Source organism: Streptomyces vastus (assembly GCF_039532825.1).
GTDB lineage: Bacteria > Actinomycetota > Actinomycetes > Streptomycetales > Streptomycetaceae > Streptomyces > Streptomyces vastus.
On the sequence record NZ_BAAASJ010000076.1, the window covers coordinates 169,914 to 226,229 of the forward strand.

General features: G+C 69.7%; 51 protein-coding genes and 3 pseudogenes (2 of these 54 running past the window's edge). 19 read left to right on the forward strand and 35 right to left on the reverse strand.

All coding sequences use genetic code 11. The annotated features are described in order from the left end of the window. Positions 1-1,589, reverse strand: the 5' portion of a protein-coding gene (locus ABD357_RS28110; protein WP_344393804.1) for an AMP-binding protein. It extends 49 nt beyond the left edge of the window; only the first 1,589 of its 1,638 coding nucleotides appear in the window; its start codon is at positions 1,587-1,589; the stop codon falls past the left edge of the window. A 290-nt stretch (positions 1,590-1,879) separates the two neighbouring features. Between ABD357_RS28110 and ABD357_RS28115 the strand changes: the two genes are divergently transcribed. Both ABD357_RS28115 and ABD357_RS28120 read left to right on the forward strand, forming a co-directional pair. After that, positions 1,880-3,565 carry a GAF domain-containing sensor histidine kinase gene (locus ABD357_RS28115; protein ID WP_344393805.1) on the forward strand — a complete coding sequence of 562 codons (1,686 nt, stop codon included), beginning with the start codon at positions 1,880-1,882 and terminating at the stop codon, positions 3,563-3,565. After that, positions 3,553-4,200, forward strand: coding sequence for a response regulator (locus tag ABD357_RS28120; protein ID WP_344393893.1), 648 nt, complete (start codon positions 3,553-3,555; stop codon positions 4,198-4,200). Before ABD357_RS28115 ends, ABD357_RS28120 begins: the two co-directional genes overlap by 13 nt. Positions 4,201-4,214: 14 nt before the next feature. Here the strand turns inward: ABD357_RS28120 and ABD357_RS28125 are convergent. Next, positions 4,215-4,924 (reverse strand): annotated as a pseudogene (locus tag ABD357_RS28125) (FadR/GntR family transcriptional regulator). 127 nt (positions 4,925-5,051) lie between these two features. Here ABD357_RS28125 and ABD357_RS28130 point away from each other — a divergent pair. Then, positions 5,052-7,268: an alpha-L-fucosidase gene (locus ABD357_RS28130; RefSeq protein ID WP_344393806.1), complete on the forward strand. Its 2,217-nt coding sequence runs from the start codon at positions 5,052-5,054 to the stop codon at positions 7,266-7,268. A gap of 169 nt (positions 7,269-7,437) precedes the next feature. Here the strand turns inward: ABD357_RS28130 and ABD357_RS28135 are convergent, their stop codons facing one another. Next, complete coding sequence (locus tag ABD357_RS28135; protein ID WP_344393807.1) at positions 7,438-7,743, reverse strand: IclR family transcriptional regulator domain-containing protein; 306 nt, start codon at positions 7,741-7,743, stop codon at positions 7,438-7,440. A gap of 235 nt (positions 7,744-7,978) precedes the next feature. Between ABD357_RS28135 and ABD357_RS28140 the strand changes: the two genes are divergently transcribed. After that, entirely contained in the window at positions 7,979-9,460 is a 1,482-nt protein-coding gene (locus ABD357_RS28140) for an aldehyde dehydrogenase family protein (RefSeq protein ID WP_344393808.1), read from the forward strand. 167 nt (positions 9,461-9,627) lie between these two features. Here ABD357_RS28140 and ABD357_RS28145 read toward each other — a convergent pair whose 3' ends face one another. Beyond that, positions 9,628-10,080, reverse strand: coding sequence for a flavodoxin family protein (locus ABD357_RS28145; RefSeq protein WP_344393809.1), 453 nt, complete (start codon positions 10,078-10,080; stop codon positions 9,628-9,630). Positions 10,081-10,129: 49 nt separating this feature from the next. Between ABD357_RS28145 and ABD357_RS28150 the strand changes: the two genes are divergently transcribed. From ABD357_RS28150 to ABD357_RS28160, 3 genes are all read left to right on the forward strand, one after another. Then, entirely contained in the window at positions 10,130-10,879 is a 750-nt protein-coding gene (locus tag ABD357_RS28150; protein WP_425585038.1) for a class I SAM-dependent methyltransferase, read from the forward strand. A gap of 434 nt (positions 10,880-11,313) precedes the next feature. Continuing rightward, positions 11,314-12,198 (forward strand): LacI family DNA-binding transcriptional regulator, encoded by an 885-nt coding sequence (locus ABD357_RS28155; RefSeq protein WP_344393811.1) that lies wholly within the window; start codon positions 11,314-11,316, stop codon positions 12,196-12,198. Then, a complete protein-coding gene (locus ABD357_RS28160) occupies positions 12,195-12,335 on the forward strand; it encodes a hypothetical protein (protein WP_344393812.1) in 141 nt (46 codons plus the stop codon). Before ABD357_RS28155 ends, ABD357_RS28160 begins: the two co-directional genes overlap by 4 nt. A gap of 155 nt (positions 12,336-12,490) precedes the next feature. Here ABD357_RS28160 and ABD357_RS28165 read toward each other — a convergent pair. Continuing rightward, positions 12,491-12,757, reverse strand: a pseudogene (locus tag ABD357_RS28165) (transposase); the annotation flags it as partial. 121 nt (positions 12,758-12,878) lie between these two features. Between ABD357_RS28165 and ABD357_RS28170 the strand changes: the two are divergent. Next, the gene (locus ABD357_RS28170; protein ID WP_344393813.1) at positions 12,879-13,154 is read left to right on the forward strand and encodes a hypothetical protein; all 276 of its coding nucleotides are present in this window, start codon (positions 12,879-12,881) and stop codon (positions 13,152-13,154) included. Positions 13,155-13,576: 422 nt separating this feature from the next. On the opposite strand, the gene ABD357_RS28175 is transcribed toward ABD357_RS28170, so the two are convergent. Next, positions 13,577-13,945 carry a hypothetical protein gene (locus tag ABD357_RS28175; RefSeq protein WP_344393814.1) on the reverse strand — a complete coding sequence of 123 codons (369 nt, stop codon included), beginning with the start codon at positions 13,943-13,945 and terminating at the stop codon, positions 13,577-13,579. Positions 13,946-14,766: 821 nt separating this feature from the next. Here ABD357_RS28175 and ABD357_RS28180 point away from each other — a divergent pair. Continuing rightward, the gene (locus ABD357_RS28180; RefSeq protein WP_344393815.1) at positions 14,767-14,931 is read left to right on the forward strand and encodes a hypothetical protein; all 165 of its coding nucleotides are present in this window, start codon (positions 14,767-14,769) and stop codon (positions 14,929-14,931) included. Between the two features lie 208 nt (positions 14,932-15,139). Here the strand turns inward: ABD357_RS28180 and ABD357_RS28185 are convergent, their stop codons facing one another. Beyond that, complete coding sequence (locus tag ABD357_RS28185) at positions 15,140-15,661, reverse strand: nitroreductase family deazaflavin-dependent oxidoreductase (RefSeq protein WP_344393816.1); 522 nt, start codon at positions 15,659-15,661, stop codon at positions 15,140-15,142. Between the two features lie 169 nt (positions 15,662-15,830). Between ABD357_RS28185 and ABD357_RS28190 the strand changes: the two genes are divergently transcribed. From ABD357_RS28190 to ABD357_RS28205, 4 genes are all read left to right on the forward strand, one after another. Beyond that, positions 15,831-16,895, forward strand: coding sequence for a PP2C family protein-serine/threonine phosphatase (locus tag ABD357_RS28190; RefSeq protein WP_344393817.1), 1,065 nt, complete (start codon positions 15,831-15,833; stop codon positions 16,893-16,895). A 57-nt stretch (positions 16,896-16,952) separates the two neighbouring features. Continuing rightward, positions 16,953-17,489 carry a MarR family winged helix-turn-helix transcriptional regulator gene (locus tag ABD357_RS28195; protein WP_344393818.1) on the forward strand — a complete coding sequence of 179 codons (537 nt, stop codon included), beginning with the start codon at positions 16,953-16,955 and terminating at the stop codon, positions 17,487-17,489. 283 nt (positions 17,490-17,772) lie between these two features. Continuing rightward, a complete protein-coding gene (locus ABD357_RS28200; protein ID WP_344393819.1) occupies positions 17,773-17,940 on the forward strand; it encodes a hypothetical protein in 168 nt (55 codons plus the stop codon). Positions 17,941-18,081: 141 nt separating this feature from the next. Further along, on the forward strand, positions 18,082-18,831 hold the full coding sequence (locus ABD357_RS28205; protein ID WP_344393820.1) for a hypothetical protein: 750 nt from the start codon (positions 18,082-18,084) through the stop codon (positions 18,829-18,831). Between the two features lie 74 nt (positions 18,832-18,905). Here the strand turns inward: ABD357_RS28205 and ABD357_RS28210 are convergent. The 6 genes and pseudogenes from ABD357_RS28210 to ABD357_RS28235 all read right to left on the reverse strand — a co-directional run. After that, positions 18,906-19,272, reverse strand: a pseudogene (locus tag ABD357_RS28210) (chloride channel protein); the annotation flags it as partial. Between the two features lie 827 nt (positions 19,273-20,099). Continuing rightward, positions 20,100-20,411, reverse strand: a complete 312-nt coding sequence (locus ABD357_RS28215) for a PRC-barrel domain-containing protein (protein WP_344393821.1) — start codon at positions 20,409-20,411, stop codon at positions 20,100-20,102. Beyond that, the gene (locus ABD357_RS28220) at positions 20,398-20,787 is read right to left on the reverse strand and encodes a hypothetical protein (RefSeq protein ID WP_344393822.1); all 390 of its coding nucleotides are present in this window, start codon (positions 20,785-20,787) and stop codon (positions 20,398-20,400) included. The genes ABD357_RS28215 and ABD357_RS28220 overlap by 14 nt, the downstream gene beginning before the upstream one ends. Continuing rightward, a complete protein-coding gene (locus tag ABD357_RS28225) occupies positions 20,784-22,013 on the reverse strand; it encodes an NRAMP family divalent metal transporter (RefSeq protein WP_344393823.1) in 1,230 nt (409 codons plus the stop codon). Before ABD357_RS28225 ends, ABD357_RS28220 begins: the two co-directional genes overlap by 4 nt. Beyond that, complete coding sequence (locus tag ABD357_RS28230; RefSeq protein ID WP_344393824.1) at positions 22,010-22,411, reverse strand: hypothetical protein; 402 nt, start codon at positions 22,409-22,411, stop codon at positions 22,010-22,012. Before ABD357_RS28230 ends, ABD357_RS28225 begins: the two co-directional genes overlap by 4 nt. A gap of 562 nt (positions 22,412-22,973) precedes the next feature. Beyond that, entirely contained in the window at positions 22,974-23,543 is a 570-nt protein-coding gene (locus ABD357_RS28235) for a TetR/AcrR family transcriptional regulator (protein ID WP_344393825.1), read from the reverse strand. A 550-nt stretch (positions 23,544-24,093) separates the two neighbouring features. Between ABD357_RS28235 and ABD357_RS28240 the strand changes: the two genes are divergently transcribed. After that, positions 24,094-24,570: an SRPBCC family protein gene (locus ABD357_RS28240; RefSeq protein ID WP_344393826.1), complete on the forward strand. Its 477-nt coding sequence runs from the start codon at positions 24,094-24,096 to the stop codon at positions 24,568-24,570. Positions 24,571-24,747: 177 nt separating this feature from the next. Beyond that, positions 24,748-25,569, forward strand: coding sequence for an SDR family oxidoreductase (locus tag ABD357_RS28245; RefSeq protein ID WP_344393827.1), 822 nt, complete (start codon positions 24,748-24,750; stop codon positions 25,567-25,569). A gap of 212 nt (positions 25,570-25,781) precedes the next feature. Here the strand turns inward: ABD357_RS28245 and ABD357_RS28250 are convergent, their stop codons facing one another. Continuing rightward, a complete protein-coding gene (locus tag ABD357_RS28250; RefSeq protein ID WP_344393828.1) occupies positions 25,782-26,948 on the reverse strand; it encodes a magnesium and cobalt transport protein CorA in 1,167 nt (388 codons plus the stop codon). Between the two features lie 178 nt (positions 26,949-27,126). Between ABD357_RS28250 and ABD357_RS28255 the strand changes: the two genes are divergently transcribed. Continuing rightward, positions 27,127-28,242 (forward strand): winged helix DNA-binding domain-containing protein, encoded by a 1,116-nt coding sequence (locus tag ABD357_RS28255; RefSeq protein WP_344393829.1) that lies wholly within the window; start codon positions 27,127-27,129, stop codon positions 28,240-28,242. Between the two features lie 91 nt (positions 28,243-28,333). Here the strand turns inward: ABD357_RS28255 and ABD357_RS28260 are convergent, their stop codons facing one another. The 4 genes from ABD357_RS28260 to ABD357_RS28275 all read right to left on the reverse strand — a co-directional run bounded on the left by ABD357_RS28260 (position 28,334) and on the right by ABD357_RS28275 (position 34,219). Continuing rightward, positions 28,334-28,990: a LysE family translocator gene (locus ABD357_RS28260; RefSeq protein WP_344393830.1), complete on the reverse strand. Its 657-nt coding sequence runs from the start codon at positions 28,988-28,990 to the stop codon at positions 28,334-28,336. Between the two features lie 133 nt (positions 28,991-29,123). Then, positions 29,124-29,915 carry a S1 family peptidase gene (locus ABD357_RS28265; RefSeq protein WP_344393831.1) on the reverse strand — a complete coding sequence of 264 codons (792 nt, stop codon included), beginning with the start codon at positions 29,913-29,915 and terminating at the stop codon, positions 29,124-29,126. Between the two features lie 390 nt (positions 29,916-30,305). Continuing rightward, entirely contained in the window at positions 30,306-33,230 is a 2,925-nt protein-coding gene (locus tag ABD357_RS28270; protein WP_344393832.1) for a helix-turn-helix transcriptional regulator, read from the reverse strand. Positions 33,231-33,388: 158 nt separating this feature from the next. Next, positions 33,389-34,219: a helix-turn-helix transcriptional regulator gene (locus ABD357_RS28275; protein ID WP_344393833.1), complete on the reverse strand. Its 831-nt coding sequence runs from the start codon at positions 34,217-34,219 to the stop codon at positions 33,389-33,391. Positions 34,220-34,336: 117 nt separating this feature from the next. On the opposite strand from ABD357_RS28275, the gene ABD357_RS28280 reads away from it, so the two are divergent. Both ABD357_RS28280 and ABD357_RS28285 read left to right on the forward strand, forming a co-directional pair. Continuing rightward, a complete protein-coding gene (locus ABD357_RS28280) occupies positions 34,337-36,007 on the forward strand; it encodes an AMP-binding protein (protein ID WP_344393834.1) in 1,671 nt (556 codons plus the stop codon). After that, on the forward strand, positions 36,004-37,611 hold the full coding sequence (locus tag ABD357_RS28285; protein WP_344393835.1) for an AMP-binding protein: 1,608 nt from the start codon (positions 36,004-36,006) through the stop codon (positions 37,609-37,611). Before ABD357_RS28280 ends, ABD357_RS28285 begins: the two co-directional genes overlap by 4 nt. Before the next feature lie 75 nt (positions 37,612-37,686). Here ABD357_RS28285 and ABD357_RS28290 read toward each other — a convergent pair whose 3' ends face one another. The 3 genes from ABD357_RS28290 to ABD357_RS28300 all read right to left on the reverse strand — a co-directional run bounded on the left by ABD357_RS28290 (position 37,687) and on the right by ABD357_RS28300 (position 39,774). Further along, positions 37,687-38,160, reverse strand: coding sequence for a carboxymuconolactone decarboxylase family protein (locus tag ABD357_RS28290; RefSeq protein ID WP_344393836.1), 474 nt, complete (start codon positions 38,158-38,160; stop codon positions 37,687-37,689). 87 nt (positions 38,161-38,247) lie between these two features. After that, entirely contained in the window at positions 38,248-38,781 is a 534-nt protein-coding gene (locus tag ABD357_RS28295; RefSeq protein WP_344393837.1) for a GNAT family N-acetyltransferase, read from the reverse strand. A 132-nt stretch (positions 38,782-38,913) separates the two neighbouring features. Continuing rightward, on the reverse strand, positions 38,914-39,774 hold the full coding sequence (locus ABD357_RS28300) for a hypothetical protein (RefSeq protein WP_344393838.1): 861 nt from the start codon (positions 39,772-39,774) through the stop codon (positions 38,914-38,916). A 271-nt stretch (positions 39,775-40,045) separates the two neighbouring features. Between ABD357_RS28300 and gcl the strand changes: the two genes are divergently transcribed. Next, positions 40,046-41,830 (forward strand): glyoxylate carboligase, encoded by a 1,785-nt coding sequence (gene gcl / locus ABD357_RS28305; RefSeq protein WP_344393839.1) that lies wholly within the window; start codon positions 40,046-40,048, stop codon positions 41,828-41,830. A 312-nt stretch (positions 41,831-42,142) separates the two neighbouring features. Here the strand turns inward: gcl and ABD357_RS28310 are convergent, their stop codons facing one another. The 14 genes from ABD357_RS28310 to ABD357_RS28375 form a co-directional block, all read right to left on the reverse strand. Then, positions 42,143-43,036: a 2-hydroxy-3-oxopropionate reductase gene (locus ABD357_RS28310; RefSeq protein ID WP_344393840.1), complete on the reverse strand. Its 894-nt coding sequence runs from the start codon at positions 43,034-43,036 to the stop codon at positions 42,143-42,145. A 45-nt stretch (positions 43,037-43,081) separates the two neighbouring features. Then, positions 43,082-43,939 carry a TIM barrel protein gene (locus tag ABD357_RS28315; RefSeq protein ID WP_344393841.1) on the reverse strand — a complete coding sequence of 286 codons (858 nt, stop codon included), beginning with the start codon at positions 43,937-43,939 and terminating at the stop codon, positions 43,082-43,084. 153 nt (positions 43,940-44,092) lie between these two features. Then, on the reverse strand, positions 44,093-44,941 hold the full coding sequence (locus tag ABD357_RS28320) for a hypothetical protein (RefSeq protein ID WP_344393842.1): 849 nt from the start codon (positions 44,939-44,941) through the stop codon (positions 44,093-44,095). Positions 44,942-44,982: 41 nt separating this feature from the next. Further along, positions 44,983-45,537 (reverse strand): hypothetical protein, encoded by a 555-nt coding sequence (locus ABD357_RS28325; RefSeq protein ID WP_344393843.1) that lies wholly within the window; start codon positions 45,535-45,537, stop codon positions 44,983-44,985. Further along, on the reverse strand, positions 45,534-46,817 hold the full coding sequence (locus ABD357_RS28330) for an MCE family protein (protein ID WP_344393844.1): 1,284 nt from the start codon (positions 46,815-46,817) through the stop codon (positions 45,534-45,536). The genes ABD357_RS28325 and ABD357_RS28330 overlap by 4 nt, the downstream gene beginning before the upstream one ends. Continuing rightward, positions 46,814-48,109: an MCE family protein gene (locus tag ABD357_RS28335; protein ID WP_344393845.1), complete on the reverse strand. Its 1,296-nt coding sequence runs from the start codon at positions 48,107-48,109 to the stop codon at positions 46,814-46,816. Before ABD357_RS28335 ends, ABD357_RS28330 begins: the two co-directional genes overlap by 4 nt. Continuing rightward, positions 48,106-49,260 carry an MCE family protein gene (locus tag ABD357_RS28340; RefSeq protein WP_344393846.1) on the reverse strand — a complete coding sequence of 385 codons (1,155 nt, stop codon included), beginning with the start codon at positions 49,258-49,260 and terminating at the stop codon, positions 48,106-48,108. Before ABD357_RS28340 ends, ABD357_RS28335 begins: the two co-directional genes overlap by 4 nt. After that, complete coding sequence (locus ABD357_RS28345; protein ID WP_425585040.1) at positions 49,257-50,393, reverse strand: MCE family protein; 1,137 nt, start codon at positions 50,391-50,393, stop codon at positions 49,257-49,259. The genes ABD357_RS28340 and ABD357_RS28345 overlap by 4 nt, the downstream gene beginning before the upstream one ends. Beyond that, positions 50,390-51,442, reverse strand: a complete 1,053-nt coding sequence (locus ABD357_RS28350) for an MCE family protein (protein ID WP_344393847.1) — start codon at positions 51,440-51,442, stop codon at positions 50,390-50,392. Before ABD357_RS28350 ends, ABD357_RS28345 begins: the two co-directional genes overlap by 4 nt. Further along, entirely contained in the window at positions 51,439-52,677 is a 1,239-nt protein-coding gene (locus ABD357_RS28355) for an MCE family protein (RefSeq protein WP_344393895.1), read from the reverse strand. Before ABD357_RS28355 ends, ABD357_RS28350 begins: the two co-directional genes overlap by 4 nt. Before the next feature lie 23 nt (positions 52,678-52,700). After that, positions 52,701-53,519 (reverse strand): MlaE family ABC transporter permease, encoded by an 819-nt coding sequence (locus ABD357_RS28360; protein ID WP_344393896.1) that lies wholly within the window; start codon positions 53,517-53,519, stop codon positions 52,701-52,703. A 21-nt stretch (positions 53,520-53,540) separates the two neighbouring features. Next, complete coding sequence (locus ABD357_RS28365; protein ID WP_344393848.1) at positions 53,541-54,311, reverse strand: MlaE family ABC transporter permease; 771 nt, start codon at positions 54,309-54,311, stop codon at positions 53,541-53,543. Further along, the gene (locus ABD357_RS28370) at positions 54,308-55,246 is read right to left on the reverse strand and encodes an ABC transporter ATP-binding protein (protein ID WP_344393849.1); all 939 of its coding nucleotides are present in this window, start codon (positions 55,244-55,246) and stop codon (positions 54,308-54,310) included. The genes ABD357_RS28365 and ABD357_RS28370 overlap by 4 nt, the downstream gene beginning before the upstream one ends. A gap of 278 nt (positions 55,247-55,524) precedes the next feature. Continuing rightward, positions 55,525-56,316 carry the 3' portion of an RNA polymerase sigma factor gene (locus tag ABD357_RS28375; RefSeq protein WP_344393850.1) on the reverse strand. 300 nt of this gene lie beyond the right edge of the window, so the window shows 792 of its 1,092 coding nt (coding positions 301-1,092); its start codon lies beyond the right edge, outside the window; it ends in the stop codon at positions 55,525-55,527.

Consider the following 56,316-nt stretch of genomic DNA (forward strand, 5'->3'; position numbering starts at 1 on the left):
ATCTCGAGCTTGCCGGTCGGGGTGCGCGGCAGGGTTTCCGTCAGGACGACGGAGCGCGGCACCTTGTAGCCGGCGAGGCTTCGCCGTACCCAGTCGCGCAGTTCATCGACGGTGACCGTCGCGCCCGGCGGGACCGCCACGACGGCCGCCACCCGCTCCCCCCAGGTCTCGTCGGGGATGCCCACGACGACGCAGTCGGTCACCGCGGGGTGCGTCAGCAGGACGTTCTCCACTTCCTGGGGGTGCACCTTCTCGCCGCCGGTGTTGATCACGCCCGAGCCGCGGCCGAGGAACCGGATCGCGCCGTCGGCGTCGATCCGGGCGAGATCGCCGGGGATCGCGTACCGGACCCCGTCGATCGTGCGGAACGTCGTCGCGCTCTTCTCCGTGTCCTTGTAGTAGCCGAGCGGCATGGGGCCGCAGTAGGCGAGATGCCCGGCCTCGTCGCTGCCGGCTTCGACGAAGCGGTCGCCGGTGCCGATCACCCGCGTCGCGGGCACGGGGAAGAAGCGCGCGGGCAGATCTCGTACGGACGAGGTCATCGCGAAGGCGAACGGGCCCCCTTCGCTCGACGCGATGGCGTCGATGACCGTGACCTCGGCCCGTTCGTGCAGCGCCTGCTTGAGCGGATCGCTGAGAGCGGTTCCGGAGCTGAGGATTCTGCGCATGGAGGTCAAGTCGTGCGGCGTTCCGGCCTGTTCCGCGTGGACGAGTTCGTCGACGAGCGGCCGGCATACGGCGTTGCCGGCGACGATGACCGTGTCGACCCGCTGCTCGGCGATCATGTGCCAGACGTGCTCCGGATCGAGACCGCCCTGCCGCGCGGTGACCGCCCGGCCGCCCACCATCAGCGCGCCCATGGTGTTGAACAGCCCGGTGGCGTGCATCAGCGGCACCACGGGCATGGTTGTCGGGGCGCGGCCCTCGCGGTGTGCCCCGACCGCGATGGCCACGGCCTCGTCGAGGGTCGCAGGGAGTTCGGTGACACCGAGCGGGTGGAAGATCGGGACCACGAGGGAGTGCAGCAGATCGCTCTGCCGCCACACGACGCCCTTCGGCTTGCCCGTGGTCCCGCCGGTGTACATGAAGAGGCGGTCCGATCCGGGGCGCGGCTGCGGCTCGCGCGGTGCGTGCGCCGACAGCAGGTCCTCCAGTTCGGGTACGGCAGGTCCGGTCGGACCGTCGGCGCGTGGCTCGCCCGCTCTGACCAGCAGCTTCAGCGTGGGCACATGCTGCGCCGCATGCGCGACCCGATCGGCCAGGGTGCCGCTGAAGACGAGTGCCGCCGCGTCCGCGTCGGTGAGGAGTTCGGAGAGTTCCTCGCCGGTGTAGCGGTAGTTGGCGTTCACCGGCACGGCACCGAGCTTGAAGGCGGCGAAGACCGTCTCCAGGTAGGCGGCGCCGTTGTAGAGGTAACAGGCCACGGTGTCGCCCTCGCGTACCCCGGCCACCTCCAGTGCGGCGGCCAGCCGTGACGCGCGCTCGTCGAACTCCCGGTAGGTGGTCTCACGACCGGGTTCCGCGACGGCGACGGCAGCGGGCAGCGCACGGGAGACCGCCTCCCAGATCGTGCCGATGGACACGTCCATTCCTCAGACCTCCTCGTCCTCGGGGCGCCCTCTTCAACGTAGGCAGGTGTCGTCCGTGCGGGAACGCGAGCAATGACGCGACCGGCTCGGCGTTTCGACCGGGCGGTGAACAGGTCGAATGACGTAGGCCCGGCCCGAATCCGCCGGGCTACGATGCTTGAGCCGACCGCGAGTCGCCCCTGGTCCGCACACCCACCCGCCCATTCTGTCGAGGTGTCGACAATTGGCGTAGTGGCCCTCGGATCGGTGTTCGTCGCTCGTCGATGATGACGATGGTGAGGAGATCTGTCATGCCCGGTACGCCGCTCGTGGGCTGGGACGACATCGCGGCCGTCGCGCCGGACGGCCTCGCCGTACTGGACTGCGTGGGCCGGTTCTTCCGGCTGAACCCGGCGGCGGTCGCGTTGTGCGGCGCGGGGGAGGAGGCCGAGCTGCTCGGTGCGCCGGCTCCGTTCGCGCTCGTGGAAGGGGGCGGCGCCTGTCCGTTCGGGCTGCTGGAGGACCCCTCCAAGGGCCACTCGGACGAGCCGTCGGAAGATCGGTCGGACGAGCAGGTTGCCCACTGGGTGTCGGCCTCCGGAGCCCGGCGCGAGTTCGCCTACCGGGCCCGTACGCTGGCGTCCGACCCGAAGTTCACCGTCGTGTCGTTCCGCGATGTGACCGACGAATCGCACCGGCAGCGCAGGCTCGTGGCGATCGCCCGTACATCGATCGCGCTGGCCACGGAGGGCTCGCTCGGCTCGACCCTGGACGCCGTGGCCCAGCAGATCGTGCAGGCCGACGGACTGGCCGGCGCGCAGATCCTCACCCTCGACAGCACGGGCCGGGAACTGCGGCTGATGGGCTCCGCGGGGCTGCGGCACTGGGATGTGTTCCTCGACCGGCTGCTGGAGTGCCGCGACCGGGGCGCCCGGCTGTGCATGCTCGACACCCTCAAGGAACGTAAACCCATCGTCGTCCCCCACCGGTGGGCCCAGATCCGTGAGGACCCGGCCTGGGAACCCCTGCACGCGTACCTCGGCGAGCTGAACTGGGACTCGTTCGTCAGCGTTCCGCTGATGGCGCGCGGCCGTCCCGAGGGCGTACTGAACGCGTACTTCGCACCCGGGCAGGAGATCGGCAGCCGCACGCTGGAGTTCCTCGGCGCCATGGCGGAACAGGCCGCCCTCGCCGTCGACTACGCCACGCTGCTGCAGAGCGAACGCGAAGGGGCACGCCGGAACGAGCGCCAGCGCCTCGCCCGCGATCTGCACGACTCGATCGTCCAGCAGGTGTTCTCCATCGGTATGCAGGCCAACGCGGCCGGAGTACTGGGCACCCGCGGCGGGCCGGTTCCAGCGGAGGCCGTCCAGCAGTTCGCGGCCGAGGTCGGAGCACTCTCCCGGACGGTGCTCGCCGACCTGCGGGCGATGGTGCACGAGTTGCGTCCGCCCTCCTCCGCCCGGCTCGGCCTCGAGGACGCGGTGAGCGCGCTCGTCAAGAGCACCGAGAACCGTACCGGCCTCGGCATCCGCCTCGTCTGCGACCAGGAACCAGACGTGATCGAACCGGAACTGGCCGAGGACATGTACCGGATCATCGCGGAGGCCATCCACAACGTGGTCAAGCACGCGGAGGCCACCACCGTCACCATCCGCCTCGGCGTCCGCGACCACACACTGACCGCGAGCGTACGAGACGACGGGCGCGGGACTGCGGCATCCGCCGGGCGAGGAGACGCCGCCCCGGAAGGAAAGGCCGGCCGCACGGCCCGCCATCACGGCTACGGACTGACGACCATGCGGGAAAGGGCTGAACGATGGGGCGGCACCATGAGGATCAGATCCGGCGCGAAGAGCGGTACGACCGTGCGCGTCGTCATTCCCCTCCCCGTACGGGTGCCGGAGTCGCCCCCCACGGACCCGGAGAGCTCCCGGAGCGTCCCGTCGGCGGTGCCGCTCCGGGAGGCGGCGAAGCCCGCCCGATCCGGGTCCTGATCGTCGACGACCATGCCGTCGTACGCCGCGGAATCCGCGCGTACCTCGAGGTCCTGGACGACATGGAGGTGGCCGCGGAGGCCGCCGACGGGCAGGAGGCGCTCGCCCGGCTGGACGCGATGGCCGCGCACCGGGAACTTCCGGACGTGGTGCTCATCGACTTGCTCATGCCGAGGATGGACGGGGCGACGACGATCGGAGTGATCAAGAACCGTCATCCCGGAGTATGGGTCGTCGTGCTCACCAGCTTCGGCGAGATGGAACGCGTCCACGCCGCGCTCGCCCAGGGCGCCGCCGGCTACCTGCTCAAGGACGCCGAAGCGGGCGAGGTGGTCGCCGCGATCCGCGCGGCGGCCCGGGGTGAGGTCTTCCTCGACCCCGAGGTGGCCAGGGGACTCACCCAGGAGATCGTCTCCCCGCCGACCGGTCTCGCCGCGCTCACCGGCCGGGAACGCGACGTCCTCGTCCTGGTCGCCGAGGGCCGGTCGAACCAGCAGATCGCCGACGAACTGGTGATCAGCGAACGCACCGCCCGCACCCACGTGAGCAACCTCCTGCGCAAACTCCGGCTCACGTCACGGACGCAGGCCGCGCTGTTCGCCGTACGGCAGGGACTGGTACCGCCGCGGGCCTGAGTGCCGAACGACGTTCACGCCCGGGACGAATCGCCCCCGGAGTCGTCGACGTGCTCTCGTAGCCACTGCTCGGTGTTGCTGACGTGCAGCAGCGCGGCGGCGTGGCTGAGCGGAGCGTCGCGGCGGGCCAGGGCCGTGAAGATCGCCTCGTGTTCCGCGAGGTCCGCCCCGCCGCCCGGTCGTCGACCAGGCCGCGCCAGATGCGGGCCCGCAGGGTACGGCCCGAGACGCCCTCCAGGAGGGTGACCAGTGGATCGTTGCCCGTGGCGGCGACGACGGCGCGGTGGAACGCCGCGTCGTGCGCGTTGAGCCGCTCGACGTCGTCGCGTGCCTCCCGCATGGCGTCCAGGTGCCGCTTCACCTCGGCCAGGCCCTCCTCGGAGATCCGGGTGGCGGCCAGTGCGGTGGCGGCGGGTTCGAGCAGCCGCCTGACCTCCATCAGGTCCAGCAGAGCGCCCGAGTCGCTCTGGAGCAGGTCCACCGCACCGCCAAGACCCTCCAGCAGCAGACTCGGCTGCAGGCTGGTCACATAGGTGCCGTCGCCCCGTCTGATCTCCAGCACCCGGGCGACGGCCAGCGCCTTGACCGCCTCCCGCGCCAGGTTGCGGGACAGCCCCAGCTGGGCGGCCAGGTCCGGTTCCGGAGGCAGCTTGGAGCCGGGGGGCAGCGCGCCCGAGCGGATCAGCTCACGGAGCTGATCGATGGCCTTGTCCGTCAGAGACATGTGATGTCTGTCCCTGGATAAACAGTGCGGTTGAACAACAAAACGGTCAACTCCCCTGCTTTAGAAGGCGCATTCATCCCTTCACACCCGTTGACAGTAGCGGGTGGCATGCCTGACGTTCGTGCGTATGTCGCAATCGATCAGCAGGCGCAGACTATTGGCCGGCACCACGGCCGTCGTGGCGGCCGCGATGGCCACCGACGTGTTAGCAGCCGGGGGTGCCCTGGCCGCTCCGAGGACCTACGAACCCACCTGGGACTCCGTGAACCGACACCCCGCCGCCCCCGAGTGGTTCCGGGACGCCAAGTTCGGCATCTACTTCCACTGGGGCGCCTTCAGCGTGCCCGCGTACGACAACGAGTGGTACCCGCGCCAGATGTACGAGAGCGGCCACAAGGCGAACCAGCACCACGTCGCCACGTACGGCAGCCCGTCCGCGTGGCCGTACCACAACTTCGTCAACGGGGCGGACGACCTGGCGGGCAACCACAAGGAGTTCGCGCCGAAACTCAGGTCGGAGGGCGGCGACTTCGACCCTGACGAGTGGGCCCAGCTGTTCGTCGACGCCGGCGCGAAGTACGCCGGGCCGGTCGCCGAGCACCACGACGGCTACTCGATGTGGGACAGCCAGGTCAACGAGTGGAACTCCGTGGACAAGGGCCCGCGGCTGAACCTGCTGAAGATGTTCACCGACGCCATCCGCGCCAGGAACCTGAAGCTGCTGGTGGCGATGCACCACGCGTACAACTTCACCGGCTACTTCGAGTACGCGCCGGCACAGTCGGACCCGAGCCTGAAGAAGTTCTACGGGCAGCTCAGTCCGGAGCAGGAGAACCAGCTCTGGTACGACAAGCTCAAGGAGGTCGTCGACCGGGCCAGGCCGGACATCCTGTGGCAGGACTTCAACCTGACCGAGGTCGACGAGCGGCAGCGGCTGAACTTCCTGGCGTACTACTACAACCAGGCCGACAAGTGGGGCAAGGAAGTCGTCGCCACCTACAAGGACGGCTTCAACAACCACGGCCAGGTCTTCGACTACGAGCGGGGCGGCCCGGCCGACCTCACCGCGCCCTACTGGCTGACCGACGACAGCATCTCCAGCTCCAGCTGGTGCTACACCGAGGGCATCGGCTACTACACGCTCCCGCAGATGCTGCACTCGTTCATCGACCGGGTCAGCAAGAACGGCAACATGCTGCTCAACATCGCCCCGAAGGCCGACGGCACCATCCCGCAGGGCCAGCGCGACCTCCTGCTCGGCATCGGCGACTACCTCAAGCGCTTCGGCGAGTCGATCTACAGCACCCGGGCCTGGACCTCGTACGGCGAGGGCCCGACGAAGATGGGCGGCGGCTCCTTCACCAGACCCACGGCCGGCACCGCGCAGGACATACGGTTCACCCGCGACAAGGCGGGCACCGTCCTGTACGCCACGGTTCTGGGCTGGCCCGGGAGTTCGCTGACGGTCACCACGCTCAGCTCCGACCGGATCGATCTGGAAGCGTTGTCCTCGGTGAAGCTGCTCGGCCCGACGGCCGGCGAGTACATCGACCTCGACACCCCGGCCCAGGACGCGACCGGGCTGAAGGTGACCCTTCCGCCGACGGCGCCGTTCGACGCCCCCGCGTACGTCCTGAAGCTCCGCTTCTCCGGCCGGATTCCCGTACTGCGGCCCCTCACCGGCGCCCTGCTCTTCAAGGACGCCCACTACCGAGGCGACAGCGCCGTACTCGCTCTCGGCAGCTACACCGCCGAACAGCTGACCCTCGCCGGAATGCCGCCGCGCACCCTCTCCTCACTCAAGCCGGCTCCGGGGTACCGGATCGTCGGCTACTCCGGCGACGACTTCACCGGTACGTCGTGGACCTTCACTGCCGACAGCGCCGACATCCGGAAGAAGATCACCTCACTGAAGGTCATCCTCAACCCGTCGGCCTGGTTCAGGATCACCAACGTCACCAACGGCCTGGCCCTGGACAGCGGCGGCGACGTCTCCAGCGGCTCCGACCTCAAACAGCGGACCTGGGACGGTGAGGCCGACCTGCAGTGGCACGCGGTCGACCTCGGCAACGGCTACTACAGGCTGGAGAACCGCACCAACGGCATGGTCGCCGACGGATGGGGCGCCACCGGCAACGGCGCCACCGTCCGACAACAGGACTGGAACGGCCACACCGACCAGCAGTGGCTGCTCACCCACCGCGGTGACGGCAGGTACTCCATCGCCAACCGCACCACGGGACTCGTCCTGGACAGCGGCGGCGACGTCTCCTCCGGCTCAGCCGCCAAGCAGTGGACGTGGGGCACCAGCACCAACCTGCTGTGGACGTTCACCGCCGTCTGAACCATGGACCGGTCCTCACGAGGCCGCCTGTCCTGCCGACCGCGACGGATGTCCCGGACCGACCGGGACAAAAGTCGCCGTCAGGTGCCGTCATCGGAAGGATCCTTCGAGCCCGGGAGCGTTCCTACGCTCAGGGAGTCGGCGTACCGGCTCCCAGCGCAGGAGGTCATCATGACGCACACCGGACGGACGTCCGTTCAGGCGTCGGCTTCTCAGCCGTGAGCCTCTCGGGCGCGAGCCTCTCAGGTGTGCGGTACCGCGGCGATGCGGGCGAAATCCGCGTGATGTCTCCGGCGGTCTGCAGCAACAGTGGCAAATGCCCCTCGACGAGCCGCTCGACCGACGTCTCGGCGGCGTGGGCGTTGACATTGAGAGCGGCGATGACCTGGCCGGAGCCGTCCCGCAGCGGGGCCGCGACCGAGCGGATGCCGGGCGCCAGCTGTTCGTCGGTCAGTGCCCATCCGCGGGCCCGCACCTCCCGCAGGACCGCCTCGCGTTCCTGCGGGCCGGGCTGCCAGCACGGCGTCAGCCCGAGCGCGACGGCTGCGCGAGCACCTTCTCCAGTTCGCCGGCCGGCAAGGACGCGAGGAGGACTTTGCCCAGGGAGGTCGGCAGTGCCGGGATACGCGTGCCGATCTGCACCGACAGGGTTACATATCTGTCCGCTGACCGAATTGACCTCCCTCACTCTTGAGCCCTTGGAGAGCCGCATGTCCGCGAAACTCGGAACAGACCCGGAGGAGACCCGGGCGGAAGCCGTCCGCACCGGACTGCTCATCGATGGCAAGACCGTCGAGACCGACGAGTGGACGGCCGTCCACGACCCCGCCGCCCCCGACCGGATCGTCGGCCACGCCGCCGCCGCGACCCCCGACCAGTCCCGCGCGGCGGTGGCAGCGGCGGACGCTGCGTTCCCCGGCTGGGCCGCGATGCCCGCCCGCCGGCGAGCGGAGATCATCGGCGAGGCGCTCACCCTGCTCGAGGACAGCGCGGCCGAGCGAGCGGCCCTGATGACCCGGGAAAACGGCAAGATCTCCTTCGAGAGCCAGATCGAGATGGGCGTCTTCGTCGCCCGCACCCGGGCGGCGATCGACTTGGTCGACAACCTCGACCAGGTACGGAGCCTCGACGGCCCGCCGCTGACCTCGCACATCCACCGGCTCCCCATGGGCGTGGTCACCGTCATCGTGCCGTTCAACTGGCCGATCGCGATCCTGGGAGCGAGCCTGCCGTACGCGCTGCTCGCCGGGAACACGGCCGTGGTCAAGCCCCCGCCCACCGTGCCGCTGTCCATGGTGCGCACCCTGGAACTGTTCGCGGCGGGACTTCCCGCCGGCGTACTGAACGTGGTGACCGGCAGCAACGACGCGGTCTCCCCGCTGCTCACCGACCCCCGCGTCCGGAAGATCGTGTTCACCGGCAGCACGGCCGCCGGCAAGAACATCATGGCCGCCGCCGCGCAGAACCTCGCCTCGGTGACCCTCGAACTCGGCGGCAACGACCCCGCGATCGTCATGGACGACGCCGTACTCGACGAGGAGCACCTGGGACGGCTCGTCACGGGCGCGTTCCTGACGAGCGGCCAGGTCTGCATGGCCGTCAAACGGGTGTACGTCCACCGCTCCCGTTACGGCGAACTCGTCGACGAACTCACCTCCGCCCTCGACACCCAGCGCGTGGGCCCGGGCGCCGACCCTGCCTCGACCATGGGCCCGCTCAACAGCGCTGCCCAGCGCGACAAAGTGAACGCCATGCTGGCCGAGGCGGCCCGCGCCGGAGCCGAGATCCGCGAACTGGGCACTCTGGCCCCCGCCGCCGCCTCCTCAGGAGGACACTTCCTGCTCCCCGCCCTCGTCCTCGATCCCGACCCCGGCCTGAGGATCGTCACCGAGGAACAGTTCGGCCCCGCCCTGCCGATCCTGCCCTTCGACGACGTCGACTCCGTACTGGACCAGGTCAACAACGACTGGTCGGGCCTGTGCTCCTCGGTCTGGAGCGCCGATCCCACCCGCGCGGCGGCCCTCGCGGCGCGGCTGCGCACCGGCACCACCTGGATCAACCACGCCAACGCCGTGGCCTGCGACGACCGAGCCCCCTTCGGGGGCTTCCGCCAGAGCGGCATCGGACGCGAGATGGGCCCGGACGGCCTGCTCTCCTTCACGGAACCGCACACCATCACAACGCAGGGATAGAAGCAGGTATGTACGGACCGCAGGGATAGAAGCAGATGCGGCTGGACCCCGCCCGCGTCCCCGGGGCGGGGTCCAGCCGTAATCCGGCTCTACGTCCTCTACGTTGTCACGCGAGCGGCACGGACACCGCATCGTAGGCCTGACTCTCCCGGCAAAAGAACCTGCCGTCAGTCCGTCAACCCCGCCGCGACCGTCGCCCCCAGCTCCCAGCACGCCTCGATGTCGGCCTTGCCCGGCTCGCCGGTGACGGTCACCGGCTCGGCCGCGCGGCGCCAGCCGAGGCCCGTCGTGATCGACTCGATCCCGCGCAGGGCGCCTGTCACGTCGCTTCCGCCGTGGACGTAGAAGCCGAAGGGGCGGCCTCGTGTCGCGTCCAGGCAGGGGTAATAGACCTGGTCGAAGAAATGTTTGAGGGCGCCGGACATGTAGCCGAGGTTCGCCGGAGTGCCGAGCAGATAGCCGTCCGCGGCCAGTACGTCCGACGCAGTCGCGGACAGTGCGGCGAGTCGTACGACCCGTACGCCCTCGATCTCCGGGTCCGTCGCGCCGGACACGACGGCTTCGAACATCGCCTGGCAGTTCGGCGAAGGCGTGTGATGCACGATCAGCAAGGTGGCCACGTCCCGAACCGTAACGCCGACCGGGCGGCGTTGTCGGCAGCGCCCGGGGATGCGACGATGCCCGGCACTGCACACGGCAACGGGAGGGCGTGTCTTGGCCGGCGGGGATCAGGGGCGGCGGGCGGCGGCGGTCTTCGACGTACTCGGGCCCGTGTACGAGAAGGCGTTCGCCCATTCCGAGGCGCACTTGGCGTCACTGGAGTGGCTGCTCGGGAGGCTTGCGCCCGGCAGCCGGGTGCTGGATGTCGGCAGCGGAACGGGGCGTCCCACTGCCTCGACGCTCGCCGCGGCGGGCCACGAAGTACTGGGGATCGACGTCTCCCCCGTCATGGTGGAACTCGCCACCCGGCAGGTGCCCGACGCCACGTTCCGCCGCGCCGACATCGCTGAAGTCCCCCTCGGGGACGGCTCGTTCGACGCGGTCTGCGTGTACTTCTCGCTGCTGCAGATGTCCCGCGAGCAGCAGTCGGACCTGATACGGCGACTGGCACGGGGCCTGCGGCCGGGAGGCAGTCTGGTACTCGCCACCGTGCCCGCCGACGTGGAGGACGTCGAGGTCGTGTTCATGGGTCAGCCCGTCCGTGCGACGAGCTTCGCCACCGAGGACCTCGTCTCCCTCGTGAACAGGGCAGGTCTCGCGGTGGAGTCCGAGCACCACACGATGTTCACCCCGGCCCACGCCGACGCCGTCGCCGAACCCCATGTCTTCCTGTACTGCATGCGGGAGGAGACGCGGCCACCCGCCCGACGTGACCGATCAAGGCGGGGAGGCCAGGGGTTGCCCGGGTGTGTTGGGTAGCGGCGTCGGCTGGGACCTTCCCCCGCCTCCGTGGTTCTTGGGCAAGTCCATCACCGAGCGAGCGCTTGCGCGGGGGTGGGACGTCACCACTGTCAACCGTGGGCGATCCGGCCCTGACGCCGAGGGCGTACAGCCGGTGCATGGTGACCGTACGGTCCGCGAGGATCTGGATCGGCTCGCCGGGCACGGTCCGTGGGACGCGGTGATCGATACGTCTAGCTCTGAACTCGCGCCGCGTGACGTCCTGTTGGCCAGCCGCGCATCCACCGCGTTGCCGAACGGTTTGCCGGATTCCCCGTCGGCTGCCAGGAACATCCGCGCCGCCTGCCAGCGTGCCCGCCACTGCTGCTCGCTCAGCCCGGCCGCCTCCAGGTGGTGGCGGGTGTTCGCCAGGCGCTTGCCGCCGCGCACCCGACCGCAGACCTGGGGTGAACGTGGCAACGATTCAGGACGTGGCGAAGGCCGCCGGTGTCTCGGCGATGACCGTCTCGAACGTCATCAACGACCATCCCAATGTGCGTACAGCGACCCGGGAGAAGGTCCTCGCCGCGATGGCCCGGCTCGACTACCGGGTCAACGTGGCGGCCCGCAATCTGCGCAAGGGCCGCACCGGAACCATCGGTCTCGCCGTCCCCGCAGTGAACGGCTACTACGGCCGACTGGCCACCGCCGTCATCGCCGCGGCCGAGCGGCACAGCCTCCGGGTGAGCATCGAGCAGACCGGAGCCTCGCGCGAGAACGAGCTGGACGTGCTGTCCATGTCGCGCAACCGGCTCTACGACGGGCTCATCCTCAGCACAGTGGGAATGGGCTCGGCCGACGTCGAACTGCTCAAGGTGGATTACCCGGTGGTCATCCTCGGCGAACGGATCTTCGGCGGTCCCGTGGACCACGTCGCCATGCCCAATGCCGAGGCGTCGCACGCGGCCACCCGCCATCTGATCGAACGCGGCTGCCGGCGCATCGCCCTGGTGTGCGGGCCGCTGACGGACGAAGTCGACGTGTCCAGCCTCCGCTTCACGGGCTGTCGGCAGGCGCTGCTGAGCGCAGGTCTGCCCCAGGACCCCGAACTCGTGCAGAGCGTGGAGAGCTTGACCATGCGCTCGGGCGTGCTGCGCGCCCGGCAGATGGTGGAGAGCGGGCTCGACTTCGACGGTGTCTTCTGCGTGACCGACACCGTGGCCGTAGGCGTGCTGCGCGGTCTGGCCGACGCCAGCGTGCCTGTGCCGGAGCGGGTCAAGGTGATCGGCTCGACAACATCGAGGAGAGCGAGTTCCTCATCCCCTCGCTGTCCACCATCGATCCGGACCACGACATGATGGCGCGGCGAGCGGTCGACCTTCTGGCCGGCCGGATCGAACGAAGCGAACGGAACGGACGGCCCGAACATGCGGCGGACGGGGAGGAGTTCGTCAGCTCCTACTCCGTGGTGATCCGGGAGTCGGCCGGCGGCTGAGCCGGCCACATGCCTCACAGACCCATCGCCTTCCGCACGCTGCCGGTCCGCGGGCACGCGCGTTTTCCGTCTCCGGGGCGTGGTTCCGGTACGCCGTCCCGGGGCGGCCCACCTCAGGAGGAGGCGCCCACACGTTGCCCCCCTGACACGGCGAGGCGTTCCGAGCTCAGCGAGTCCGCAACCTCACGGCACAGCGTCTCGTACCCGAGCTGGTCACGGTGTTTGAGATACAGCAGCCGCAGCAGCGTCTCCACCGGAACCGACGGCCGCCCCAGCCGGTCGGCGAACACTTCCCGCCACGGGGTGATGAATCGCTCGTCGTCCAGGTACGCATCGATCTGGGCCAGCTCGACCGGTAGCTGCCGCGCTCGCTCCGGCAGCACTTCCCACGAGGTGTCCTGCACTACCGCGACACGCAACACCGCCGCCACCCCCGGCTGCCGACGACCCAGCTCAACTGTCGCGGCCACCGACAGCCCGGACCAGCTCTCCCCACAGGTCAACCCAGCGGCACTTACGACTTCTTCAGGGGCAAGTAGCTACATGGACGCTCGGCGCCGGCCCGACCTCGGCGTCCTGCACGCCCCCGACTGCGAGGAGGCCCCGCAGGGGCGCATCGGCAGTGAACTCAACAAGGTCGCCGCCAACATCGCCACCGGCCGCAACAAGGCCGGCGTGCACTGGCGTTCCGACTACACCGAGGCGGTCCGGCTGGGCGAGGAGGTTGCCATCGGCGTGCTGCGCGAGGCCAAGGAGTCGACCCTGGAGGACGCCGTCTTCACCCTCAGCCGCTTCGACGGCACCACCATGACCGTCTGACCTCTCGGCCGACCCGTCGGCCGCCCCGCGTTCGGCGAGTGTGGCTGGGCGTCGACCTGGCGCCGGGGTCCGTACTCGGCATAAGGAGGTACGGGCGGGGTTGCGGGAAAAATCATTGCACTAGGTAAATTTTGCATAGGCGATGCGTGTTGAATTCCCTGCTTCGCCTCTCCGCCATCGACCAGACCACCGCGTCGAAGCGCGCACAGCAGATCAGGGTCCGCCACGGCCGAAGATGACGACTGACGAGCGCCGAGGTCCGACCTGTGAGGTTCATCCTGGGCGGCAGAATGAGGCGGTTCTGTTTGAGCGGCTGTCACCCCGCCGGGGACCGGGTGTGTCGGCTGCCGTCAGACTCGTGCGGCACGAGTCCGCGACGGTGATCGGGCGTGAGGAAATGGGCTCCCTCCTCGGCGCCGTTCTCACAACAGGTTCTCGATCCGGCGAAGTTCCTGGCGCGCGGTGTCCGGCTCGGCGCGCTCGCGGTCCAGGACCAGCAGGAGGAAGAGCCCCTCGTGGGTCCGGCGGGTCAGCGGGCGGAGGAGGTGGTACTCGCCGTCGAGGGTGATCAGGATGTCCTCGAGCTGTTCCGGCTTGCGGCCGATCAGGTTCAGGGCGGAGAGGTGGGCGCGTACGACGTCGGTGGCGCCGTGGGCCACCCGGTCCAGGTCGAGATCCTTCCGGTGGCTCAGGGCGCCGAGTGGCATGCGGCTGATGTAGTCGACGACGGCGGCCCCGAGCGCTCCGTCGAGGAGCATCGACCGGTTGAGCGCGACCTCGATGGCTGACACGGCCGGGCCCCCTCTTGGCGTACGGCGATCTTCCGTGCCGACCAGGCTTCCCGGCGCTCCAGCCCCGGACGACGTCCTCTTCGCGGACGCCTGCGGCGGGGCACCTTTGCATCGTGCCATGGTTCGCGGCTGTCGGCTCCATCAACGCGGCGGTTGGGCTGTGGACTGCTGGCGGGCGTTCCCTGGCCGCCTGGCCCTTGGGTGGTCACGGTCCCCTCTTCCTCTCCTGTTCACCGGTTGTGGACAGAGCCCGCCTCACCCCTGAATATTCTGCGCGGCTCCGCGGTCGGCGGGGTGCCGACGGCCTGTTTCGACCCGTACCGCAGAGTTGGAGCAGGTTCTGTTCTGCGATCCGTATCCTCTGTCAGCCCGTGCGCATTGAGTCTCCGGACTGGCTGCGAGGTCAGGCAGTGACAGAGTTGTGGAGGGGCCCGCCGACGGCCGGTGCCGTCCTGTGCCGCATTACCTTGCCGCTTCCCTCCTTGGCGCCGGACGGCAATCGGCCGTCGGCTCCCCCCGACCCGATCATTGCATGATGCAAAATGAGATCGCCAGTCTTTCGGCCGCTTTCCGCGACGTCTCGGGCGGCGGGCGCGTGCCGCGGTGGCTGTCTGTGTATGTCGCGCCGGGGGCAGGGCCACAAGCCTTGCGAGGACTTGACGACTCCGCCGGTGAGGTGCCCTTCGCGATCAGTTTTGACGAGGTCGGCCGCATGCTGGTGGCCGGGGCGAAGGACTCGACGGTCAGTACGTACCACGGCCGCGCTGACAGTCGGCTCAAGGCCGCGCAGCGGCCGGTCGGCGAATGGCTGGGACCCCAGAGTGTCGGCTGGAGCGTGCTGGCGACTCCTTCTACAGCGGCACACCGGCAATTCCACCGTCACCGGCTACCGCACCGGCCGGTACGGCCGGCTCGCACTCACCAACGACATCGGTGTCGCCACGCCTCCATCGACCAACTCCCAGGGTGCATCGACCTGGTGGTGACTGAGGGCGAGAGGTTCCTGTACCTGCAGAGCTCCGTTTCCGGCACGTACGGTCGACGGCTTCCGCATCGGCCGGAACGGTTCGCTCGTCAAGGTCGCCACCGCCATCGGACTGCCCACCTTCGCCGGATCGGGCATGGAGGGCATCGCCGCGGTGTTAGGGAAAGCGGCCACCGCGGCCCGGCGCTCCGGACGTATCGTCCGGGGCGTCACGCGAGTCCGTGTCCGGGGCGGCGGCTTCCGCAGGTGTCGTCGAGCCGAACGAAGGGGACGGCACGCCCCGCCTTGCGGAACGACGCCTCACTGCCGTCCGCAGGAAGGCCCATGAACGCGCACAGGCGGCGGGCCGTGCGGGGGTGCCGCCGGGCGTATTCGGCCATCATCTCGGCGCCTTCGTCGGGTGTGAGGAAGCGGGCGGTGACGGCGTGAAGGCGGTTGCCGCACTGAATGAGAGTCTTCGGCTGCCGACGCAGGTTCTGGTACCAGTTGGCCTTCGCTCCGAAGCCGGAGGCGACGGTCCAGCTCGCATCGGCCGGGTCGTGGGACACCACTTCCAGGATCACCCGGCGGTCGCGGCCGCTGAAGCGGCCGACGTGGTGCAGCAGGAGCAGCCGTTTCCCGAAGAGCGGCCCCAGCCTCACGCGGAAGAGCAGGATCGGCAGCCGCACGGCCAGGCGCCGCCACCCGGTGGGGAGTTGGGGACGGCGAGGTGCAGCGTCGCCGTGTGCCATGGTCACCTTCCGTATATCGGGAATGTCGGCTCGCGGACTCGATTGGGTAAAGGACCCGGGTCGGGGGCCTCCTCACCCAGGCAACCTTTGCATAGTCTAAAGGTGGGGGAGGCGCGCCTGCGGAGGAAAGGGGCGGCTCTCAAGCGCCTCGACACCGCTGGAGTACGTGATGACCGACCAGAAGCCGCCATCGAGCTTGACGGTGCTGTCCTGGATGCCGGTGGTGGTGATGGCGGTGGTGGCGTTCGCGGATGTCGTGGCCGGGCCGGGGGTGGGGTTCCTTCCGCTCGTGTCGCTCGGGCCCGCGTTCTCCGGGCTGGTCGGGGGGTGGCGTCGTACGGCGGTGTTCGGGCTTGTGGCGCTGGTGCTGTGCGTGGCACTCGGGCTGTACGACGGGCTGTTCGAGGAGCGACGGGGGTTCACGGCGCTGGCGTCGGTGGCCGGCGTGACGGGGGTGGGCCTCGCGGCGGCCGTGATGCGCTCGCGGCGCGAGGGGGAGCTGGCCAGTGTCCGGTCGATCGCGGAGGTGGCCCAGCGGGTGCTGCTGCGGCCGGTGCCGCTGACGGCGGGGCCGCTGCAGGCGGCGGTGTCGTACACCTCGGCCGTCGCGGAGGCGCGCATCGGCGGTGATCTGTACGAGGTGGTCGCCTCGCCGCACGGCATCCGGGTGATCGTGGGCGATGTGCAGGGCAAGGGCCTGGCCGCCGTGGAGACGGCGGCCGTCGTCCTCGGCGCCTTTCGGGAGGCGGCGCACGACGAGCCGGACCTGGCGGGGCTCGGTGAGCGCCTGGAGCGGAGCGTGGCCCGGGAGTTGGAGGGCGAGAAGTTCGTCACCGCGATCCTCGCCGAGATCGGCGCACACCACGAGGCCGTCTTCCTCAACTACGGCCATCCGGCCCCGATGGTCGTACGCCGTAACGGCACCGTCGACTTCCCGCAGCCGCCGGCCTACGCCCTTCCGCTGGGGCTGGGCGCCCACGGGAGCGAGGGTCCGAAGCCCTATCGGGTGGACTTCGCCCCCGGTGAGCAGCTCCTGCTGTACACCGACGGCGTCACCGAGGCCCGCGACGAGGACGGCCGCTTCTATCCGGTCGGCGAGCGCGCGCACCTGCTGAAGGATCCTGACGCGCACCGCGCCATGGAGGCCCTGCGCGCGGACCTTGCCCAGCATGCCGCTGGGCCGCCTCACGACGACGCCGCGATGCTCCTGCTCCGGTACCACGGTCATGGGTAAGGAAATCTGTTCCCATCGCGTGAATGAGCAGCGGCTTCGGCACGATAGAAAGGACGTATGCCGGAGCGCGAGACCCCCGCGGGGGCGATGGAAGATGTTGACGTGGTGACCCGTGCGGTACTGACGGCGTCACGGCTGCTGGTGGCGGTCTCCGCTCGCTCCCTCGCCGAGGTCGAGGAGAGAGTCACGCTCCCGCAGTTCAGGATGCTGGTGGTGCTGTCCACACGCGGGGCCACCAAGCTGGTCGCGCTCGCCGACCTTCTCCAGGTGGCGCCGTCCACCGCGATGCGGATGGTCGACCGGCTGATCGCGACCGGACTCGCGGACCGGCACCTCAATCCCGGCAACCGCCGCGAGACCCTCCTGCAGCTCACCGCGGAGGGGCGCCGCACGGTCGAGGACGTCACCGCCCGGCGCCGCGCCGAGATCGCCACGATCGTCGAACGGCTCACCCCTACGCAGCGGCTGGCCCTCATCGAGGCCCTCAACGCCTTCAACGAGGCCGGGGGAGAGCCCCTCGCGAAGACGCTGGACGACGCGGAACCGCACCCGTTGGGCTGGGCGGTGGACGTCCCGGTGGCCCGTGACACCTGACCACCCCCCGGCACTCCCTGGACGACATCTGTTCCTGTCGCCGTGAGCACGGCATCCACGGTCGGGCACGCCTGACCGCGCGAGCCGACTGGCTACCGGACGCTGCGGCTGTCCGGGTGCCAAGGATGCCGTCTGTTGCCCGAATCTGGCAGCGTCCGTCTGCCGGAGCGGGATCTTCCGCCTGCCGCCGGGCTGCGCGAGGGCAACGGCGCACACAGAGGAGGAGTGGCGCAAGGACCGGGTGCAGCGGTCCGGACTGCCTCGCGCCAACCGTGTCCATTTCATGCGGGGCTGGGCACTGTGTGTGCTGGCGCTGCTGCTCGCGGCCGCGACCTGGGTGCCCGGTCCGACCAAGGTGGCCTTCGCCGCCGTGGGTGTCGTCTTCGTCGCGATCTTCCCGGTCATCGGCACGTCGGCCTCCCTTCTCCGCGCCGGGGCACGTTTTGCATAATGCAAGGGAGCCGCCAGGCGCGGCCGCGCTGCCGGAGCCGACAATGTGGGCAGCGTGTGCGCGTCCGGCAAGGGCAGTGCGGGCCGTCCGACTGCCACACCAGGCTGCCGGATGTGGAAGAACGCTTGGAGGGGGACGCGCATGGGCCGAAGACGTCGCGCCCGGCCCATGCCGGAACCGCACCTGATGGCGCATCTGCGGAGCACGGTGTGGGGGCCCGCCGAATTCGTCGGCCTGCCACCGTGGTGGCTGGCAGCTGAAGGGCTCCTGGTCGGATGCGTGGGAGTGGGGGCGATCGTCGGGGCTACTGTCGTCGGCGCCTGGTACGGGATTCCAGGGCTGGCGGACGGCGAGGGCGGCCTGGTGTGTGCCGTCGCGCTCGTTCTGTACCTCTGCGTGATGCGGGCCGGACGCGCGCTGGTCGGCATCGTCGCCCTGCTCGGGGTCTGCCTCGCGCTTCAGGCGCCCCAGGCGGCCGTGGGCCTGGTTCTGGCGGAGCGGGGGCGAGTTGAGTCCGCAGTGGTGACGTCGGTCGAGGGCGGGCCGGGAGCCTTCTCCGGCCGCGGGCGCTACCTCTGCTCGGTGGCCGACAGTGACGGCGTACCGCTGAACGTCCGCATCTGGCGCGGCTGCGATCAGGCCACCCGACCCGGCGACGAGCTCGCCGTCGTGTACGACGCGAAGGGGCGCGTGCCGCCGCGCGGCGTGGAGGCCGGAACATACCGGTCGGCCGCCCTGCGAGGCCTGGGCGGCTGGGCCGTCACGCTCGTCACCGCGTGTGTGGTCGCGGTCGTGCGCTCCTATCGGCTCTCCCGCACCGCATCCGGCCCTCCTGCCTGGCAGGACTCCGCGGCGGGAACGGACAGGGCGGCTCAGCCGCCGCCTTGCTGATCATTCGGCGGTCGGGCTGGGCGTGAGTGCCGGGGAAGTGGTGTTGACGTCCACTTCCGGGCGCGGGGTGTGGGTTGCACGATCGGCCCCTCGCGGCCGGCCGAGCTGCCGCCGATGGTCAGGGTGCAGGCGAGCGTCTTGACGACCGCCACCTTGGGGCTGATCCGCCCGCCTCGCTGGGCGACGGCCGCCATCACTTCGGGAACGCCAGGTCCGCGGGCCTCCTTGGCGAACCGACTCACCAGCGGCCCGTACAGCAGGCCGCCCAGCACAGGGGCGCGCAGCGCGAAGTACGGGCCCAGCCACGGCATGCGGATTGTCCGAGTAGGGGATGCCGCGCAGTCCGTATGGCCGGAGAAGAGGCGTGAAGGTCTGGATGCACCAGCGGAAGACCAACGAGCCCGCGCCGGTCCTGGCGCCGACGGCCACGGCGAGGGCCATCAGCGCCCACGTCGTGGTGTGCATACCCGCGAGCCGAGTTTTGCATAATGCAAAAAGGTCGGGACTGGGTCCCTGGGGATTGCCCGCGGCCCTGGGAGGCGAGTGGGGAAGGGCGGCTCCCGTGGTTGTACACCAGCCTTTCGGCGGTAGTGGTCGCCAGGTGGCGGTCAGGGGCAAGGTGGTGGGCGTGGCGCATAGCGTGGCGGACGTTCTGGCGGTTGTGCGCCGGCTGGGCATCGCTTTGGGACATGAGGAGGCGGGTGTCACGCCTCTGATCGAATGGCGGGGCGGAGGAGCGGATGCCTGGCCGTAGCCGCGCCGTGGCTCCTCCGCCGGACCCACGGCACGGCCTGGCGAGCGGGAGGTACACGATGAGGGCTACCGTCCGTGTCTCCGGCATCGATCAGGTCTCTGTGTCGAAGCCCATGAGGATCACCCCATGAGGTCCGGACGGGTCCACCGTCCCGGGGCGAAGGCGCCCGCCGGGCCGACGGCCGGAGCCGATCGTCGGCTGCGGCTCAGGAGGCTGGAAGCGACCGGACAGAATACGGCGCGGCAAGCGGGCTCGGCCCGGCGAACAGCCGGTCTGGGCCCGTGTTCCGGCGGGCCGGACGGCCGGGCTCGCGTCGTGCCCGGTATCTGGTGGCCGTAGGGGCCGGGGCCCGCCGCCACTTGGTAGTAGCGCTCGACCAGCAGGCGGTGCGCGTCCCGCACCTACCGGTCCCGGTCCCGTTCGTCGCGGCGGTGTCGCAGCACGCACCAGGTCAGCAGGCCCAGGAGGGCGAGGTACTCCAGCCACGCGAAGAAGACCGCCAGCCCTTCTGTCGTCATGGGGAAACGTCCTTTCCCTGTGCGTGGACGACCAGGCGCCGCCGCTCCAGGGAGACAACCTGCGTCCAGGGGATCCACCGCGTACGGCGGACAAGCCACCTGGCCACCACCGCCAGGAGCCAGGGGCCGCTGACGTCGTGATCCGCGTAGCCGAAGCGGTAGGCCAACGCGGACGGTCCGACCACGACGGCGTCGATGTGCCACGCGGCGTCGGGCGAAGGGCGGGCGAGGCGGATGTCATGCACGGTGCCGAGTCGGCAGCCGCCTGTGTCCACCGCCTCGGCGCCGAGGAGATCAGTCGCTTTCACGCATGCCGCCCGGGAGTCGCGAGATGAGATGGCGGCGCAGCCACCGCTCGGGAGCCGTCAACTGCGGAAACGCGGCGGCAGGGGACGCCAGGCGCACCACGGTGCCGATGTGGTCGATAGCGGCCAGTGGTACCACGATGGGGCCCTGGCGGCCGGACAGCCGTTCGGCGAGACGGGTCCACCAGCGCCCCAGCCGGCCTCCCAACCGCGCCCCGAAAGCCTGCTGACCGATGAGCACGGCCGCCAGAACAGGGGGACCGCTATCATCATCACCTGTGCTGAAGAGCAGATCGTCGACCTTGCCCAGGGGGACCCCCCGGCTGTCGAGGACCTGCCGGTCGAGGAGTCGCAGTCCGGCGTCCAGAAACTCGGTCATAGTCCTGCCTTGGTCGCGATCAGAAGGGGCACGGCGGCCAGCGCCCCGGCCATCACGATGACGAGGTAGACGACGCCGACGGCGTTGGCCAGACGCCCGTTGACCCGTTCACCCATGTACCGGCGGTCATTGGAGATCACCAGGATGGGCAGATATGTCACCGGCAGCACCGCGGCCCCCAGGTAGACGGCGTAGATGGTGACGGTGACCGGGTTGATCGTGGTCAGAGCCACGGCCACCGCGGCGAGCAGGGTGATCATCAACAGCGTGTGGAAGCGGCTGGCGTCGGCCGGACGGGCTGTCTTGCCCCAGGTCCATCCGAAGTGGTGGGCAACGGTGTAGCTGGAGGACAGCAGGGTCTCGAGGGTGGATCCGAAGACGGCCGCGACAATGCCCAGGATGGCCAGTGCGAACCCGACCTTGCCGAGGGCCAGGACGACCGGCAGCACCGTCTGGCTCAGATGCTCGACCTGAATGCCGGCGGGCTGCAGCACCTCGTAGGCAACGACCTGGATGCCGATGGCAAGGATGCCCCCGATCGGGTAGCCGACCCAGCAGTTCATCCTGACCTCGCCCAGATTGCGGGCACGCCAGCGGTGCTCGACAGCCGCCGACGAGAAGAAGAACACCTCATACGGCGTCATCTGCGCACCCAGCATCACGAGTGCGTAGAAGAAGTACGTCGCCAGGCCCTCGCCGTGCGGCAGGCTCGGATGCGTGACGTCGTGGACCATCCGGTCCCAGTCGGGGCCGAGCTGCCAGACGGCCACGACGAACACGAACAACGCCATCCCCGCGAGCCCGTAGAAGCGTTCCATCAACTCGAACGGCACCCGCCAGATCACCAGCCAGGCGAGAAACGCCACCGGCGGCACCCACAGCAGGTAGTGCACGTCGGTGAGCAGTTCGATGGCCAGGGCGATGCCGCACAGTTCCGCCACCAGGGCGATCGCGTTGACCAGGTAGGAGGCCGCCACCGCGGCCAGCCCCGTCCGGGCGCCCATCCGTTCGCGGATCAGGTCGAAGACGGTCCGCCGGGTCACCACCGCGACCCGGCCGGCCATCTCCGAGTACAAGGCCACACCGATGACCGCGACGACCGTGACCCACACCAGAGCGAGCCCGAACCGGGCGCCGATCAGAGCATCAGTGACCAGATCGCCGATGTCGATGAACCCGCCGATCGCCGTGAAAACTCCCAGAGCCAGGCTGAGGACCTTCTTCACGTCGCCCTCAGTCTCTGGAGCCGCTGCAGCTGACCGGCCAGCCGGGGCAGCGGCTCAGCCAACGCGGTGAGCTCATCGAAGTGGCCGTCGCGGGCAGCGATCCGCAAGTCGCCCAGCGCCGTGCGGCATTCCTCCAGCAGGGACGCCACCTCGCTGCGCAATACCGTGCTCCTTGTGGTCGGAGGCTGCACAGAACCGAACTGTGTGGCAACGGAGGCAAGCGATGTCTCCGCGTCCGACAAGGCCCGGGCTGTATAAGGGCCAAGGGCCTTGCCCTCGTCGACTGCCTCTACCACGAGCCTGGCCGTCTGCACGGAGGAGCGCGCCGCCTCGGCGGCATTGGCGACCTTCTCCTGGTAGTCCGTCTCCGACCACGAACCGCCCACGCAGGCGGTCATGGCCATGAGCAGAATCAAGCCGAAGGACGTCCACCGCACCTTGCGGACAGGACACCGCCGAACCGTCCGCATCATCACGTCACTGGGCGCATCCGCCACGCGGTCACGTCGTTGGGGAGGCATACGCCGGTGACCTTAACCCTCGACGTTCAGCCGCGTGACGCGCCTCGCCGGGGACCATGATCTCCGCCAGGAGTGTCACCAGGTAGATGGTGCCGGGCGCGGTGAGCGGCCGGCACGGTACTCAGGGAAGGAACCCGGGTATACGTAGCCGCTTCCCCAGAAGGGGACGTAGCCGTAGTGAGGCCCGCTGGTTCTGCCTTTGGGGCGGTCGTCAGCCCGAGGGTCCGACGTGGCAGAGGGTGGTGCCCAGGCGGCCTGGGCGCCGATGCCGACGAGATCGCAAGCTCCTTCGCTTGCGGCATGCTCGGTAACACTCTTACGGCCATCGGGCTTTCCCCGAACACCGAGAAGTAAGGGCATGTGGTCAGGCGAGCTGTTCTGACTGCCGGCATCAACTCGGGGAGCGCATCAGTGGCCGAGTCTTCTGGAAGGCGATGCGTCAGCGCATGCCTGCCGCATCGAGCAGGGCGGTCACAGTGGGCGCGATGAGCCCGGTCAGCTTGTCGGCTCCGATTCCCGCACGGGCGCTGGCGCCGTCGAAGACCAGGCTGAGCTGCCGGGCCAGCAGGTCGGGATCGCTCGCCCCACCCTGTTCGGCCTCGGAACGGAAAAACGCCGTCAGGTTCGCCTTGACCCGGTGGGCCACCCGGCTCGCAGGGTGGCGCTGATCCTTGAGCTCGATCTGAACGGCCAGGTACCGGCAGCCTCGGAACCCGGGCGTACCCGCCTGCAGTTCCACCTGCTCGAAGACGTGCAGGATCCGCTCGCGGGGTGAGCGGCCGTCGTCCGCCGCGGGCAGGAGGGTCGCCACGAAGGCAGAGGCGCGCTCCTCCAGGCTCACTGCCAGCAGTTCGTCCTTGCTCTCGAACAGCTGGTACAGGGAGCGCTTCGACACCCCCGCCGCCTTGCACAGCGCCTCGACGCCGATGCCGACACCGTCTCGGTAGGTGAGCGTGGCCGCCGCCTCCAGCAGCCGCTCTCTGGTGCTTGGCTTCACTTCGGTGGTCATACTGTGAGGTTAACTCGATGCGGACGAAATGAAAACCGATCGGTTTTCCGGGTGTGCCGGGGTGGCTTCCGGCGTCGCGCGCAGTTGCACGCTCTCGGCTACACCCACAACGACATGGGCCCACTGCGCCTGCACCGCCCGCTGATCCGGGCGACCCGGGTAACCGATCGGTTTCCGCATGCAAGTCGTCGCGCCGAAGCCGCGGGCTCCGCGGCTGGATCGGACTGCGTGCTCGTGGTGTCCCTGGCGTGCCGCCGATGTCGCGGACCCGGGGGGCAGCCCGTGCGCGAGGGGGGCGATGGAGCGGGGGTCAGCGGTGGATGGAGCGGTTGATTTCGACGACTGCCTCCCCTGTGACGGGGCGGGGGAGGGCGGTCACCGCTGACGAAGCGGGCGCCGGGACGGCTCACCACCGGCGGGCGTCGCGCACTCCGCTGCGGAGCCCTGGAACTGAGCGCCCGCAATGAATGATCAGCGCCAGTACGCAGGCCTTTTAGACCACTGTGACCGGGTACCCGACGGCATGCAGAACGACAGCGAGGAGGAAACGATGAGCACGGTGAAGGAAGCAGTGGACGTCGAGGTCCCTGTGCACACCGCCTACAACCAGTGGACGCAGTTCGAGGAGTTCCCGAAATTCATGGAGGGCGTCGAGGAGGTGCGGCAGCTCGACGCACGGCACAACCACTGGACCACCAAGATCGGCGGAGTGCGGCGCGAGTTCGACACCGAGATCGTCGACCAGATGCCGGACGACCGGATCACCTGGCGGGTCACCGGCGGCGAGCCCCGGCAGCGAGGATCGGTCAGGTTCGAGCGGCTGGACGACACCCACACCCGGGTGGAGCTCACGATGGACGTCGAGCCTTCCGGTGTGGCCGAGAAGGGCGCGGACATGCTCGGCGTCATCGACCGCCGGGTCAAGGGTGATCTGCACCGCTTCAAGGACTACATCGAACAGCGCGGGGGAGAGACGGGTGCCTGGCGGGGACGCGTGCGGCCCGGGGATCCAGGTTCGGCCTCCTGACAAGCAGAGACGCGAAGGGCTGGGCGGGCCCGTCGCCGAGGCGCCCAACAGGTCATCCGTGTACCTTCAGCACCCGTCGCCTTTGGGCCGATCGGCAGCGCCGCGACGGTACAGCCCGCCCTCGTTCCCCCGGCGGACGTCGACTGAGCAGTCAATCGTCAATCACGTGGAGCCGTAATGGAACCGCATGATGCCGCCTCAGGCCCTGAGACCGCCCGCGTGGCCCTGATCACCGGATCCGACTCCGGGATCGGCCGCGCGACCGCGGTTCGGCTGGCCGAGTCAGGCATGGACATCGGTGTCACCTGGCACCGCGACCAGGAAGGGGCACGGCAGACGGCGGACGAGGTACGCCGGACCGGGCGCCGTGCCGAGATCGTGCAGCTGGACCTCACCGGGCTTCCGGAGGCCGCGGACGTCATCGACCGGCTGACCGAGCGGCTCGGCAGGATCGACGTGCTGGTCAACAACTCGGGGATCGGCACCATGACGCCCTTCCTCGACCTGGACCTCAGTACCGTGCGCCAGGTCCTCGATGTGGATCTGGTGGGGCCTTTCCTGTGTGCTCAGCGCGCCGTCCGTCACATGATCGCCCAGGGTGACGGCGGCCGGATCATCAACGTGACCAGTGTCCATGAGCATCAGCCGCGCGTGGGCGCGGCGCCGTACTGCGCGGCCAAGGGCGGCCTCGGGCTGCTCACCCAGGTGATGGCGCTGGAACTGGCCGAGCACGGGATCACGGTCAACTCCGTCGCTCCCGGAGAGATCGCCACCCCGATGACCGGCCAGGAGGACACTGACGTCACCGCCGAACGACGACCCGGTGTGCCGCTGGGCCGCCCCGGCGACGCCCGTGAGGTTGCGGCCGTGATCGCCTTCCTCGCAGGCGAGGGCGCATCGTATGTCACGGGCGCCTCTTGGGCCGTGGACGGAGGGATGCTGCGGATGGGCCCGCAGGCCGGCAGCCATCTCCCCGACGACGGCTGGCGGCGCCTTTGAGCGCGCGCCGGCCAACATAGTTGTCGTCGCCCAGTCCGGCGTCATCCACAAGGATCTCCTCGATCTCACCACGCCCCCCCGTGCCCCCGCGCGCGAGGCGGTCCCCGCCGTATGAGCATCGGCGGGCGAGTCTGTTGTGACCCTGGCCCGCCGGCTCGGTCACTCGAGCCCGAGCGTCACTGAACCCGGGCAGCGGCTCTCACGGCGATTGCTCAGAGCCAGTCCCGCCGCTTGAAGATGACGTACAAACTGGTGCAAACAATCCCCATCAGGGCGATCGCGAAGGGGTACCCGAGCACCCAGTGCAATTCCGGCATGTGCGTGAAGTTCATGCCGTAGATCGTCCCGACCAGCGTCGGAGCGAACAGGATCGCCGCCCAAGAGGAAATCTTCTTGATCTCCTCGTTCTGTTCGAAGCCTGCCTCCGCCAACGCCCGCATCTCCGCGTTCTGTTGCTGCGTGACCAGCGTCGCGTTCACCGTGAGGATGTCGGTGAGGGCCTGGCGGAAGCCGTCGACGCGTTCGCTGGTGTGGGTGACGTGGTCCGCCACGTCCCTCAGGTAGCGCTGGAGTTCCTCGTCCGTGCCGTACTTCGCGAAGCCCGCCATCAGGCCGTGCAGCATGCCGACCAGGGGGCGGGTGGCGCGCTGGAACTCGACCATTTCGCGGGAGAGTTCGTAGATACGGCGGGAGACCTCGGGGTCGCCGCGGAAGACCTCGGTCTCGATCTCGTCGATGTCGTTCTGGACGCCGGAGACGACCGGTACGTAGCCGTCGACCACCGCGTCCAGGATCGCGTACAGGACTGCCTCGGGGCCCAGCTTCAGCAGCTCCGGGCTCTCCTCCATACGGCGGCGTACGGCCGAGAGGTCGGGTGCCGCGCCGTGCCGGACGGTGATCAGGAAGTCGGGGCCCACGAACACATGCAGCTCGCCGAAGTCGACTTCCTCGGGTGCGTCGAGGTAGCGGGCGGCGCGCAGGACCACGAAGAGGGTCTCGCCGTAGCGTTCCAGCTTGGGACGCTGATGGGCCTCCATCGCGTCCTCCACGGCAAGTGGGTGGAGGTCGAACTCGTCGGCCAACGACAGGATTTCGGCCTCCGTCGGACGGGCCAGCCCTATCCACGCCATACCGTCCTGCTGCTTGCGCAGCTCACGGAAGGTCTCGGCGAGCGACTCGGGTGTGGAGACGCGTACGCCGTCGCGATAGAGCGCTGCCTGGACGATGCTGCGCGATTCCGCCTCAGTCGTGGGCGAAGGAGCCGGACGGGGGTTCGGCGGCTCCGCGGACGGTGGTCCCGACGGGGTCATGCCGCGTCGCCACACCGACTTGCGGATGCTCTTCGCGGCGGGTAGGGGGCGGGCTCGGCGCTCCGGCATCGCGGCTGCCTCCCGAGTCGAGTCGAATGGCTGTCTCTGTTGTCACTGCTTACCCCACAGCCTGGCTCATCGCCGAGTCCGGCCTGTCACCGAGTCTGACTGATGCCGGGGAATTCCGAGTCGAAGCGCCCCGGCACGCGGACAGAACCTGTCCGCGTGCCTCGCTAACCTGCGGAGCATGACGAAGACCTCGACCGCCCCCGTGCTGAGCGCCCGCGCCCTGAACAGGGCGACCCTCGACCGGCAACTGCTCCTGCGCCGGGCAGCCCTGTCCGCGACTGAGGCCATCGAGCACCTCGTCGGCCTCCAGGCACAGAACGTCAAGCCCCCGTACTACGCGCTCGCCGCCCGCCTCGAGGGCTTCGATCCCGAGGAGCTCTCGGCGGCGATGGGCGCCCGCGCGGTCGTACGCATCGTGACCATGCGCTCGACCATCCATACGCACACCGCCGACGACTGCCTCATACTGCGGCCGCTGGTGCAGGCCGCGCGCGAGCGGGAACTGCACGGTTTTCGCAAAGGGCTCGTCGGAGTCGACCTGGACCGGCTCGCCGAGATCAGCCGGGAACTCGTCGAAGCCGAGCCGCGCACCATGAAGCAGTTGCGTGAGGCGCTGCTCGCCGAGTGGCCCGACGCCGACCCGCTCGCCCTCTCCGTCGCGGCCCGCTGCCGACTGCCCCTCGTCCAGGTCACCCCGCGCGGCATGTGGGGCAGAAGCGGCCAGGTCGCGCTCACCACCGCCGAGCACTGGCTGGGCCGCCCCGCCGCGCCCGTCCCCGCGCCCGACGACACCGTGCTGCGCTATCTCGCCGCCTTCGGCCCCGCCTCCGTCAAGGACATGCAGACCTGGGCGGGCCTCACCCGGTTGCGTGAGGCCTTCGAACGGCTACGACCCCGGCTGCTCACCTTCCGCGACGAGCACGGCGTCGAACTCTTCGACCTCCCGGACGCGCCCCGCCCGGACCCCGGCACGCCGGCCCCACCTCGCCTCCTGCCCGAGTTCGACAACCTGCTTCTCTCACACGCCGACCGCTCCCGAGTGGTCCCCGCCGCGTACAAGGGGCGCAGCTGGCAGGGCAATCAGGCCTACCGCACGCTCCTCGTCGACGGGTTCCTCAGGGGCGTATGGCAGCTAGAGGAGTCACGTGACGGCGGCGTGCTCACGGTCGAGCCGTTCGACCCCCTCACCCGGCACGAGCGTGACGACGTGGTCGCGGAAGCGGAGCGGATGCTGTCGGTCCTGAGTCCGGCAGTCTCGTACGACATCCGGTTCGGCACCGTCGTACGCGCCTGAAGGCGCAGGCAGAATCGGCCCACGCGGAACCGGTACAGCCAGGACCGGTACAGCCAGGACCGGTACAGACAGGACCGGTACAGACAGAGCCTCAGTCCGCGCGTCCTGTCGCCGCCACCGTCACGCCCAGCCCGATCATCGCGAAGCCGCCCGCGCCGCCGATCACCGACAGGCGACGGTCCGAGCGCGCGAACCATGTACGGGCCGCAGCCGCGGTGAGGCCCCACAGGGTGTCGGTGATCAGGCCTATGGATATCGGGACAAGGCCCAACAGGAGCATCTGCAACGGTAGTTGACCGGCCGAATGGTCCACGAACTGGGGGAGTACGGCGGCGAAGAAGACGATGCCCTTGGGGTTCGTAACGCCTACGAGGACCCCGTCCAGCACTGTCCGCAGATCGCCACGCGCAGCAACCACCGCCCCTGACGGCTCGGCACCGATCGCCGAGACCTTCAAGTCCTTGCGGTGGCGGAACGCCTGGACGCCGAGAAACACCAGATACGCGGCGCCCGCCAGTTTCAGCGCCATGAAGGCGACGACCGATCGCTCGACCAGCGAGCCGACGCCGACGGCCACCGCCACGACGAGGAGGTACGAGCCGAAGACGTTCCCGAGCGCCGTCGCCACCGCCGTCCGCCTGCCGTGGGCCAGCGCGCGGCCGATCACGAACAGCACGCTGGGGCCCGGGATCACGATCACGAGCAGTGACATGGCCGCGAAGGCCAGGAAGCGGTCCGTGGACACCATGCCCATCCCCCCCATCGAGCCCCATTGAAACAGGCGCCACCGACAACGTGTCCAGGCATGTGGATAGGGGGCGTTGCGAACCGCTCGTGGCGGGCTCGCAACGCCCCCTGGCGTTACCTGAGCGGGTTGGTGCTCAGGAGTTGATCTGTGACGTGACCAGCGAGGAGAAGGTCGTCAGTCGGGTGTAGACGCCGGGGACGCCCGCGTCGGCGCAGCCGTCGCCCCATGAGGTGATGCCGGCGAGCCTGCCGCCGATCACGAACGGGCCGCCGCTGTCGCCCTGGCAGGTGTCGACGCCGCCCTGCGTGTAGCCCGCGCACACCATGTCGCTGTCGACGAAGCGCGAGCCGTACGCGGAGGAGCACGAGGAGTTCGAGACGGTCGGGACCGTCGCGGTGCGCAGCTGGTTGGAGGAGGAGCCGCCCGAGCGGGTGGTGCCCCAGCCGAGGATGCGGGCGGTGGCGCCGGCCGCGTAGACGCCGGTGTCGGAGGAGGAGACGTAGCCGATCGGGGTGTACGGCATCGATGTCGACAGGGTGAGCACGGCGACGTCGTCGCCCCGCGTGACGGAGCGGTAGTCGGGGTGGATCCATATTCTGCTGACTCTGGCCACGGTGCCGTTCGTGCCGCTGCGGTAGGTGCGGCCGCCGACCACTCTGATGCTGCTGGTGGTCTCGCCGACCAGGCAGTGGGCCGCTGTGACGACCTTGTTCCCCCGCACGAGGGTGCCGCCGCAGAACTGGCTCTGGGAGGAGTCGGTGATCTGCATGACGTACGGGTACGCGGACGCCGTGGTCGTCGTGCCGCCGACGATGGGGTTGGGAGCGGCGCTTGCGGTGGTCGCGCCGAGCAGTCCGGTCGTTGCGGCGGCGGCGACCGCCGCGGTGATGGCGACGGCCTTCTTGGCAAAGGTGAGCCCGAACATGAGTCTCCTCAGGAGTGCCGGTGGGGGGTTGCACTGTGGGCGGAGCGGTGTGGGGGGTGGCTGCGACGGCCTGCGGGCGTGGGTCCCACGCTAGAAGCGGACCTTTCCTTTCCCCAATTAGGGAACCCCCTGCGGGAGTTGGTGAGGGAAAACCCTCGATCACCCGTGGCTCGACCGCGCTTGCAAGGCTCGTACGACCCCTGAGGGCTCCTCGCTCGACCGGCGCTGACGAGACCCGTACGGACCCATCGATGCCCTTCGCTCGACCCGCGCCTGCAAGCGCCGAACGTCGGCTGCGGTCAGCTGCTGCGCGCCGCCGCGGTCACCCGACGCGCACCCGCGGCTGCAAGGCCCGTACGCCCCGTCAGTCACCCTCCGCACGACCCCGTTTCACCCCGTCCGCTGCTGCCCCGCCGCCAGCCGCACGATGTCGACCCGCGACCGGATCCCCAGCTTCCGGTAGACCCTCGTCAGGGTCGCCTCGACCGTCTTCACGCTGATGAACAGCCGTGCCGCGATCTCCCGGTTGGTGGCCCCTTCGAGTACGAGCGCGGCGACCTGACGCTCCGTCGAGGCGAGCCGGTCGAGCTCCACGGGAGCGGACCGGCCGCCGTGCGGCGGCACGGCGCCGACAACGGAACCCACCGCACCCACCGCACCCAAAGCGCCTGCGGAACCCATCGAGCCCACCGCCCCCGTGGCGCCGACAACAGCCGCCTCCACCTGCCGCAGCCACGGCACAGCCCGGCACCGCCGCAACAACCGCGTCGCCTCGTCGTACGCACCCCGCGCCGACCGCTCCGACAGCCCCGGTCCCCCCGCCCGCTCCGCCCGCAGTCGCCCCAACTCCAGCGCCACGCGCGCCTCTTCGAGCCCGTAACCCAGCTTCGCCAGCTTCTCCTGCGCGGACGTCAACTGCCGTACGGCCGCCTCGTGTTCGCCGTGCGCGGCCTTCAACAGCGCCTCGGCCCGGTCCAGTACGGCCAGAACGCTCGCCCGCCCGAGCCGCTGAGCGTGCTCGCGCGTGGCGTCGATGACGTCCTGCGCCTCCGCGAGCTCGCCGATCCGGATCAGAGCCTCGGCGAGGTCACCGTGCCAACGGCCGCGCGCGGGATCGAAGATGCCGAGCCCTTGCTCCAACTCCCGTGCCCTGCGCAGAGACTGCACCGTCCCCGCGGCGTTCCCGGCCACGAGCTGGGCATGTCCGAGCGCGCCCAGCGCGCGTGAGAGGTAGATCAGGTCGCCGTCATCCTCGGCACGGCTGACCGCGTCGCCGGCCAGGGCGAGGGCCCGGTCCACGTCGCCGCCGGCGGCCTCGGCGAGTGAGGTGAACATGTTGCCCGCCGCTACGCCGATCCCCGTGTCCCGCCCGAGCGCAAGGCTCTCGTGGGCGAGGTCGAGGGCCCGGCCGCAGTGTCCGGCGCGCAGTTCGGTCTCGGCGAGACCGCGCAGGAAGTGCACTTCGGCTTCGACCATGCCGCGCTTGCGTACCTCGACGAGGAGCCCGGTGATCGTCGTACGGGCCTCGGTGAGCTGGTCGCTCATGATCTGCCAGCGGAAGCGGGTGGCGCCCGCGCCGTTGTGATCGCAGGCCACCTGCGGGTCCTGCGGCTCGGTGAGCGCCCGTTCCAGGGTCGCCGGGGCGTCGGGGTGCCCCATCAGGGTCTCCATCTGGGCCTGGAACGACAGGGCCATCAGCTCGGTACGCCGGTCGGCGGCCGTGGCGGCGAGCCGCGCGGCGTGCGCGGCCTCCTCACGGCCCTTGGTCATCTCGCCCTCGACGAGCAGGGCCCGCCAGGCGAGTTGGTAGCGGACCAGCGCGAGGAGCCGTGGGTCGTCGCCCGCGTCGGCGAGGGCCTGCGGGAAGACGGAATCGACCTCGGCCATCGCCTGGCCCGCCGCGTCGATGACGACCATCCAGGCGCGTACCCGGATCGCCGCGTCGGTCGCCCGGGCCAGTACGTCGCGGGCCACCTCCCGTGCGAGGTCGATGTCACCGGAGGTCAGCGCGTCCTCGGCGGACCTCAACCGGTGTTCGTCCGCACCCGGTTGGGCGTCCGGCGGGGTGTGCCGGGCGGCGAGCAGGCCGAGTTGGGCCGCGACCGAGGGTGCGCCGCGGTCCCGGGCGAGGGTCGCGGCCTCGGCGAGCCGCGCGGCGACCTGCTCGTCCGTACCGGTGGTGGCCAGGGCCAGATGCCGGGCCCGCTCGATCGGGTCGGAGGCCGCCGTGGACAGCGCGGCATGGGCGGCCCGCCGCTCCTGGGGCGTCGCCTGCGCGTAGAGCGCGGCCGAGACGAGTGGATTCGCGAACCGTACGGTTCCCTCCTGGCCGTCCGGACCGCCTGTCGCCACCAGCCCGAGGGAGGCCGCCAGCGCCGTCTCGGACTCCGCTTCGCCGCGGCCCGCGGCGTGCAGCAGTGCGAGGGTGGGGCGCGCCCCGGCGCTTGCGACGAGCAGCGTGCGCCGGGCCTCGGCGGACAGCAGATCGAGGCGGCTGAGGACCAGGGCGCGCAGCGAGGTCGGCACCGGCAGCGGCTCGCCGGGGCGGGGCGGCGTCGGGCTCTCGGCCAGGGCGCGGCCGAGTTCGAGCGCGAAGAGCGGGTTGCCACCGCTGGTGTGGTGGATGTCCCGGACGGTCGAGCGGCGCAGACCGGTGTAACCGCGGGCGGCGAGGAGTTCGGAGACCTGGGAGCCGGTGAGCGGGGCCAGGCGCAGGGCGAGCGACTCCGGAGGATACGCGCGTAGATACGGAGCGTGTTCTTCCTCCTTCGGCTCCGTGTGCGTACGCACCGCGCCGAGCATCCGCACGGGCATCCCGCCGAGGCGACGGGCCGCGAAACCGAGCAGCTCGGCGCTGGGCGCGTCCAGCCACTGAAGGTCGTCGGCTACGAGGAGAACGGGGCCCCTGGCCGCCAGCGCGCGCAGCACCGAAAGCACCGCGAGGCGCAGCGCCAGGCCGTCCCAGTGCAGGGACGATTCGCCGCGGCCGGTGAGCGCCGCTTCGAGCGCGGCACGCTGTGGGAGGGGCAACGCGTCCGCCACCTCGTCGGCGACAAGGCCGAGCAGATCGACGAGGGCGAGGAAGGGGAGATGGGATTCCGACTCGGTGGCCGAGCAGCGCAACACGGTCCGGGCCGATTCGGCGTATTCCGCGTCCAAGGCGCGCAGCATGGTCGATTTCCCGATTCCGGGCGGACCGTGCAAGAGGACGCTGCCGCCTCCGGAGAGCTGGTCACGCGCCCGCCCCAGCAGCTCGTCCCGGCCGACGACCTGGTCGGAACGGGGTCTGACAGGCTCCTCGCCATCCCGTCGCACGCGCACCGCCCCTCTCATGTCGTGTCCGTTTCAATATTAAGCAAAGACCCCCTGAATTTCGGAGGGGTGCACCGTGAAAGAAATAACAGGGTTGGGGTTGAGTCCAGGGCTTTGGTATACGGGATTTCAGGACGCCCGACTATGAATGGTGCCCCACTTCAGGGCAGCAGCCCCGCCCGCCGAGCCGCCACCACCGCCTCCAGTCGCGTATGCGCCCCCAACTTCCGCATCACCGACCGCAGATAAGCCTTCACCGTCTCGGGCCGCAGCCCCAGCCGCTCCGCAGCGACCGTGTTCGTCGCACCGCCGGCCACACAGACCAGGACGTCCAGCTCACGCGGAGAAAGCCGCACACCACCGGCCGCCGGGCCCGGAACCGGAGCCGCCGCCAAGGTGTCGCAGACCGCGAGGAGTTCGGCCCGCAGCTTCGGATCCGCGACCCGCGGGGCCAGCGCCCGCAACGCCCCGTGCGCCTCACGGACCTGCTCCCACGCCGCGCCCGCCTCCGGCTCGCGCACCGCTGCCAGCAGACCCTGCGCCTCGTCCCGCACGACCAGCGACTGCTCCACGTCCCGCGCCGCCTCCACCGCCGCGCTCAGCGTCCGGTCGCCCAGCGGCTGGGCCGTACGCAGCGCGCCGTACAACACACCGCGCACCCGGCGGCGTACGACAACCGGCACCGCGAGGACGGACCGCAGCCCCTCCGCCGCGACCGCGGCGTCGTACTCGTGGCTGATCTGCCGCGAGGAGGAGTAGTCGGTCACGGCACAGGGCCGGGCCAGGGCCACGGTCTTGCCGCCGAGCCCGTTGCCCGACGTCACCGCGAGCGCGCTGAGCGCCGTCGTCCTCGTACCGTTCAGCTCGCGGATACGCATCTGCCCGCGATCCGGCTCGACCAGGCCGCCGAAGGCGACCGGCAGCCCCGTCGCGCGCCGCAGCCGTATCAGGGCGCCGCGCATCTCCACCGCTCCGGTCACATCCGCCGCCATCTGCCCGTCCCTTCCGCCGCAGCGCACCCCCCGTTCGGGGGTAGTGAGATCCACGTCACGACTACACGATGTCATTGAGCCGCCCGGCAATGTGGCCGGGTTCGAGGAGGACGACGGATGACGACGCCGACGGAGCGCTTCCGCAGCGCGCGGGACTTTCTGCTGGAGCACCGCGAGGACTACGCCACGGCATACGAGGGCTTCAGCTGGCCACGGCCGGAGTACTTCAACTGGGCCCTCGACTGGTTCGACGTCATCGCACACGGCAACGACCGGACGGCCCTGCACATCGTCGAGGAGGACGGCGAGCGCGTCGAGCTGTCCTTCGCCGCGATGTCCGAGCGCTCCGCCCGCGCCGCCAACTGGCTCCGCGACCAGGGCGTACGCCCCGAGGACCGCGTGCTCGTCATGCTCGGCAACCAGGCCGAGCTGTGGGAGACGGCCCTCGCCGCGATGAAGCTGCGCGCCGTCGTCATCCCCGCGACACCGCTGCTCGGCCCCGCGGATCTGCGCGACCGCGTCGAGCGCGGACGCGTACGGCATGTGATCGTGCGGGCCGAGGACACCGCCAAGTTCGACGACGTACCCGGCCGCTACACCCGCATCACGGTCGGCGGCGAGCGGGACGGCTGGCGGTCGTACGAGGACGCCTACGCCGCCCCCGCCGACTTCGAACCCGACGGCGCCACCAGCCCCGACGATCCCCTGATGCTGTACTTCACCTCGGGCACGACCGCGCGCCCCAAACTCGTCGAGCACACCCATGTGTCGTATCCCATCGGCCACTTGACGACCATGTACTGGATCGGCCTCAAGCCCGGCGACGTCCATCTGAACATCTCCTCGCCCGGCTGGGCCAAGCACGCCTGGTCCAACCTCTTCGCCCCCTGGAACGCCGAGGCGACCGTCTTCATCCACAACTACACGCGCTTCGACGCGGCCCGCCTGATGGCGGAGATGGACCGCGCGGGCGTGACGACCTTCTGCGCCCCGCCCACCGTGTGGCGCATGCTCATCCAGGCCGACCTGACCCAGCTGCGCACCCCGCCGCGCGAGGCCGTCGCCGCCGGGGAGCCGCTGAATCCCGAGGTCATCGAGCAGGTACGGCGGGCGTGGGGCGTGACGATCCGGGACGGTTTCGGGCAGACCGAGACGGCCGTGCAGGTGTCCAACAGCCCCGGGCAGCCGCTGAAGACCGGCTCCATGGGACGGCCCAGCCCCGGCTTCCGAGTCGAGCTGCTCGACCCGGTGTCGGGGGCGCCGGGTGCGGACGAGGGGGAGATCGCCCTCGACCTGTCCCAGAAGCCCGTGGGGCTGATGACCGGCTACCACGGCGACCCCGACCGTACGGCGGAGGCGATGGCGGGCGGCTACTACCGGACGGGCGACATCGGTTCGCGGGACGCGGACGGCTACATCACGTATGTCGGGCGAAGTGACGACGTCTTCAAGGCAAGCGACTACAAGATCAGCCCCTTCGAGCTGGAGAGCGCGCTCCTCGAGCACGAGGCCGTCGCCGAGGCGGCCGTCGTCCCCGCCCCCGACGAACTGCGGCTCGCCGTCCCCAAGGCGTACGTCGTGCTGGCGGAAGGCTGGGAGCCCGGCCCCGACACGGCGAAGGTCCTCTTCGAGCACGCGCGCACCACACTCGCCCCGTACAAGCGCATCCGCCGCCTGGAGTTCGGCGACCTCCCCAAGACCGTGTCGGGCAAGATCCGCCGGATCGAGCTGCGTGAGGCGACGGCGGCGGGGTCGGACGCCGAGTACCGCGAGGAGGACTTCCGGTGACCGAGCTGTCCTATGCGCATGGAACCAGTACGACACCCCTGCTCGGCGACACCATCGGGTCCCGTCTCGACCGGGCGATCGCCGAGTATCCCGAGCGGGACGCGCTCGTGGATGTGCCCTCCGGACGGCGTTGGACGTACGAGGAGTTCGGCGCCGCGGTCGGCGAGGTGGCGCGTGGGCTGCTTGCCAAGGGGGTCACGAAGGGCGACCGGGTCGGCATCTGGGCGGTCAACTGTCCTGAGTGGGTGCTCATTCAGTACGCGACCGCCCGCATCGGCGCGATCATGGTGAACATCAACCCCGCTTACCGCGCCCATGAGTTGGAGTACGTGCTGAAGCAGGCCGGGATCTCGCTCCTGGTCGCCTCACTCGCGCACAAGGGCACCGACTACCGGGCGCTGGTCGGCCAAGTGAGCGGAAAGTGCCCGCAGTTGCGCGAGACGGTGTACGTCAGCGATGAGAGCTGGGACGCACTGGTGGCGGACGCGGCATCGGTCCCGTACGAGCAACTGGCCGCACTCGAAGCCGAGTTGAGCTGTGACGACCCGGTCAACATCCAGTACACCTCGGGCACCACCGGCTTCCCGAAAGGAGCCACGCTCTCCCACCACAACATCCTCAACAACGGCTACTGGGTGGGCCGGACCGTCGGCTACACCGAGCAGGACCGGGTGTGTGTGCCCGTGCCCTTCTACCACTGCTTCGGCATGGTGATGGGAAATCTGGCCGCCATGTCTCACGGGGCGTGCATCGTCCTCCCGGCGCCGTCCTTCGATCCCGCGGCGACGCTGAAGGCCGTCGCGCGCGAGCGCTGTACGTCGCTGTACGGCGTCCCGACGATGTTCATCGCCGAGCTGAACCTCCCGGACTTCGCGACGTACGACCTCTCCTCCCTGCGTACCGGGATCATGGCGGGCTCGCCCTGCCCCGTGGAGGTCATGAAACGGGTCGTGTCCGAGATGCACATGGCCGAGGTCTCCATCTGCTACGGCATGACCGAAACCTCACCCGTCTCCCTCCAGACCCGCCGCGACGACGACCTGGAACACCGCACCGGCACGGTCGGCCGCGTACTGCCGCACATCGAGGTCAAGGTCGTCGACCCGGCGAGCGGGGTGACGCTGCCGCGCGGCTCCGCCGGTGAACTGCGCACCCGCGGTTACAGCGTGATGCTCGGTTACTGGAACGACCTCGAGAAGACAGCCGAAGCCGTCGACTCCGGGCGGTGGATGCACACCGGGGATCTGGCCGTGATGCTCGACGACGGATACGTACAGATCGTCGGCAGGATCAAGGACGTGATCATCCGGGGCGGCGAGAACATCTACCCGCGCGAGATCGAGGAGTTCCTGTACGCGCACCCGAAGATCGCGGACGTACAGGTGGTGGGCGTACCCGACGAGCGCTACGGCGAGGAGGTGCTCGCCTGCGTCATCCCGCGCGATCCCGGCGACCCGCTGACCCTGGAGGAGCTACGGGCCTTCTGTGCGGGGCAGTTGGCGCACTACAAGGTGCCGAGCCGACTGCGGATCCTGGAGTCCTTTCCGATGACGGTGTCGGGGAAGGTGCGGAAGGTGGAGCTGAGGGAGCGGTTCGCGGACTAGACAGCCACAGCGCCCCGGGCCCCTGCGAGAGGTGCCCGGGGCGTGCGTGTGCCGCGGTGGTCCTCGTGATTCGAGTTATCCGAACATGCCGGGCCGGTAGTCGCCTGCGGGTGTCTGGAGCATGACGTTCCCGCGGTTGAAGGCGTTGATGATGGCGATGACGCACACCAGGTCGGCGAGCTGGTCCTCGTCGTAGTACTTGGCGGCGTTCGCCCAGGCCTCGTCCGTGACACCACCGGCCGCGTCCGCGATGCGGGTGCCCTGCTCCGCCAGCTCCAGGGCCGCGCGCTCGGCCTCGGTGAACACGGTGGCCTCCCGCCAGGCCGCGACCAGGTTGAGGCGCGTCCAGGTTTCCCCGGCGTGCATGGCGTCCTTGCTGTGCATGTCGGTGCAGAAGCCGCAGCCGTTGATCTGGCTGGCGCGAAGCTTCACCAGCTCCTGCGTCGAGAGCGGCAGCGTCGAGTCCGCGAGCGCCTTGCCCGCCGCGATGATGTGCTTGAAGGCCTTGGCTGCGCCCGGGCGGGCCATGATGTCCAAGCGAGCTTCCACGATGAGCTCCTCCGTCGTTGTTGGTGGCTTCACCTCTACGACGGGACGGCGCGACGAGATGTGACACCCGCGAATGTGACCTGCGACTCAAGTTGTCTCTGGTCGTTTCCAGTCGATGTGCCTGCGCATGCAGACCCGGGGCCAACGGTCGAGGCCGTGTTCGGCTTCCGTGGTGCGGATCTTCCGTAGGCCCGGGGTGAGTTCGGGGCCGGTCAGGATGCGGAAGCCGAGGCGCTCGTAGTACGGGGTGTTCCAGGGAACCTCCGTGAAGGTGGTCAGGGTGAGCGCGGCCAGACCCTCGTCACGTGCATGCTCGGCGGCGTACGCGATCAGGGCCCGGCCCAGGCCCCGGCGGCCCGCGTCCGGGTGGACGGTGACCTGCTCGATGTGAAAGGCCCCGTCCACAGGCTCACCGATCAGATACGCCACGACGCGCCCGGTGACGTCGTCTTCGGCGACCCAGGCATGTCCCGCCTGCAGGAAGCGCTCCAGTTCGTCGAGCGCGGGCGGCTCGTCATCGGCGATCTCAGGCATACCGAGGGGGCGGAAGAGTTCGCCGGCGGCGCGCTCGATGTTTTGGAGCAGGGGGAGGTCGGCCGGGGCGGCGAGTCTTATGGGCATGGGTCAAGTATGAGGTGGTTGATCTTCGTAGCCCAGTCCCGCACCGATCAGCCCGTGCGGCGATTGAGGACGAGGCCGTTCAGGCCGATACGGGGGTCTGGGGGCGGAGCCCCCAGCGGGTCGAGGCCAAGTTCAGGCTCCCGCGGCGACCAGCTCGTCCGCCAAGCTGTTGACCGGCTGAGGCGTCCCCGTGAGGTCCAGCACGAAGAGAGGGACGCCGAGGGAGTCGGCGACAGAGCGGGCGTCCTCCGCGTACCCGGCCAGGGAGAAGTAGACGCAGCCCGTCGACTCCGTCATCGCCGTCAGCCACAGACACTCCACGTCACGCAGCGAGGCCGGCCGCAGCGTCGGGTCGACCTGCGCGAGAACGCCGCGCGCGGCCAGCCCGATCCCGGAGGGTGGACGCTGGTCCGCCCGCCGGATGTCCTGGTAGCCGAGCCAGCGGAGGTACAGGGCGGCGGCGGTCACGGCATCCCGGGCCGTACGTATCGTCACCGGGTTGAAGGGGGGCCGGGGCGTAGGAGCCGCACGGGGGAGTGGGATGCGGGGACGACGGGAGTCGGGGCGAGAGGGCGCCGGGAGGGCGCTGCCTTGGTCGGCGTCCGCATCGGAGCCGCTATCGGAGGCCGTGGCTTCCGGCTCGCCGCCCGTAGCCGTACCCGTACCCACCCCCGGGTCGCCCTCCCCCTCCGTGTCTGCCTCCCCCGTCAACGCATCCGCCGGCCCCGACCGCTCCTGAGCCAACGGCACCCGCAGCACCGTCCCGCAGGGGCACCCCAGTTCGGGCCGCGGCCACTGGTCCTGCCGGCCACAGGCTGTGCACCGGACCGTGATCCAGTCGTCGTCCCAGGTGTGATGCGTGAGCGACTCCGGGACCGCGTTCCGGTCGAGCTCGGGCGTGACAGGCGCACCGCACACACAGGGGTACGACGGCGCCGCATAGACATGCTCGCGCCGACAGGCCGGACACCGTACCGGCACGCTCTCGGCCATGACCCACTCCAGAAAACGTCACATCCACAAACGCCCCCACCGGGACAGGCCCCCATCGTCCTCCAAGCGGGCGATCCACGGCAGGGAGTTGGGGCAACGGGCACGCGGTGACCGCCGTGCCTTGACGGCCCTTGGGGTCGCGCCTACTCTGCTTCCAGATAGTAGAAGTTATTTTCCGTATTACGGAAATCCTGGGATTCTGACGGGAAAGTGAAGCTCTCCGCGGGGCGCGACGGGAGCCGGAAACCGACGGCCGAAGCAGGAGTACGCAATGGCTCGAATGACCGCTGCCCGCGCGGCAGTTGAGATCCTCAAACGGGAAGGCGTCACCGACGCGTTCGGTGTGCCGGGCGCGGCGATCAACCCCTTCTACGCCGCCCTCAAGGCCGCCGGAGGGATCGACCACACCCTCGCGCGCCATGTCGAGGGCGCCTCGCACATGGCCGAGGGATACACCCGTACCCGTGCCGGCAACATCGGCGTCTGCATCGGCACCTCCGGCCCCGCAGGCACCGACATGATCACCGGCCTGTACTCCGCGACCGGTGACTCCATCCCGATCCTGTGCGTCACCGGTCAGGCGCCGACTGCCGTGATCCACAAGGAGGACTTCCAGGCCGTCGACATCGCCTCGATCGCGGCGCCGGTCACCAAGATGGCGGTCACCGTGCTGGAGGCGGCGCAGGTCCCCGGCGTCTTCCAGCAGGCCTTCCACCTGATGCGCTCCGGTCGCCCCGGGCCCGTACTCGTCGACCTGCCCGTCGACGTCCAGCTCACCGAGATCGAGTTCGACCCCGAGACGTACGAGCCGCTGCCGGTCTACAAGCCGTCCGCGAGCCGCCCGCAGATCGAGAAGGCGCTGCGGATGCTGAACGCGTCCGAGCGCCCGCTGATCGTCGCCGGTGGCGGCGTCATCAACGCCGACGCCTGTGAACTCCTCCAGCGATTCGCCGAGTTGACGGGTACCCCGGTGGTGCCCACGCTCATGGGCTGGGGTGTTCTCCCCGACGACCATGAGCTGAACGCCGGCATGGTCGGCCTCCAGACCTCGCACCGCTACGGCAACGCGACCTTCCTGGAATCCGACTTCGTCCTCGGTATCGGCAATCGCTGGGCCAACCGGCACACCGGCAAGCTGGACGTCTACACGGCCGGCCGGACGTTCGTGCACGTCGACATCGAGCCGACGCAGCTCGGGAGGATCTTCGCGCCCGACTTCGGGATCGCCTCCGATGCGAAGGCGGCGCTTGAACTCTTTGTTGAGGCGGCACGGGAGTCGAAGGCGGAGGGCGCCCTGCCGGACCGGTCCGCGTGGGCCCGCGCGGCGCAGGAGAAGAAGGCCCGGCTCCAGCGGCGTACGCACTTCGACGACATCCCGATCAAGCCGCAGCGCGTGTACGAGGAGATGAACAAGGTCTTCGGGCCCGAGACCCGGTACGTGTCCACGATCGGCCTTTCGCAGATCGCCGGCGCCCAGATGCTGCACGTCTACCGGCCGCGCCACTGGATCAACTGCGGACAGGCGGGCCCGCTGGGCTGGACCGTCCCGGCCGCCCTGGGCGTGGCGAAGGCCGACCCCGAGGCCTCCGTGGTCGCCCTGTCCGGCGACTACGACTTCCAGTTCATGATCGAGGAGCTGGCCGTCGGCGCGCAGCACCGGATCCCGTATGTGCACGTCCTGGTGAACAACGCCTACCTCGGCCTGATCCGCCAGGCGCAGCGCGCGTTCGACATCGACTTCCAGGTCAACCTCGAGTTCGAGAACCTCAACTCCCCGGAGCTGGGTTTCTACGGCGTCGACCACATCAAGGTCGCCGAGGGCCTGGGCTGCAAGGCGCTCCGTGTCACGGACCCGAGCGAGCTGGGCGCGGCCTTCGAGCATGCGCTGAAGCTCGCCGCCGAACACCGGGTGCCGGTCGTGGTCGAGGCGATCCTGGAACGCGTCACCAACATCGCGATGTCCACGACGAACGACATCAGCGCGGTGGTGGAGTTCGAGGAGGTCGCTGAGGAAGCGTGGCATGCGCCTACGTCGATCAGGACGCTGAAGACCTGAGTCCCTGCATGACGTGCATGATCTGCATGACCTGCATGACCTGTATGAGGCCCGCCGCCCCCGTGCCGGCGGGCCTCATGTGCTGAGGATGTGCCCACAGGCGGGGTGAGTTGAAGCCTCTGGGCACGGGTTCAGAGGTTCTCTTGAGGCTTCCGTAGGCCGCGTACGCACGCTGGCGTACGGGCGGGACACAGCGAGCGCCGGGCACGGAACCGTCCGTGCCCGGCGCTCACTGTGGGGCCGGGTGGCGCCGGCGCCCGGGCGCGACAGGACAGATGTCAAGCGGCGGGGCCACCCGGAGTCATCGGAGTGTCATACCCGCGCGCCGGAGAGGCGCTCGACCGCGCGCAGCAGCGCGGAGTGGTCCAGGCCGCCGTCGCCCTGCGTACGCAGTGAGGCGACGAGTTGGGCGACCACGGCGCCTACGGGCAGGGCCGCGCCGACGTTGCGGGCGGCGTCCGTGACGATGCCCATGTCCTTGTGGTGCAGGTCGATACGGAAGCCGGGCTTGAAGTCTCGGTTCAGGAAGTTGTCCTTCTTGCGCGTCAGCACGGTGGAGCCCGCGAGGCCGCCGTTCAGGACGTCGAGGGCCGCCTTCAGGTCTACGCCCGACTTCTCCAAGAACACGACGGCTTCGGCGCAGGCCTGAATGTTCACGGCGACGATCAGCTGGTTCGCGGCCTTCACGGTCTGGCCTGAGCCATGCGGGCCGCACAGCACGACGGTCCTGCCGAGCGCCTCGAAGAGTGGCTTCGCCTCGTCGAAGTCGGCCTGCTCACCGCCGACCATGATGGACAGCACGGCCTCCACGGCGCCCGCCTCGCCACCGGAGACCGGGGCGTCGAGCACACGGATACCCTTTGCCGCCGCGGCCTTCGCCAGTTCGACGGAGGTCTGCGGGGTGATGGACGACATGTCGATCAGCAGGGCGCCGGACCGCACGTTGTCCAGGATGCCGTCAGAACCGTACGCGATGGCCTCGACCTGCGGCGACGCGGGCACCATCGTGATCACGACGTCCGCGTCCCGCACGGCTTCCGCGATGGAACCGGCCGCGGTGCCACCGGCGGCGGCCAGGCGGTCGAGCTTCTCCTGCTCCAGGGTGTAGCCGGTGACCTCGTAACCCGCCTTGATCAGGTTCTCGGACATGGGGGAGCCCATGATGCCCAGGCCTATCCAGGCGACCTTGGGAAGTTTGCTGGTCATAAGGGTGCCTCTCCAACTGCTGTGCTACGTCTGTGGGGTTGCCGTTCAGCGGGCGGCGCGGGCCTCGCGCGGCAGCCAGCCGAAGGCCTCGGCGCTCGGCCGGTCGCCCGGCTTGTACTCCAGGCCGACCCAGCCCTCGTAACCCGCCTTGCCCAGCTGGTCCAGCAGTTCCTCCAGCGGCAGCGTCCCCGTGCCGGGGGCCCCGCGGCCGGGGTTGTCGGCGATCTGGACGTGGCCGGTCTTCGCGGCGTACCGCTCGATCAGCGACGGCAGGTCCTCGCCGTTCATGGACAGGTGGTAGAGGTCCATGAGGAAGCGAGCGTTGCCCAGCCCCGTCGCCTCGTTCACCTTGTCGACGATCCCGACCGCGGCCGGGGCCGACACCAGCGGATACAGCGGCGACTCGGGCCGGTTCAACGCCTCGATCAGCAGGATCGCGCCGATGCGGTCGGCGGCGCGGGCCGCGAGCGCCAGGTTCTCCAGGGCGAGCGCGTCCTGCTCGGCCGGGTCCACGCCCTCGACGCGGTTGCCGTACAGGGCGTTGAGCGCCTTGCAGCCGAGGGACCGGGCGAAGTCGGCCGCCACAGCGACGTTCGCGCGGAACTTCTGCGACTCCTCGCCCGGAATCGACAGCGCGCCCCGGTCGGGGCCCGGCAGTTGACCGGCGTAGAAGTTCAGTCCCGTCAACTGGACGCCCGCGTCCTCGATCGCCTTCTTCAGGGAGTCGAGTTCGGACCGCTCAGGGGTGGGGGAGTCGACCCAGGGCCACCACAGCTCGACCGCGGTGAAGCCCGCAGCGGCGGCTGCCGCGGGCCGCTCCAGGAGCGGGAGTTCCATGAAGAGAATCGACAGGTTGACGTTGAAGCGATGCGCTGCGGCTGAGCCCCATTCAGAACCTGGCATCGGTCGGCGCCCCCTTCCCTCTTATTCCGTAATACGGAAAGTAATTTCTGCTCAATGGAAAGGCTGCCCTTGGTCGGGAAGCCCTGTCAAGAGCGGTCCCAGAAAAACGCCCCCCGCGCGGGATGCGCGGAGGGCATGGCCAGGGAGGGTGGCTCAGAGCGCGTCGACGGCGCTCACCTTCCAGCCTTCGGAGGTGCGGTCGAGCGTCATCAGCACCCGGTTCAGATCCACGCGCGGTCCCGAGACCTGGGTGCTCCTCGTCACCTGGTTGACGAAGAGCAGCACGACCGCCTTGTCCGGCGAGGCCGATACGACCGAGGCCGCGGGAGTGCCGCCGGCCGCGGGTTCCGCGACGGTGGCCTTCACCACGCCCTCGTACTTCCTTGCCGTCGGCCCGACCACCGTCTTCGTGGTCTTGCGGTACTTGTCGCGGAAGTCTCCGGTGAGACGGGCGCGCGCCGCGGCGAAGTCACGGTCCAGGCGCCGGTAGTCGTACGACAGCACGACGGGCGCGGCCTTCCGCGCGGCCGTGAGCGCCTGCCCCCGTGCCTGCTCGGCCCGCCGCCCCTCCCGGTACTGCCATCCGAGCACGGCGACCGCGACCAGGCCCGCGATGAGCAGGACGGACAGGATCGCGGTGAGCAGCCTCCCGCGGGACCGGCGCGCAGCGGTGCCGGTCCCGCCTTCATCCTCGTTCTCGCCCTCAGGTGGATCCTCCCCGAAGGATTCCGGTGACGGCTCCGGCGGGTCGTCCCAGCCGTCCGGAACTTCGATGAGCACCGTGGGCCCGGACTCCTGCCCTTCCGGCCGCGGAGGTGCCTTGTCGGCGGCCTTTTCCACCAGGGCCGGGACCCCAGGATCGCCCGGGACCCCAGGATTGCTCGGGCCCCCGGGATCGCCGGTGACGCGCTCCGCACGCTTGGCCGCCGCGCGTTTGGCCGCCGTCAGGGTGCGGCGGGCGGGCGAGCCGGCGCCGCGCGTTCGGGAAGTCGGGTTCGCCACGGTCTTGCTCCTTACTGGTTGTACGGCGGGGCGGAGAGCGGTCAGCCGACGAACTCCACGTCGGACGTCAGCCAGCGGCCGTCCTTCAGAACGAGGTCGAGTTGCAGCCGGTAGGTGCGCGCCTCTCCGTCGGGCACGGCCGTGTTGGTCACCTTGCTGTCGGCGACCACCAGGACACGAGCCGAGCGCTCGTCGGACCGGACGATGCCCGCATCGAGGACCCGGCCCTCGGACACCGACTTGTTCCGGGCGACCAGAGCGGTCAACTCCTCGGTCTGGGCGGCGAACTGCTCCTTGAAGTCGCCGGTGGCGCCCTTCAGCACGTTCCCGCTGTCCCGGTCGTAGTGCCGGTAGTCGAGCGAGGTGAAGTTCAGCGCCGACTGACGGGCCGCCGCGAGGACGTCCTGCCGCCGCTGCTCCGCCTCGTGCCGCTCGAGCAACTGGATGCACAGCCATATGGTGAGCGCGGTGGTGAGGGCGGTCGCCACGGCGAGTCCCGCCGACAGGGCCCTGTGCCGCCGGGGGGACGGCAGAAGTGCCCCACGACGCCCGGCGAACGCCAGGGCGGCGCTCAGCGTCTGCAGCTTCCCTGTCATGCCATCGGTCCCACTAGCAGCCATTGCCACGATTCCTTTCCGAACACGGTCTGCTGTCCGCCTGTCGAGCCGATCTCGACGGGCGTTCCGTCCGGGCCGGTCGCGGTGCCGGTCTCCGGGTCGTACGGCGCGACGTACGCCGCCCGGCCGGCACCGCCGGAACCGGAACCGGCCGACGCACCGGGCGCGTTCTGTGCGCCGCGCACCGAGGTGTCCCCGCCGCGCGGAGCCGTGCAGCGCGCGTCGGTGTTCGCCGGGCGCGTGCTCGTGTCCGCGGGATCGCGCCGCCGCGTCCCGTATCCCACGGTGCACGCAGGCGGGTCGTCGGCGTTGAGGACAAGGCCGAAGTGGGTGGTGCCGTCGCCCGGGATGACGGTGTAACTGCCGGCGACCACCACCGGGAAGGTGACCAGGGCCTGCTCCACGCCGGGCAGTCGCGCCACCGTGACCTGGCCCCCGCTGATCAGATTGGCCAGCAGGACCCGAAGATCCGGACTGGTCGACTTGAGCAGCGAGTTGACCTCCTGCGCGGCCGGCGGCGCGTTCCCGATCAGCTTGCGCAGGTCCCCGTCGCTCGACTTCAACTCCGCGGTGAGCGCCGCCAGATCGCGGGAGAACGACTTGATGGACGAGCCCTGGTCGGCCTGCGTCTTGAGGACCTTCCGTGAGTCCTCGATCAGTGAGATCGTCTGCGGGAGCGAGTCGGACGCCGACTCCACGAGCGCGTTGCCCGAGTCCACCAGCCGGCTCAGCCGCGGGCCGGTGCCGGCGAAGGCCTTGCCCAACTCGTCGACGGTGACCCGCAGATCGTCCTTGCCGACCGAGGTGACCAGCCGGTCAAGACTGAGGACCATGTCCGTGGTGGGGAGCGGTACCCGTGTGCTCGCGCGCGGGATCGTGCTGCCGTCGAGCAGATACGGGCCGCCGGAGTCGCGCGGCTGCAGATCGACGTACTGCTCACCCACCGCCGAACGGTTCGCCACCACGGCCAGGGTGTCCGCCGGGATGCGCGGCCCGTCGCCCTCGATGTCGAGAGACACCGAGACGCCCTCGGAGCCGGTGAGCCGCAGTGAGCCGACCCGGCCGACCGGCACCCCGCGGTACGTGACCTCGGCACCGGTGAAGATGCCCCCGGACTCGGCGAAGTCGGCCCGCACGGTGTAACCGCGGTCGAGGAGTTCGTCCACCAGGCCCGTGTACTCGGCGCCGACGTACGACACCCCGACGGCGGTGACGGTGGCGAAGGCGAGCAGCTGGGCCTTGACCGTACGTGTGATCACGGCTGTATCCCCTTCAGCATGAGCTCCGCGAGCGCGAGGTCGATCCCTGACGGAAGGTCACCCGAGGTCCCGTAGGCGGCGTAACTGCTGGTGCACACCGGTGGGCACAGCGGGCCGCCGCCCGAGGGCGGCGAAGGCTGGTCGGGCGTGTCCGGCAGCTTCGGCGTGCTCGGCAGCGCCGTGGGTGTCGGCAGGTCCGGCACGTCCGGCACGTCCGGTAGTTCGGGCAGATCCGGGACCTCGGGTGCGTCGTCCTGGCCGTTGTCCTTCCCGTCCCCCTCTCCGGGCTTGTCGGTGAGGTTGCCGTAGATGCCCCTCAGATCGAGGTCGGCGGTGATCTTGAGGTTGACGTAGTCGCCCTTGACGGCGTCCACCGCGTTGCGCGGAAACGGGTAAGTGGTCAGCAGCTCGAGGGAATTGGGCAGATCGTCGCCCGCCTTGTTGAGCTGTTGCAGGATCGGCCTCAACTGCTTCAGGTTCGCGACCGTGTCGTCCCGTGAGGCGTTGACCACCTTGGTGCCCGTCTTGCCGAGCTTCGACAGCGCGGTGAGCATCTTCGTGAGATCGCGTCGCTGGTCGGCGAGGACCTTCAGCGCGGGCGGCATGGTGTCGACGGCCCGGGCGATGGTCTTCTTCTCCTTGCCGAGCCGCTTGGCCAGCCGGTCGATGCCCTTGAGCGCGCGCACGATGTCCTTGCGCTGCTCGTCCAGGCCGCCGAGGAACGTGTTCAGCTCCTTGAGCAGGGACTTGACCCGGTTCTCCCGGCCCGCCAGAGCCTTGTTGAGCTCCACGGTGATCGTCTTGAGCTGGGCCACCCCGCCGCCGTTGAGGAGCGCGGACAGGGCGGACAGCACCTCCTCGATCTCCGGGTTCCGGCCGCTGCGGGACAGCGGGATCCGGTCGCCGTCGCCGAGCCGGCCCACGGGGTCGGTGTCCGGCGGGTCGGACAGCGCCACGTACTTCTCGCCGAGCATGCTGGTCTGCCGCAGCTCGGCGACCGCGTTGCCGGGCAGCTTCACCGAGTCGGCGACGCGCAGCCGTACCCGCGCGTGCCAGCCGGCCAGCTCCACCTTCTCGACCGCGCCCACGGTGACGTTGTTGACCTTGACCGCCGACTGCGGCACCAGGTCCAGTACGTCCCTGAACTCGACCGTGACGTGGTAGGCGTGGCCGTCCGCGGCGGCGCCGCCGGGCAGTTGTACGTCGTACCAGCCGTTGAACTCGCAGCCGGACAGCAGCACCGAGCCGACCGCCGCCCAGGCGACCGCCCCGCCCTTGCGCAGCATGCTCATGCGTTCGCCCCCAGAATTCCGCCGAGCGTCCGGTCGACCGTGCCCGTGCTCGGCACCGCCGGGGCCTGCGGCACCTCGGGCAGCGACTTGAAGAGCTTCTCCAGATCCCGGCAGTCCGGGTTCTTGCCGCCCTCGTCCCCGGTCGTCTTCAGCAATGAGCACAGCACCGCCGCCGGGTCCTGCGAATGGTCCGGGTTGTTGCGGGTGTCGAGGGTGCCGGCGGACGCGTTGTAGGCGTTCTGGAGATTGGAGAGACCGGTGGGCGCGACCTCCAACAGCTCTTCCAATGCGGCCCGTTGAGTGACAAGAACCTTCGTGACCTTGCTCAGCCCCTTCACGTTCGAGGTCAGCGACTTCTTGTTCTTCTTCACGAACTCGGAGATGTCCCCGAGCGCCGTCCCCAGATGCTTCAGCGCCGCCGCGAGGTCCTTGCGCTCCCCGGCGAGCTGCTTGGCGACCTTGGCGAGGCTGCTGTTGAACGACCGCACGCTCGTGTCGTCGGCCGCCAACGCGGCCGTGAACACCTGCAAGTTGCGTACGGTCCCGAACAGGTCCCCCCGTCCGTCGGACAGGGTCGTGACCGCCTGCGAAAGGTCCTCCACCGTCTGGTTCAGGTTCTCGCCCTGCCCGTCGAGGTTGTCCGCGCTCACTCCGAGCAGCCGTGACAGCGAGCCGTCCTTGTTCGCGCCCTTCGGGCCGAGCGCCTCCGACGTGGTGTGCAGACTGTCGAAGATCCGGTCCAGTTCGACCGGTACGGCCGTACGCGTCTCGGGGATCACGTCGCCGTCCCGCAGCACCGGGCCCTTCCGGTACACCGGCAGCAGCTGTACGTAACGGTCGCTGACCACCGAGGAGTTGATGATGGCCGCCTTGGCCTCGGCCGGCACCTTGCGCCCCTCCTCGTACTCCAGCTCCACCCGCACCCGCTCGCCCTCCGGCGTGATCTTCTTGACCTCGCCGATCCGGACGCCGAGGACACGGACGTCCGAGCCGGGGTAGATGCCGACGGTGCGCGGGAAGTACGCGGTGACGCGCACGGGCTCCGAGCGCGGCCACAGCACGACGGCGAGCGTGGCGACGACTGCCAGGGCGGTGACCAGGGCCAGGCGGCGAGCCACCGGTGAACTTCCCCTCACCAGCGGTGACTTCATCGCGAGCCTCCCGTCCGCGGTACCACCGGAGCGGCGACCATGTTCTGGATGTAGCTGTCGAACCAGCGGCCGTTGCCGAGGGTGTTGGAGAAGACCCGCACATAGGGCGCGAGAAGCCTCACGCTCCGGTCGAGACTCGACTGGTTGCGTTCGAGCATCTTCACGAAGGTGTTGAGGCCCTTGAGGGCGGGCCCGATCTCCTTCCGGTTGTCCTCGACGAGGCCGGAGAGTTCGATACCGAGCGCGGCGGAGCTCTTGAGGAGGTTGTGGATCGCCGTGCGCCGCTTGTTGATCTCCTTGAACAGCTTGTCGCCGTCCTTGACCAGTGCGGAGAAGTCCTCGGAACGCTCGGCCAGCACCCCGGTGACCCCGTTCGCGTGGTCGAGGAGCTCACGCAGCGCCTTGTCGCGCGAGGCCACCGTCTTCGAGATCCTCGACAGCCCCTTGATGGACGCCCGCACCTCGGCGGGCGAGTCCTGGAAGGTGGTGGAGATGGTGTCCAGCGCCTTCGCGAGCCGCTCCGTGTCGACCTCCTCGGTCGTGGTGGTCAGATCGCTGAAGGCCTGCACGACGTCGTACGCCGCCACCGTCCGCCGCAGCGGGATCTCGTCGCCGGGCTTCAGCTGTCCCGGCCCCTTCGGATGCAGAGCCAGATACTTGGCGCCGAGAATCGTCTTGACGCGGATCGACGCACCGGTCGCCGTGCCGAAGGCCGGGTCGCCCTTGACCTTGAAGGTGACCTTGACGTGGTCGCCGTCCAGGTCGACCTCCTCGACCTTGCCGACCTTGACCCCGGCGATCCGCACCTCGTCGCCCGCCTTGAGGCCGCCCGCCTCCGAGAAGGCCGCGCTGTACGTCCGGCCGCCGCCGATCAGCGGGAGACTGTCGGCGTTGAACGCGGCGAAGGTCAGCAGCGCCAGGGCGGTGAGGCCGGCGGCGCCGATGACGACGGGGTTCCGGTCCCGGAACGGCTTCAGGCGTGGGCGAAGCCCTATCCGAGGCAGCCTCGGCTGCGGGATTCTCGGCAGCCTCGGCCGCAGAAACCTCGGCAGCTTCGGCGGATCGATGCGCACCTTCACCAGCGGTTCCGGGCGGTGCCCGCGGGTCCTGCGCGAGGAGAAGCGCTTCGTCATCCGCCACACCTCGCCCTCGCCACGTGCAGCTCGGGAGTGAGCACCTGCTTCGTCTTCGGCAGTACGATCCGGCCGTCGAAATCGCAGAGGTAGAAGTTGAACCACGAGCCGTAGGACGCCGTCCCCGTCAGCTCGTTGAGCTTGTTCGGCAGCCTCTTCAGCACGCCCTCCACGGTCTTCTCGTTCTTGTTCAGCGTTCCGGTGAGATCGGTCAGCTCGGCGATGTCGTCCTTGAGCGGCGGGCGCGCGTCCTCCAGCAGTCCCGAAGTGGCCGCGGCCAGGTCGCCGATGCTCACCAGCGAGTCGCCGATGGGCTTGCGGTCGGCGGACAGTCCGGAGATCACCCGCCGCAGCTGCTTGAGCAGTCCGGAGAAGCGGGCGCCGCGCCGGTCGAGCGTCTTCAGCACGGTGTTGAGGTTGTCGATCACGGAACCGATCAGCTGGTCGCGGTCCGCGAGCGTGGTCGTGAGCGAAGCCGTGTGAGCGAGCAGGCTGTTGACGGTGCCGCCCTCGCCCTGAAGCGTCTTGATGATCTCGGTGGCGAGCTGGTTGACGTCCTTGGGGCTGAGCGCGGCGAACAGCGGCTTGAAGCCGTTCAGCAGCGCGTTGAGATCCAGGGCGGGCCGGGTCCGCGACAGCGGAATCGTGCCGCCGGGCCGCAGCCGTGTCCCGTCGCCCGCGCCCTCGGTCAGCGCGATGTACCGCTGTCCGACCAGGTTCCGGTAGCGGACGACCGCGCCGGTACTGCGCAGCAGCGGGCGGTCCTCGCTGACCGTGAAGCTCACCTCCGCCCGCGTACGGTCCTTGATGCGGATGCCCTCCACCTCGCCGACCCGCACCCCGGCCACCCGTATGTCGTCGCCCTCCTCCAGGCCCGTGACGTCGCTGAACACCGCGCGATACGTGTGCTCTGGAGTGAAGGAGATGTTGACGATCGTGGCGGCGAGCAGGGCCGTCGCCAGGATCGTCACCAGCGCGAACAGACTGAACTTGATGAGCGGCGCGGCGGCCTGCCGGGCTCCCGTCGCCTTCGTACGTCCTGTGCTCATGCGACGCTCACCGCCGTTCCGCGGGCCATCGGGCCGAACAGGAGGGTCGCGACCGGCGGTACCTCGTCGGCGGGCACGCCCATGGCGGGCGCCACGAGGGAGCCGATGGCGCGCTGCTCGGCCTCGGTGGCGGACACATCGATGCCGCCGGGCAGGCTGCTGCCCGAACTCCCCGATGACGTACCGTCGTTGAGCTTCGTGGGCGGTGCGGGCACCCTCGGATGGGGCAGACCTCTGCAGTCGGGCCCGGACCGCTCGCCGTAGCGCGGCTCCTCACCCGGTTCGTACGCGGGCCGCTGCCGGACGACTTCGAGGGTGATGCGCATCTTGCCGCCGCGGAACGCCTCCTCCGCGGCTTCCTCCTGCCGGACCAGGCCGTCGAGGAGGCAGGGGTACTCGGGCGAATAGCGGGCGAAGAGGTCAAGCGTGGGGCGGGAGACCCGGCCGAGGGTGATCAGCCGGTCGCCGTTGTCGTCGAGGAACTCGTCCGCGGTGCCCGCGACGCCGGTGGTCGCGGTGAGCGCGGCGGCCAGCTGGTCCCGCTTCTCGACGAGGGTGCGGCTGGTGGTGACGGTGTTGTGCAGGATCCTCATCAGGTCGGGCGCCGCGTCTCCGTACACCTCGGCGACGTCGGCGAACCGCGCGATGTCCTCCTTCAGGGACGGCATGTGCGGGTTGAGGCGGCGCAGATAGTCCTCGACGCGGACGAGGTTGTCACCGATCCGGTCCCCGCGCCCCTCCAGCGCGGTGGCGAACGCCGAGAGCGTGGCGTTGAGCTTGCCGGGCTGCACGGTCCGCAGCAACGGCAGCAGATCGTTCAGCAGTTGCTGCAACTCGATACCGACTTTCGTACGGTCCTGGGTGATGACGTCCCCGGCACGGATGGGCCGGGTGGACGCGCCCCGGGGAGCCACGAGGTCGACGTACTTCTCGCCGAACAGCGTCTTGGGCAGCAGCCGCGCGTGCACGTCGGCGGGAATGTGCGCGACGTGCTCCGGCTTGAGCGCGATGTCCAGCGTGGCCTTCTCGCCGTCGGCCCGCACCGCGCGCACCTCGCCCACCAGCAGCCCGCGCAGCTTGACGTCGGCGCGCGGATCGAGCTGGTTGCCGAGGCTGTCGGCCTCCAGAGTGATGCGCACGACCGGGGTGAACGCCTGCTGGTAGACGGCCACGGCGAGCGACAGCAGCAGCGCGAGCACAGCGATGAACACAACGCCGTACAACCGCAGTCTCATTACTTTCGCGACTCTCACGTCGCTCACCCCGCGATCCGTACGGTCGTGTTGGCGCCCCAGATCGCGAGGCTCAGGAAGAAGTCCAGGACGTTGATGGCGACGATCGACGTCCGCACGGCGCGGCCCACCGCGACGCCGACGCCCGCCGGCCCGCCGCTCGCGTAGTAGCCGTAGTAGCAGTGCACCAGGATGATCAGGACGGCGAAGACGATCACTTTGCCGAACGACCAGAACACGTCGACCGGCGGCAGATACTGCTGGAAGTAGTGGTCGTACGTGCCCGCCGACTGCCCGTAGTAGCCGGTGGTGATGGTGCGGGCGGCGAAGTACGAGGACAACAGCCCGATCACGTACAGCGGGATCACGGCCACGAACCCGGCGATCATCCGGGTCGTCACCAGGAACGGCAACGACGGAACGCCCATGACCTCCAGCGCGTCGGTCTCCTCGCTGATCCGCATCGCGCCGAGCTGGGCGGTGAACCCCGCCCCCACGGTGGCGGACAACGCCAGACCGGCGACGAGAGGGGCGATCTCGCGGGTGTTGAAGTACGCCGACAGGAACGCCACGAAGTTGGAGGTGCCGAGCTGGTTGAGCGCCGCGTATCCCTGGAGACCGACCTCCGTGCCGGTGAAGAACGACAGGAAGGCGATGACACCGACCGTGCCGCCGACCACGGCGAGCGCGCCGCGGCCGAAGCTCACCTCGGCCAGCAGCCGCAGGATCTCCTTCTTGTACCGCCGCAGGGTACGGCCGGTCCACGCCAACGAGCGGCCGTAGAAGACGAGTTGGGTGCCCAGCTCTTCGAGGGAGCGGAGCGGGCGGTCGAGGGGGCGGCGCATGAGCCGCGTGAGACGCATCGACTATCCCCTCTGCGGAACGACTTGGAAGTACACGGCGGTCATCACGAAGTTCGTCACGAACAGCAACATGAAGGTGATGACCACCGACTGGTTCACCGCGTCGCCCACGCCCTTCGGACCGCCCTTCGCGGTCAGTCCCTTGTACGAGGCGACGATCCCGGCGATCGCTCCGAAGACGAGGGCCTTGATCTCGGCCGCCCACAGGTCGGAGAGCTGGGCGAGGGTGGTGAAGGAGGCCAGGTAGGCGCCGGGGGTACCGTTCTGGAGGATGACGTTGAAGAAGTAGCCGCCCGCGACGCCCACCACCGACACCAGGCCGTTGAGCAGCACAGCCACCACCATCGAGGCCAGCACCCGGGGGACGACCAGCCGGTGGATCGGGTCGATGCCCAGCACCTGCATCGCGTCGATCTCCTCGCGGATCTTCCGCGCCCCGAGGTCCGCACAGATGGCCGTGCCGCCCGCGCCCGCGATCAGCAGCGCGGTGACGATCGGCGAGGCCTCTCGCAGCACGGCGAGCACCGAGGCCGCGCCCGAGAACGACTGGGCGCCCAACTGCCGCGTCAGGCTGCCTATCTGCAAGGCGATGACCGCGCCGAAGGGGATCGAGACGAGAGCCGTCGGCAGGATGGTCACGCTTGCGACGAACCAGGCCTGCTGGATGAACTCCCGTGCCTGGAAAGGCCGTCGGGGCATGGTCCGGACGACGTCCAGGGCCATCGCGAACAGGTTGCCGGACTGTCTGAGCGCTCCGGTGGGCGACAGGCTCATGCGTCGGCCACCTCCTTCCGGTGCAACTCGGCCTCCCGGCTCGCGATCGCCTGCCATCGGGGCGGGCGCGAGATGCCCGGACCCGGCAGCAGGCGGGGAGTCAGAGCCTGGCTGCCGGGGGTTCTGGTGGGGGCGTCCATCTGCGCCAGCTCCTGCTCGACCTGGGCGGCGTCCTTCTCCTCCGCCATGCCGATCGGACCCTGCATCCGGCCGTTCAGGAACTGCCGTACGACGGGCTCGTCGCTGGTCAGCAGCTTCTCGCGGGGCCCGAACATGACCAGTTCGCGGCGGAACAACAGCCCGATGTTGTCCGGCACCTGGCGGGCCGAGGCGATGTCGTGCGTGACGATCAGGAAGGTCGCGTCGATCTGGGCGTTGAGGTCGACGATGAGCTGGTTGAGGTAGGCCACGCGGACGGGGTCGAGGCCCGAGTCGGGTTCGTCGAAGAGGATGATCTCGGGGTCGAGGACCAGGGCCCGGGCCAGCCCGGCCCGTTTGCGCATTCCGCCGGATATCTCGCCGGGCAGCTTCTCCTCGGCGCCTATCAGGCCGACCATGTCCATCTTCTCGAGCACGATCCGCCGGATCTCGCTCTCCGGCTTACGGGTGTGCTCGCGCAGCGGAAAGGCGATGTTGTCGTACAGGCTCATCGACCCGAACAGCGCGCCGTCCTGAAACAGCACGCCGAACAGCTTCCGCACCTCGTACAGATCGTGCTCACGGAGCTTGGTGATGTCCCGGCCGGCGATCCGCACCGACCCCCGCTCCGGCTTCAACAGCCCCACGAGCGTCTTGAGGAACACCGACTTGCCCGTCCCCGAGGGTCCGAGCATGACGGAGACCTCCCCGGCGGGCAGCGTCAGTGACACGTCCCGCCAGATGACCTGGTGCCCGAAGGACTTGGTCAGCCCTTCCACACAGATCTCGACACCCATCCGTCCCGCCCTTCAGCCGTGGAGCAGCTCCGACATCTGCTCTACGGGGAGGGGCGGGGTGTCCGTCGCGACGGAGGCGGATTTTTTTTCGAGCGGGTCGCTCCGCTGGGTTGGGCGGTTTCGAGCTGCGGGTCCGTCGTGGCTTGTCGCGCAGTTCCCCGCGTCCCTCAAGGGGCCTGCGGCCTCCTTGAGGGACGCGGGGCTGTGTCTGTTTGCGGCTCCGCCGCGGGGAGCGACCAGCCACGACGGACCCGCAGCTACCTTCGGACCGTATTCGCTCAGGGGAGCGCGCTCGGCGTGGGAGCGTCGATCGGCGGCGTGGGCGCCGGTACGTCGGCGGCGTCCGGGACCGTGGACCGGGAGAACTTGCCCGGTCGGGTCGCGTCACCGGGTGTGCCCGGCAGCTCGGGCTGGCCGGAGACGTCCGGAAGGCCGGACACGCCTGGTACCTCGGGCACCTGCGGAACATCCGGTGCCGACAGCTCGGGCAGCGGCGACAGCGAGACCTCTGGCAGAGGCGGTACGGACACGGGGATGAGTGGGCGGTCGCCGGCCGATGGTGACGCCCCGGGCTCGGGCGCCGTTGCGTCCCTGGCCGCCTCGCGCGCGTCTGAGGTGCCCTCCCGGACGGGGCCGTCAGACGGGAGCTCTTCGGCGGGCCCCGACACGTTGGGCCGCGGAGCCGGCCCGCCCCCGTCCCCCTCATACGCGTACGGCAGCACGAACCCCGCCACCGCCAGGGTCGCCGCCGTCGAGGCGGCCGCCACGGCGTGCGTCCTGCCGCCCCCGCGCGGCTGCCCCCGCCCGATCAGGAACAGCGCGAACCCGAGCGTCGCCGCCAGTGAGTTGCGCAGCGTCCGCCGGGCCCGGGCCAGCAGCGACTCGACGGTCCGGTAGCTGAGCCCCATCTGTACGGCGACCTGAGAGACGTCCAGGTCCTCGGACTTCAGCCGCAACGCCTCCGCCTGGCGCGCGGGCAGCTCGCCGCTGCGTACGGCCAGCCACATGGCCTCGGCCCGGTCGCACACCGCCTCCTCGACGGGCACCGGTCCGGGTGCGATCAGCGTCGG

Excerpts from the sequence above, each read along its gene's own strand:
- ABD357_RS28115 (WP_344393805.1), top strand. The coding sequence starts at position 1,880 with ATGCCCGGTACGCCGCTCGTGGGCTGGGACGACATCGCGGCCGTCGCG.
- ABD357_RS28130 (WP_344393806.1), top strand. The coding sequence starts at position 5,052 with ATGTCGCAATCGATCAGCAGGCGCAGACTATTGGCCGGCACCACGGCC.
- ABD357_RS28140 (WP_344393808.1), top strand. The coding sequence starts at position 7,979 with ATGTCCGCGAAACTCGGAACAGACCCGGAGGAGACCCGGGCGGAAGCC.
- ABD357_RS28150 (WP_425585038.1), top strand. The coding sequence starts at position 10,130 with ATGCGACGATGCCCGGCACTGCACACGGCAACGGGAGGGCGTGTCTTG.
- ABD357_RS28160 (WP_344393812.1), top strand. The coding sequence starts at position 12,195 with ATGATGGCGCGGCGAGCGGTCGACCTTCTGGCCGGCCGGATCGAACGA.
- ABD357_RS28170 (WP_344393813.1), top strand. The coding sequence starts at position 12,879 with ATGGACGCTCGGCGCCGGCCCGACCTCGGCGTCCTGCACGCCCCCGAC.
- ABD357_RS28185 (WP_344393816.1), bottom strand. The coding sequence starts at position 15,661 with ATGGCACACGGCGACGCTGCACCTCGCCGTCCCCAACTCCCCACCGGG.
- ABD357_RS28190 (WP_344393817.1), top strand. The coding sequence starts at position 15,831 with ATGACCGACCAGAAGCCGCCATCGAGCTTGACGGTGCTGTCCTGGATG.
- ABD357_RS28195 (WP_344393818.1), top strand. The coding sequence starts at position 16,953 with ATGCCGGAGCGCGAGACCCCCGCGGGGGCGATGGAAGATGTTGACGTG.
- ABD357_RS28200 (WP_344393819.1), top strand. The coding sequence starts at position 17,773 with ATGCGGGGCTGGGCACTGTGTGTGCTGGCGCTGCTGCTCGCGGCCGCG.
- ABD357_RS28205 (WP_344393820.1), top strand. The coding sequence starts at position 18,082 with ATGGGCCGAAGACGTCGCGCCCGGCCCATGCCGGAACCGCACCTGATG.
- ABD357_RS28220 (WP_344393822.1), bottom strand. The coding sequence starts at position 20,787 with ATGACCGAGTTTCTGGACGCCGGACTGCGACTCCTCGACCGGCAGGTC.
- ABD357_RS28230 (WP_344393824.1), bottom strand. The coding sequence starts at position 22,411 with ATGACCGCCTGCGTGGGCGGTTCGTGGTCGGAGACGGACTACCAGGAG.
- ABD357_RS28235 (WP_344393825.1), bottom strand. The coding sequence starts at position 23,543 with ATGACCACCGAAGTGAAGCCAAGCACCAGAGAGCGGCTGCTGGAGGCG.
- ABD357_RS28240 (WP_344393826.1), top strand. The coding sequence starts at position 24,094 with ATGAGCACGGTGAAGGAAGCAGTGGACGTCGAGGTCCCTGTGCACACC.
- ABD357_RS28245 (WP_344393827.1), top strand. The coding sequence starts at position 24,748 with ATGGAACCGCATGATGCCGCCTCAGGCCCTGAGACCGCCCGCGTGGCC.
- ABD357_RS28250 (WP_344393828.1), bottom strand. The coding sequence starts at position 26,948 with ATGCCGGAGCGCCGAGCCCGCCCCCTACCCGCCGCGAAGAGCATCCGC.
- ABD357_RS28255 (WP_344393829.1), top strand. The coding sequence starts at position 27,127 with ATGACGAAGACCTCGACCGCCCCCGTGCTGAGCGCCCGCGCCCTGAAC.
- ABD357_RS28260 (WP_344393830.1), bottom strand. The coding sequence starts at position 28,990 with ATGGTGTCCACGGACCGCTTCCTGGCCTTCGCGGCCATGTCACTGCTC.
- ABD357_RS28265 (WP_344393831.1), bottom strand. The coding sequence starts at position 29,915 with ATGTTCGGGCTCACCTTTGCCAAGAAGGCCGTCGCCATCACCGCGGCG.
- ABD357_RS28275 (WP_344393833.1), bottom strand. The coding sequence starts at position 34,219 with ATGGCGGCGGATGTGACCGGAGCGGTGGAGATGCGCGGCGCCCTGATA.
- ABD357_RS28280 (WP_344393834.1), top strand. The coding sequence starts at position 34,337 with ATGACGACGCCGACGGAGCGCTTCCGCAGCGCGCGGGACTTTCTGCTG.
- ABD357_RS28295 (WP_344393837.1), bottom strand. The coding sequence starts at position 38,781 with ATGCCCATAAGACTCGCCGCCCCGGCCGACCTCCCCCTGCTCCAAAAC.
- ABD357_RS28300 (WP_344393838.1), bottom strand. The coding sequence starts at position 39,774 with ATGGCCGAGAGCGTGCCGGTACGGTGTCCGGCCTGTCGGCGCGAGCAT.
- gcl (WP_344393839.1), top strand. The coding sequence starts at position 40,046 with ATGGCTCGAATGACCGCTGCCCGCGCGGCAGTTGAGATCCTCAAACGG.
- ABD357_RS28310 (WP_344393840.1), bottom strand. The coding sequence starts at position 43,036 with ATGACCAGCAAACTTCCCAAGGTCGCCTGGATAGGCCTGGGCATCATG.
- ABD357_RS28315 (WP_344393841.1), bottom strand. The coding sequence starts at position 43,939 with ATGCCAGGTTCTGAATGGGGCTCAGCCGCAGCGCATCGCTTCAACGTC.
- ABD357_RS28325 (WP_344393843.1), bottom strand. The coding sequence starts at position 45,537 with ATGACAGGGAAGCTGCAGACGCTGAGCGCCGCCCTGGCGTTCGCCGGG.
- ABD357_RS28335 (WP_344393845.1), bottom strand. The coding sequence starts at position 48,109 with ATGAGCATGCTGCGCAAGGGCGGGGCGGTCGCCTGGGCGGCGGTCGGC.
- ABD357_RS28340 (WP_344393846.1), bottom strand. The coding sequence starts at position 49,260 with ATGAAGTCACCGCTGGTGAGGGGAAGTTCACCGGTGGCTCGCCGCCTG.
- ABD357_RS28345 (WP_425585040.1), bottom strand. The coding sequence starts at position 50,393 with ATGACGAAGCGCTTCTCCTCGCGCAGGACCCGCGGGCACCGCCCGGAA.
- ABD357_RS28350 (WP_344393847.1), bottom strand. The coding sequence starts at position 51,442 with ATGAGCACAGGACGTACGAAGGCGACGGGAGCCCGGCAGGCCGCCGCG.
- ABD357_RS28355 (WP_344393895.1), bottom strand. The coding sequence starts at position 52,677 with ATGAGACTGCGGTTGTACGGCGTTGTGTTCATCGCTGTGCTCGCGCTG.
- ABD357_RS28360 (WP_344393896.1), bottom strand. The coding sequence starts at position 53,519 with ATGCGCCGCCCCCTCGACCGCCCGCTCCGCTCCCTCGAAGAGCTGGGC.
- ABD357_RS28365 (WP_344393848.1), bottom strand. The coding sequence starts at position 54,311 with ATGAGCCTGTCGCCCACCGGAGCGCTCAGACAGTCCGGCAACCTGTTC.
- ABD357_RS28370 (WP_344393849.1), bottom strand. The coding sequence starts at position 55,246 with ATGGGTGTCGAGATCTGTGTGGAAGGGCTGACCAAGTCCTTCGGGCAC.